Raw genomic sequence first — 56,070 nt, forward strand, 5'->3', positions numbered from 1 at the left:
CGCCGATGGTACTTGGACCGCAGGGTCCTGGGAGAGTAGGACGCCGCCAAGCGAAGAACCACTGCCGATGTTATTCGGTGGTGGTTTTTATTTGTGTTTTTTAATATAGATCGTTATCCCCGAGAGATGCCCGCGCATCTCTTGTTTGACTTTGTCCCGTTCCTCTGACACACTCATAAATGGATACATACATCACGTATCAGGCCATGATTTGAAAGATATCATAACTTAGAGAACGGGGTGCAGGACGACATGGAAATTCAGAAATTAACCGTAGATGATTTTGAGCCAGCTATGGCACTCTCCGAGTATGCTTTTCAAGTGGTAATGAGTGAAGAGCAAACGGAGAAGAGACGGAGTCAATTTGATTCACAGGATATATGGGGTGTATTTGAGGAAGGACAATTGGGTGCCAAACTTCATATTATTCCTTTTCAAACCTATATTCATGGGAGATCGTTCGAGATGGGCGGTATTGCGGGAGTAGCGACATGGCCAGAATATAGACGTAAAGGCTGGGTAGCTGGGCTGTTGAAGCATGCGCTGGAGGAAATGAACCGTAACAAACAAAGTATATCGTTTTTGCATCCGTTTTCTTTTGCATTTTATCGGAGATATGGATGGGAGACGTATGTTGAGTTTAAACGATATAAAGTGCCTACAGCTCATCTGCCTGCGAAAAAGGCAACCCCAGGAACAATTCGCCGTGGCGATCCGGGACTCAGTATATTAAAGGAAGTATACAGTGCGTACGCTGAACGCTATAACGGAACCTTGATTCGGGATGATGCGAGATGGGAGAATTCAGTTCTATCTAATGGCGCCAGCCAGAAGGCTGTATATTATGATGAAGCTGGTAAAGCACAAGGCTATGTTTTATATGAGGTTAAGGAAAGAAAGTTTACCATTAAAGAGATCATTTATCTGAATGAAGAGACAAGACAAGGTTTGTGGACCTTTATTGCCAACCATGATTCTATGATTGAGGAAGTCACTTTACAGGCACCAGCCAGTGATATGCTTGCTTTTCAATTAGATAATCCGCGGATTGAGCAGGAAATTGTACCTTTCTTCATGGCACGTATTGTGAGTGTAGAACAATTTATTTCACAGTATCCTTTTGCGAGCCCAGACTCACCAGTACAGATTAATCTCCAGGTAGAGGATGCCCATGCACCATGGAATGAAGGGGTATGGCAGTTGAATGTGGCGATGAATGGTACAGCTTCGATATGGAAAACATCTGAGTCGGCACCTAAGGATCAGACTGTTAAAGTAGACATACAGGCGCTCACCGCAATGCTGATGGGGTATCGTAGGCCCGCAGAGATGGCTCAAATAGGTAGAATTGAAGGACCGAATGGAGCGATTAAGGCTTTGGAGCAAGCGATTCCTGAACGGGAAACGTATTTACTTGATTTTTTCTGATCCTCATAGAGTAACGAGTATTCTAGGATCAATTTCATAGACTTAACTTGTATAGCATTACGATGCTAGTGTGAGACAAATGGACTTCTCCAGCTATTTTGGAGAGGTTTTTTTGTGTCAGCCGAATATTTCGTGTAAAATCGTAAAAAATGAATAGTGCTCCCTCTTGGCAAAACCACAAAATATGCTATAATGTATATAAAGTCAAAGAAAGTCAAAGTCAACTAAAGGTTAAATACTTACGTAACTTTCTTTCTGCAATCCGGTGGTGGGAGCCATATTGAAGGTAGTACACATCAGCGGATAAAAGCAATATTAAAGGACCTTCGAGCGTCCTTCGCTCTCTTGTTAAAGACCGTTGAAGATCAGTTTCGCTGTTTCCTTGATTGGTTAAATGGGTTGAGAAGGTGTACTCTGTAGGGGCGTGTGGGTCCTTATTGACTTAACGTTTCAGACAGTGGAGGATGAGTGGATGCGTAATATCTCTGATATTATCGAACAATATCTGAAGAGTATTTTGCATGAAAGTCCCGAAGGATTGGTCGAAATTCAACGTAATGATCTGGCTGATCAATTTTCATGTGTGCCTTCCCAGATCAATTATGTCATCAGCACCCGATTTACACTCGAAAAAGGTTACCTTGTGGAGAGTAAACGTGGCGGCGGCGGTTATGTTCGCATACAGCGGATTGAATTGCCGGCTCACTCGGCTCTGCATAACCATTTGCACCATAGTATTGGAGATGAGATCGGGCAGACAGCTGCCGAAGGTCTGATCTACCAACTGGAAGAAGCACGTTTCTTGAGCAAAAGGGAAGCCGGGTTGATGCGGGCAGCTGTTTCGAGAGAGATTATATTGGTCAAACTTCCTTACCGGGATCAAATTCGTGCCAGAATGTTAAAGGCGATGTTAATATCTTTGCTCGGTAAATGAAAACTATCGGGATCAAGGGGGTACATCATTGTGCTGTGCCAAGAATGCAACAACCGTCCGGCAACACTCCATTTCACGAAGATCGTGAACGGAGAGAAGACGGAATTCCATATTTGTGAGTCATGTGCTCGTGAAAAAGGGGAAATGATTCCCGGAACATCCAACGGATTTTCCATTCATAACTTATTGTCCGGGTTGCTTGATTTTGAACCCTCAGGCAAGAATGGCAGTGCGGGAGCAACACCTGCGCAATCCCTTCGTTGTGAAGAATGCGGCATGACCTATTCACAGTTTAGCAAAATCGGCCGCTTTGGCTGTAGTTCTTGTTATAAATATTTTGACAGTCGTTTGGACCCACTATTCAAACGGGTTCACGGTAGCACTTCCCACGTGGGTAAAGTACCTGCACGAGCTGGTGGTCGCATCAAGGTCAAAAGACAGATTGCTGATCTGAAACGGGATCTTCAGGAGAGCATAACGCAAGAAGAGTTTGAAGAAGCCGCTCAAATTCGTGATCAGATCAGGGAACTTGAAAAAGAAATAGCTCAGGAGTAAAGTTTGTGATGAGTAGGAGGGATGCGTAATGCCTAATCTGCGTTTTACAGAGAAGGCGCTCAGCGACTGGATGCGTAGTGATGCGGCTGATTCCGAAATCGTCATTAGCAGCCGAGTCCGGATCGCACGCAACCTGCAGCATTATCCGTTTCCGATGCTGGCTTCCAATGAGCAATCGGAAGAAGTGCTGAATAAGCTGAGCGAAGTACTTCAATATGATGACGTTCATGCCTTTGGAGATTTTCATACCCTAGATCTGATTGATATTGATGACCTTGACAAACGGGTGCTGGTGGAGAAGCATTTGATCAGTCCCAGTCTTGCGAACGAATCCAGAAATGGTGCTGTTATTCTCAGTGAGGATGAATCTGTCAGTATTATGATTAATGAAGAGGATCATCTTCGTATCCAGTGCCTCTATCCGGGGTTCCAGGTAAAAGAAGCCTGGGAGAAAGCTTCCGCCATAGATGATGCTTTTGAAGCGCATGTGGATTACGCTTTTGATGACCGCAGAGGATATTTAACCAGCTGCCCTACGAATGTAGGTACAGGTGTAAGAGCATCTGTCATGATGCATCTACCCGCTCTGGTGATGACACAGCAGATTGGCCGCATTCTAAGCGCAGTCTCCCAAGTCGGACTGACTGTACGGGGAATTTACGGTGAAGGCAGTGAGGCGATGGGTAACCTGTTCCAGATCTCGAACCAGATCACACTGGGGCAGACGGAACAAGAAGTCATCGATAACCTGCATAGTGTTGTGTTACAGATGATTGGGCATGAGCGTACCGCCAGAGAACGGTTAATTACCGACTCCAGATTGCGGATTACCGACAGGGTTATGCGTTCTTACGGCATTTTGTCCCATGCAGCCATCGTCGATTCGAAGGAAGCTGCACAGCGTCTGTCTGATGTTCGACTTGGTGTTGATCTCGGATTGTTGGACGGCTTGTCCATTACCGTGATGAACGAGTTGAATGTGATGACGCAGCCGGGCTTTTTGCAGAAAACATTTGGGGAAGACATGCGGACAGATGAGCGTGACATATATCGGGCTCAGTTGATCCGTGATACGATCAGTGCAGCCAATCAATCCTAGGTTGTTCAAGAGTTGTTTATAAAGGTTTCACGCCGCAGATGCGGCTTTTATATAATAGAGCATTTCTATAAATGAATGCTGAATGATTTTATTCGCAGCACGGCTGCAAACAAAAATGATATGAAGAATACGGTGGGATCCTTTCAACAGCCCCCGTTTTATCCAAAACCATGGAGGTGCAGGAGATATGATGTTTGGAAGATTTACGGAACGGGCCCAAAAGGTGCTCGCATTGGCGCAGGAAGAAGCTGTCCGTCTAGGTCATAATAACATCGGTACAGAGCACATTTTGCTCGGCCTCATTCGTGAAGGCGAAGGCATCGCAGCCAAAGCGCTGATCGGCCTGGGACTCGGATTGGAAAAAATTCAAGATGAAGTAGAGACGCTAATTGGCCGTGGCCAAGAGCAACCTACGAACATTGCATATACGCCTCGTGCGAAAAAAGTGATTGAATTGTCTATGGATGAAGCTCGCAAATTGGGCCATACCTATGTAGGCACAGAGCATATCCTGCTTGGATTGATTCGTGAAGGTGAAGGGGTTGCAGCACGTGTGCTGAACAACCTGGGTATTAGTTTGAACAAGGCACGTCAACAAGTGCTGCAACTGCTTGGCAGCAGTGAAGCTGTATCCAGTCATAATGGTACGCCTTCCAATGTCAGCACACCAACACTGGACAGTCTGGCACGTGATCTTACGGCGTATGCCAAGGAGAACAACCTGGACCCAGTGATTGGACGTAGTAAAGAAATCGAACGTGTTATCCAGGTGCTGAGCCGTCGTACCAAGAACAACCCAGTACTGATCGGTGAGCCAGGTGTAGGTAAAACAGCTATCGCTGAAGGACTTGCACAAAAAATCATCGCCAACGAAATTCCAGAGACTTTGCGTGACAAACGTGTCATGACATTGGATATGGGTTCAGTTGTTGCAGGTACAAAATATCGCGGTGAATTCGAAGATCGTCTGAAAAAAATTATGGATGAAATTCGTCAAGCGGGTAACATTGTCTTGTTCATCGACGAATTGCATACCCTGATTGGTGCAGGCGGAGCGGAAGGTGCAATTGATGCTTCGAACATTTTGAAACCGGCTTTGGCCCGTGGAGAATTGCAGTGCATCGGTGCTACAACGTTGGATGAATATCGCAAATATATCGAGAAGGATGCTGCGCTAGAGCGTCGTTTCCAACCGATTACGGTCGATCAGCCTTCTCCAGAAGAAGCGGTTCAAATTTTGCATGGTTTACGTGATCGTTACGAAGCGCATCACCGGGTAAAAATTACGGATGAAGCGATTGTGCAGGCGGTTAAACTGTCTGATCGGTACATTACAGACCGTTTCCTGCCGGACAAAGCGATTGACCTGATTGATGAGGCGGGTTCCAAAGTAAGACTGAACTCTTACACGATCCCACCTAACCTCAAACAACTGGAGAGCCGTCTCGAGGATATCCGCAAGGAAAAAGACGCAGCGGTTCAAAGCCAGGAGTTCGAAAAGGCAGCAGCGCTGCGTGACACGGAACAAAAAATCCGTGAAGAGCTGGATGTAACGAAGAACCAATGGAAAGAAAAACAAGGTCGCACGGATTCCGAGGTAACTCCTGAGGATATTGCACAAGTAGTAGCCAGCTGGACTGGTATTCCGGTGAATCAGCTGAAAGAAGAAGAGACACAACGCTTGATGAATCTGGAATCAATTCTGCATGAACGTGTCATTGGTCAGGATGAGGCTGTGAAGTCCGTCAGTCGTGCAGTTCGTCGTGCTCGTGCTGGATTGAAAGATCCGAAACGTCCAATGGGTTCATTTATCTTCCTTGGTCCTACAGGGGTAGGTAAAACCGAGCTGGCTCGTGCTCTTGCAGAAGCCATGTTCGGGGATGAAAATGCAGTCATCCGGATTGATATGTCCGAGTATGGCGAGAAGCATTCCACTTCAAGACTCGTCGGAGCTCCTCCGGGATATGTGGGATATGAAGAAGGTGGACAGCTGACAGAGAAAGTTCGTCGCAAACCTTATTCTGTCGTCCTGCTCGATGAAATCGAGAAAGCACATCCTGAAGTATTCAACATCTTGCTGCAAGTGCTTGAGGATGGTCGTCTGACCGACTCCAAAGGTCGCGTCGTAGACTTCCGGAATACGTTGATTATTTTGACATCCAATGTGGGTGCAGAAGCGATCAAACGCAACTCTACACTGGGCTTTACGGCAGTAGTGGATGCAGGTGCGGATTACGATAACATGAAGGGTAAAGTGATGGATGAGCTGAAGAAAAGCTTCCGTCCTGAGTTCCTTAACCGGATTGATGAAATTATCGTGTTCCATTCTCTTGAAGAAAAACACATTGCTGAGATTGTTACACTGATGAGTGAAGAGCTTCGTAAACGTCTGAATGAATACGAGGTCGACTTCGAGCTCACAGACAATGCCAAGGCTTTCCTTGCCAAAGCAGGCTTCGATCCAGCCTATGGTGCTCGTCCGCTTCGTCGGGCGATCCAGAAGCATATTGAAGACAAATTGTCGGAAGAATTGCTCACGGGTAATGTGACTAAAGGTGATTCGTTGCTCATCGATGAAGAGAATGGAGCATTGTCTGTAACTAAAAAAGACGTTGTTGTTCCTTCCACTGAGGAAATCGAAACGAAATAAGTAACACTCAACTAGTGACATAACTACTGAGTCTGATGTATAAAACAAAAATCCTTCCTGGCTTTAGTCGGGAAGGATTTTTTTGTGTTTTTGTGCCAGTCAGAGACCCAGAGCTGTTGTTTATCAGAAAATAAACTTAGAAGTGCTACGAACATGTGTAAAGTTTGCGATAATCCTTTACGAAAAATCTCAAACAATGGTAAACTTTTATTAACCCTGCACGTCAGGGAATTAAGGCAAAATTCGTCGAAAAATGCAAAATGCTGTTATAAAATAAATCCTAGGAGTGCTGAAGTGGCCAAAGTTAAAACCAAGTTTCAGTGTACGGAATGCGGCTATGAAGCCCCCAAATGGTACGGCAAATGTCCGGGTTGTCAGTCTTGGAATTCAATGGTGGAAGAAACCGAAACGGTGGTCAAAACACAAGGGAGAAATTCCCCTCTCTTTGAGAGTAAAGATAAGCCACTTCCCATCATAGATATAGATAGCGGTCAGGAACCGCGTGTACAGACTGGAATTGAAGAGCTGAACCGGGTTTTGGGCGGCGGAATTGTTCCAGGATCTCTCGTTCTGGTGGGCGGAGACCCCGGAATCGGAAAATCAACATTGATGTTGCAAACATCTCATGCTTTGACTCACTCAGGTTTGCGTGTGTTATATGTCTCAGGTGAGGAATCAGTTAAGCAAACGAAATTGCGGGCTGACCGTCTGGGTGCGCTGTCTCCTGAGTTATATGTACTATGTGAGACCAATATGGAGCGGGTAGAGGAAGCGGTAGAGCAGATCCAGCCGCATTTTCTAGTCATCGACTCTATTCAGACCGTTTATCTGCCAGAAGTCACCAGTGCACCCGGCAGTGTAGCTCAGGTAAGGGAATGTACCTCACGGTTCATGCGAATCGCCAAAGGGCGAGGCATTGCAACCGTACTTGTGGGGCATGTTACGAAAGAAGGCGCCATTGCAGGTCCACGTATGTTGGAACATATGGTGGACTGTGTTCTTTATTTTGAAGGAGAACGGCATCATACGTATCGCCTTTTACGTGCGGTAAAGAACCGTTTTGGTTCGACCAATGAGATCGGCATTTTTGAAATGGGCGAAGATGGACTTCGTGAAGTAGGCAACCCTTCTGAGCTCTTTTTGTCAGAACGTCCTCTGGGTGTGGCTGGTTCTACCGTAGTTGCCAGCATGGAGGGCACACGTCCTCTGCTTGTGGAATTGCAGGCATTGATTTCAACCACACATTTCCCTTCTCCGCGGCGTATGGCAACAGGGGTAGATCTCCATCGATTAAACCTGATTATTGCGGTACTGGAGAAACGGATGGGCATGTTCTTGCAAACGCAGGATGCTTATCTGAACGTAGCTGGTGGTGTGAGATTAGATGAGCCGGCAGTAGATTTGGCGGTTGCTGTAAGTATCGCATCCAGCTTGAGAGATGTACCGACCAAGCCAGATGACGTCATCTTTGGGGAAATCGGTTTAACGGGTGAAGTTCGGGCCGTTTCAAGGGCTGAACAACGTGTGAAAGAAGCTCAGAAATTGGGCTTTAAGCGTGTCATTTTACCAGAAAAAAGCTTAAAGGGCTGGAAACATCCTCGCGGGATACAACTGATCGGTGTGAATACCGTGGCAGATGCACTAGCGGTTGCTTTAGATTAGGGGGCATAACAAGATGAAAGATTCGAGCCAACTGGATAATATGAACGAATTGTTAAGGCTGATTGCACCAGGTACACCTTTCCGCGAAGGTCTGGAGAACGTGCTGCGCGCCAAGACGGGTGCACTGCTGGTTGTAGGATACAGCCCTGAAGTAATGGAAGTGGTGGATGGAGGATTCTCGATTAACTGTGATTTCTCCCCGAACTATTTGTATGAACTCGCCAAGATGGACGGTGCCATTATCCTTAGCGAGGATTTAAAACGTATTCTATACGCCAATACTCAACTTATTCCTGACTCATCCATCTCTTCATCTGAGACGGGGATCCGTCACCGGACGGCTGAGCGTGTCGCGAAACAAACAGGCAAATTAGTCGTATCTATATCGCAGCGGCGGAATATTATCACCTTATACCAAGGAACACTACGGTATTCCCTCAAGGAAATCGGGGTTATTTTGACCAAGGCGAATCAAGCGATTCAAACCTTGGAGAAATACAAGGCTGTATTGACACAGTCCCTTACGAATCTGAGCGCCGCCGAGTTCGAGGAATTGGTAACGATTCCTGAGGTAGTCAATGTCATTCAGCGTACGGAAATGGTTATGCGCATCAAAACGGAAATCAAGCGTTACATTCATGAACTCGGCAACGAGGGACGTCTGATCTCCATGCAGATGGAGGAGCTCGTCGGTACAACAGAAGAGGAAGCCTGGTTGCTGTATAAGGACTATGCCCGTGATGACAGTGATGACAAGATTCGTGAGATTATCGTTGGTCTGAAAAGATTGTCGGACGATGAATTGCTGGATGCACATCATATTGTACGTCTTCTGGGATACCCTTCGTCAGCGGCTACGTCTGAAGATTCGGTTGCACCTCGGGGATATCGGGTATTAAATAAGATACCCCGCCTGCCGAATGTCATCATCCATAACCTGGTGGATCAATTCGAACAATTGCCTCATGTCATTATGGCTACAATAGAAGAGCTGGACGAAGTGGACGGGATTGGAGAGGTACGGGCCCGAACCATTAAGGAAGGTCTCAAGCGTTTGCAGGAGCAGATGTTTATTGACAGACAAATGTAAGGGTTTGCCTATAACGGCTTGAAAATAATGAGGTGAAACAACGATGTTAACCAGATTCATTCCGAATCTCTTTACCTTGGGTAATCTGTTTCTTGGAATGATGGCAATCCTGCTTGCAATTGATGGGAAGTATAGTTTGGCTGCCATTTTGGTCATTATTGCGATGTTACTGGATGGCCTGGATGGCCGTGTCGCACGTGCACTTAATGCCCAGAGTGAGTTTGGCAAAGAGCTGGATTCTTTGTCTGACATGGTTTCATTTGGTGCAGCTCCAGCTCTAATTATATTCATGGTCTCGTTTCAGGACGCAACTCCGGTTCTCGCCTGGATCGCAACCGCAAGCTTTCCAATCTGTGGGGCTATCCGGTTAGCCCGGTTTAACGTTCGCCCCGGTATTCCCGGGTACTTCACAGGTTTGCCGATCCCAGCGGCTGGAGGGGTACTGGCAACACTATCCCTGTTTAATAAGGATATCGGTCCCGTGAGTATGATGATTGCGACCTTGCTGTTATCGTATCTGATGGTAAGTTCGCTGAAATATCCCAATTTCAAAAAGGTTGGTCTACCGCGTAAAGCGATCTGGATTGCACCTTGGGTCATCGTCTTCGCGGTAGTGGTGGCTGTTATGTTTCCAGAACAATTGTCCAAATTGATCTTTATTCCACTTGTGTTATACGCTCTATATGGGATGAAGCATAATATGCGGACGGCAGCCTCGCGGAACCGAGCCAAAAAGCGTAAAGAAGAGAAGTCTTCCCGTCCTTCCGATCGCTAGGCATTCCATCATTTCGGGAAATAAAAAGAAAGCACGTATGCTCCTCAACAGGAGAATACGTGCTTATTTTTGTTTTTAAAATCTATACGTTAACTTAACCATTTGCAATGAAATACGTATTGTTTACGACAAATTGAACATCCCTAACGTCGAACATTTCTGTGACTCGTGATTTACGACCTCTTCCATGTTGATGTCCAGCAGATTGCAGAGAGCCGACATATAAAACAGGTTCCGCCCTAGTTCAGAGCTGATCACCTCTTTACAATTCTCGCACAATTCACCTTCCACATGCGTTTCCAGCAGGCCTTTTGATTGAGCAATGTCGCTCTCTGGGGCATATTTCTGCTTGGTGGCGTGCAGCTCAATGCAGCCGCATTCGGTAATGGCCTTGGACACGGCACGGTTGACAGAGGCGCCGGCTTGTCCTGTTTTGGACAGTACATCAATCAGGCTGCGATGACGCAGCAACAGCTCGGAAACTTGATCCTGAAAAGCCTGTAAACTTAGCGTACTCATTTTGCTACTCACCTCGGGATATGAATTGAATTCATTATATGCCAATAATTTACCTTCTTTCAACTGACGATTGCAACATTTCCAAAAAGTTCTTCAAAAGCGGGATTAGCAATCTGAGAATTGGATCATACTGGATATAAAGATGAAGTTATATTGAAGGAGGTGCAGGGACTTATGTGGAAAAAAGGCATTTTAACTTTTACAGGATTGTGCGGTGCATGGTTCGGCTACACGGCATATCATCTGGCAGGAAAATCCGTCCCTTGGATGGCTGAATGGATTCAATCAGCAGGATTATTGGGGGCTGGGGTATCAACCCTACTAGGTGCTGTATTGTTTATGTCCGTGTGTAACATTGGTGGAACATTAATGGCAACCAGACTACATAATAGTATTGATTCGTTGGCCAAAGTACCGATGAATGAATTGGCTGCGGGTGCGGCGGGTACAGTTGCAGGACTGCTGGTGGCCTTGCTGTTATATCCTTGTGTGGCATGGCTGGGGACGGCCGGAGAAGTGCTGCAAGTGGCGCTAACGGTCGTAAGTAGCTATACGGGCTATATGCTTGCCATGGCGAAGAAAGACGATCTGGCGGCCTTCTGGATGTCAGGACGCTGGGGTCATCCCGAGGTGGATGAGGAAAGACGGCTAGAAGAGCACAAAATTTTGGATACCAGTGTAATTATCGATGGTCGCATCGCGGATATATGCAAAACCGGATTTATCGAGGGCACGATTGTAATCCCGGAATTCGTTCTGGAGGAATTGCAGCACATTGCCGATTCATCGGACTTGCTCAAGCGGAACAGAGGACGGAGAGGGCTTGATATTCTAAATAAAATTCAGAAGGAATTGGACGTCAAAGTGCTCATCTACGAAGGTGATTTCGAGGAGATTTCGGAAGTGGACAGCAAGCTGGTCAAGCTCGCCAAGGTGCTTCAGGGTAAAGTTGTCACCAACGACTTCAACCTGAATAAGGTCTGTGAACTGCAAGGAGTATCCGTGCTAAACATCAATGACCTCGCCAATGCTGTTAAGCCGGTGGTATTGCCAGGTGAGGAGATTATGGTGCAAATTATCAAGGATGGTAAGGAACACGGTCAAGGTGTAGCCTATCTGGATGATGGCACGATGATCGTAGTGGAAGGCGGACGCGAGTATATCGGCATGATGATGGAAGTGCTGGTGACCAGTGTGCTGCAGACGTCAGCGGGACGAATGATTTTTGCCAAGCCGAAACTGTTGGAAAAAGCCCAATAAAGCGGTATGATGGGTAGTGTATCGTTTAACGATATTTAATATCGATAGTAGATATTTTGTATCTTTGGACGATAAACTGACAGACAAGGCAGGGATTGCGGCATGGATAAAGAGTGGGGTGTTGTCATTGTGGCGGCAGGTCGGGGGACCCGGATGGGAACAACCGAGAGTAAGCAGTTTCTGCTGCTGCAGGACAAGCCCGTTTTCATACATACGCTTGAAGTGTTTGCGGCTTTGGACGAGGTCAGCGAAATGGTGCTGGTCACGGGAGCTGCCGATGTTGAACGCTGCCAGGATTGGGTAAAAGAATACCGACTGGAATCACGTGTCCGTGTCATCCCCGGAGGGAAAGAGAGACAACATTCGGTCCACGAAGGCCTTAAGGCACTAGGGACAGACTGGGTCCTCGTTCACGACGGGGTACGTCCTTTTATAAACCGTGAGCAGATTATGGGGTGTATGAAGGCCGCTATGTCGGGTGGAGCAGCTGTACTGGCCGTTCCAGTGAAGGATACGATCAAACAAGTAAATGCGGATGGAATCGTTACGGCGACGCCGGACCGCAGCAGTCTGTGGAGCATTCAAACCCCGCAGGCTTTTCGTCTTTCTTCCCTGCTGATTGCGTACGAATCGGCGGACCGGGACGGATTTCTAGGAACGGATGACGCAATGCTGGCTGAACGCCAGGGAATGTCGGTCAAGGTTGTGGAAGGCAGTTATAAGAACATCAAATTAACGACGCCGGAAGATTTGGAATACGCCGCGTTTTTGCTCAAGGGAGAGAAGAAGCGATGATACGTGTAGGACAGGGATTCGATGTACATCAACTGGTAGAGGGACGCCCATGCATTATTGGCGGGGTAACGATCCCTTATGAAAAAGGACTGCTGGGTCACTCGGACGCAGACGTGCTGCTGCATGCCATCAGTGATGCCATTCTTGGTGCGCTTGCACTTGGGGATATTGGCAAACACTTCCCGGATACGGATCCGGAGTTCAAAGATGCTGATAGCCTGAAACTACTGGAGCATGTGTGGCAGTTGGTGAAGGATCGTGGATACCGTCTGGGGAACATTGATTCAACCATTATTGCACAGAAGCCGAAGATGGCACCTTACGTTCCGAAGATGGCCGAGGTTATTGCCAAGGCACTTGAAGCAGATGTAACTCAGGTGAATGTCAAAGCGACAACAACAGAGCAACTGGGATTCCCCGGACGGGGAGAGGGCATAGCTGCCCAATCGGTTGTTTGCCTTGTTCGCGTGTGATATTATCAACCAATTAGAGACGGAGGGGATATTATGAGCACCGAAGTTCGCGTGCGCTACGCGCCGAGTCCAACGGGACACCTGCATATCGGGAACGCCCGTACGGCGCTGTTTAACTATTTGTATGCCAAACATAATAACGGCAAATTCATTATTCGTATTGAGGATACGGACGTGAAACGCAACATTGCCGGTGGTGAGGAAAGCCAGCTGAAATACCTGAAATGGCTCGGAATCGAGTGGGACGAAAGTATTGATGTCGGCGGCGAGTACGGACCATACCGTCAGACGGAACGTTTGGACATCTATCGTAAATATACGCAGGAGCTGCTGGATAAAGGTCTGGCTTACCGCTGCTATTGCACGGAAGAAGAGCTGGAGCAAGAACGTGAGGAACAGACAGCACGTGGAGAAACTCCGCGTTATTCGGGTAAACACCGTGATCTGACACCGGAGCAACAGAGCGCATTTGAAGCGGAAGGCCGTGTGGCGAGTATTCGTTTCCGTGTACCGGAAGAACGCATTTATACGTTTGATGACATGGTCAAAGGAACAATCTCATTCAATAGCAAGGAATCCGGCGACTTCGTTATTGTGAAAAAAGACGGCATTCCTACGTACAACTATGCAGTTGCTGTCGATGATCATTTGATGAAAATCTCCCACGTCCTGCGTGGGGAAGATCACATCTCTAACACACCGCGTCAACTGATGATTTATGAAGCGCTTGGCTGGGAGCCGCCGCAATTCGGTCATATGACGTTGATCGTGAATGAAAACCACAAAAAGCTGAGTAAACGTGACGAATCCGTTATTCAGTTTATTGAACAATATGATCAGCTCGGCTATCTGCCTGAGGCGATGTTTAACTTCATCTCCCTTCTTGGCTGGTCGCCTGAAGGAGAAGAAGAGATCTTCTCGCAGGAGCAGTTAATCTCCATTTTTGATACGAAGCGTCTGTCCAAGAGCCCGGCGGTATTTGATACACACAAGCTGGCTCACTTGAACAACCACTACATCAAAAATGCTGAACCAGATCGCATTGCCGAAATGGCGATTCCACATCTGCAAAAAGCGGGACGTATTGCCGCTGAGCTCTCACCTGAACAAAAAGAATGGGCATATACGCTTGTTCATCTCTACCAAGAGCAAATGAATTCTGCCTCCGATATCGTGGAGTTGTCGGAAGTGTTCTTCCGTTCCCACCTGGAGCTGGAAAGTGAAGGGGCTGCTGTACTGGCTGAGGAGCAGGTACCAACCGTTCTGAAGGCATTTGCTGATAAAGTACAGGCTAGCGACGAATTTACACCAAGCAAGATGGCTGCGCTGATCAAAGAAGTTCAGAAAGAGACCGGGTTTAAGGGTAAACAGCTGTTTATGCCGATCCGTGTAGCTCTGACAGGACAGACTCATGGACGCGATCTGAACCAAACAATTGTACTGCTTGGCCGCGATACGGTCATTGATCGATTGCATGCTCAGGTAAAAGGCGCGTAAGTAACGCCCTTGTTTAGTCTACTTTGACTTAAGGATGGAACTTCGTTCCCACCGATATGAAGGAAGATTGTTGTCAGTCCATAACCTTTTCGCTATAATAGCAACACAAAGGTTAAATGGTATGATTTTATCATTCATCATAAAAACAGCAAAGACCGGGAGAAGTAGGCTGAACCGGACAGATTCAGAGAGGATGGTCCCGCAGTAAAGAACAAGATTCTTTGCTGAGGTGGCTGTGAGCCATCCGCTGTCCGTCAGTCGAAATGCACCCGTGAGCTGCATAGCCGAATCCGGCCCCGCCTCTCGTTATGTAGGAGAGAGGAAAACGTCAGGATAGGTTGTGACGGTTGGTTCCCGTTACGGAACTGTTGAGGGTTCATTCTTGTGCAAGGATATGAGGCAGCTATAACAGGTAGCCTAGTTCTTGTATGTTAAGGCATGAACCGAGCAGAGTGGGACCGCGATAAACGCCTCTGCAGCTTAATAGCTGCAGGGGCGTTTTCTATTTAGGTCGAGTCAGAAGAACACTACCATGAGGGCCGCGCCATCCGGAAAGCCGGAGGACGAAGACCTGAACAAGAGGGGAACGAGCATGTTCAAGAAGATCAGATCAGATATCCAGGCGGTGTTTGAAAACGATCCGGCGGCCCGGGGATGGTTTGAGGTTGTATTTACCTACTCGGGGCTGCATGCGATATGGGCGCACCGGGTGGCACACTTTTTATACAAGCGGAGATGGTTTTCTTTCGCGCGGTTCATTTCACAGGTCAGCCGCTTTATGACAGGCATCGAAATCCATCCAGGCGCTACGATTGGCAATCGGTTGTTTATTGACCATGGCATGGGCGTGGTGATTGGGGAAACGTGTGAAATTGGCGACGATGTTGTCATCTATCAGGGGGTCACACTTGGCGGAACGGGTAAAGAAAAAGGGAAGAGACATCCGACAATTGGCAATAATGTGGTTATCTCATCCGGAGCGAAGGTGCTAGGTTCCTTCAGCGTGGGGGATCAATGTAATATTGGTGCGAACTCGGTTGTGCTGAAGGAAGTCCCTTCGAATAGCACCGTTGTAGGCATACCGGGCAGAATCGTGAAGCAGGATGGCCGCCGGGTGGACCGCCTGAATCAGCAGCTTCCAGATCCGGTCATCGATTCCCTGCGCACTATGCAGCAAGAAATCGAACGATTACGTGAAGAAGTGCGTACTTTGCAGAGTACACGTGAAAGTGAGTTTTCCCGTGGTACAATAGAATAATGATGGAAACGGATGAAAGGAAAGTGACTATGACGCTTCAAATTTACAATACGATGAGTCGTACCAAAGAGAATTTTGTTCCTCAAGAGCCGGGGAAAGTGAAAATGTATGTGTGCGGGCCGACGGTATATGATTACATTCATATCGGGAATGCACGTCCAGTTATCTTTTTCGACACAGTTCGCGGATATTTGGAACAGACCGGACATGAGGTGAACTATGTCGTAAACTTCACGGATGTCGATGATAAGCTCATTCGTAAAGCTGAGCAGCTTGGCACGGATGTTCCTCATGTCGCAGAGAAGTTTATTGCAGCGTACTACGAGGATCTCGAAGGGCTGGGTATTCCGAAGGCAAGCAGTAATCCAAGAGTGACCGAAAACATGCCGCTTATTATTGATTTTATCCGTGAGCTGGTTGAAAAGGACTTCGCCTATGAAAATGGGGGTGACGTATATTATCGCACAGGCAAATTTGCGGAGTACGGCAAACTATCGAAGCAAAACCTTCAGGAATTACAGTTTGGAATTCGTATTGGTGTAGATGAGCGCAAAGAGCATCCAGAAGACTTTGTCCTCTGGAAAGCTGCGAAGCCGGGTGAGATTTTCTGGTCCAGTCCATGGGGCGATGGTCGTCCGGGCTGGCATATCGAGTGCTCTGCCATGGCACGGGAATACCTGGGGGATACGTTGGATATTCACGGCGGAGGACAGGATTTGCAGTTCCCTCACCATGAGTGCGAATGCGCTCAATCCGAGGTGTTGACTGGTAAACCACTGGCAAACTACTGGATGCATAACGGATTCATCCGTATTGATAACGAAAAAATGTCGAAATCACTCGGCAACGGTGTGCTTGTCAAAGACCTTCGCAATCAATATAAACGCGAAGCCATTCGTTATTTCATGTTGTCTACTCACTATCGCAATCCGTTGAACTTCACGGAAGATACGATGGAACAGGCACAGAATAGTGTGGACCGGATCGCAAATGCCGTAGGTAACCTTAATCATCGCTTGCAGGCTGTGAGCGTGGATCAGGCTGTGTCAGCTGAGTTTGCAGCGAGACTGGAGCAGATTCGTCATCAGTATCATGAGAAAATGCAGGACGACTTCAATACGCCTGATGCGATTACGGCAATGTTTGAGTGGGCTGGGGAAGCTAACCAACTGTTGCAGCAAGATGTGGTAAACGCTGCGGACATTCGTGCTCTGCTGGAATTGTTCAATGAGTTGAATGCAGTGCTTCGTATCTATACCGAGGCTGAACCGGAGCTTTTGGACGAGGAAATCGAACGTCTAATTGTAGAACGTAACGAAGCACGCAAAACCAAAAACTGGGCGCGGGCTGATGAAATTCGGGATGAACTGTCTGCGCAGGGCATCTTGCTTGAGGATACGGCTCAAGGAATGAGATGGCGGCGCAAATGAGCGAGGAACAACTGAAAAAGTTGTCAGAATCCGTCGAGCATACCGAGCAACGAGATGAACAGCAGACAGATGAACAGTCTCTGAGCGTTGACCAGGGAGGATGGTTTCCTTATCCCCCCTCCCGGCCTGCACGGTTGATTCCTCCCATCGCTCTCGCCTACATTGGTGATGCGGTATATGAGGTAGCAGTACGGCAGTATCTGTTATCCAAAGCCAACATGCGTCCTAACCATCTGCACCGTAGTGCGACCGGTTTGGTATCGGCGAAGGCACAAAGCCGTATTCTCACAGGTATTGAGGCTGAGCTGACCGAGGAAGAGCGTGACATTGTCAGACAAGGTCGTAATGCCAAGTCTGGCAGTATTCCCAAAAACGCAGACGTTTTGGAGTATAGACATGCCACGGCTCTGGAGTGTCTGATCGGTTACCTGTATAGCAGTGGTCGGCATGATCGCATGATTGAACTGATTCGCCGGGGTATCGAGCATGCGGAACAACATTCGCAATCACCGACAAAATAATATAAATTACAACAAAGCCGCTTCTGTAGGGTGCGCCGATTAGGGTGCAGTAAATCACAGGGCGTTATAGAGAGGATCGAACAAAGATGGAAGAAGAATGGATCGCCGGTAAGCACTCCGTAACGGAGGCGCTGCGTTCAGGCCGGACCATTAATAAAATATGGATTGCAGATACAGCGCAAAAACATTTGACACAGCCTATTATCACTGAAGCAAAAAAATTAGGTATAGTCATTCAGCACGTTGACAAGCGTAAACTGGATCAAACAGTGCCGGGCATTCAACACCAGGGTGTGATGGCGCAAGCGGCTCCTTACGCTTATGTGGAGGTTGAAGACATTCTTGCTGCAGCGGCTGCTAAAAATGAACATCCATTTTTGATTTTGCTGGATGAGATCGAAGATCCACATAATCTTGGATCGATTTTGCGGACGGCCGACTGCACAGGTGCGCATGGTGTCATTGTACCTAAACGGCGTTCAGCTGCAGTTACAGTGACTGTATCCAAAACTTCAGCAGGTGCTGTTGAGTACGTGCCAGTGGCTCGTGTAAGCAATCTGGGTCAAACTATTGACCGTCTCAAGGAAGAGGGCGTATGGGTTGTAGGTACGGATGTTGCAGCTCAGGAGAGCGTGTTTGGTAACGGCGTCTTTACAGGCCCGGTAGCCCTCGTGATCGGAAACGAAAACAAGGGAATGGGACGACTCATTCGTGAGAAGTGCGATGTGTTGATCAAATTGCCGATGCAAGGTCAGATTAATTCCCTGAATGCTTCCGTGGCAGCGGGTGTTGTCATGTATGAAGTGCTCCGCTCGCGCCAAGCGCAGGACTAGAAGATATGGCTGATTCCCGTGATGTGCTTCTTGTAGACGGGTACAACATGATTGGTGACTGGCCGGAGCTATCCAGATTGGCGGAGAGTGGATTGGAGGAGGCCCGCAACAGGCTTCTCTCTCGACTAGCCGACTATCAGGCATTCTCCGGCTTGAGAGTCATTGTTGTTTTTGACGCCTACCTCGTGCCTGGACTCGGTAAATCCTTTACACAGAGCAAAGTGCAGATCTTTTTTACAAAGGAAAAAGAGACGGCAGACGAATGCATTGAGAGACTCGTTCGGGAACTAAGCACGCGAAGACGCCAAATCTATGTGGCTACAAGCGATATGTTAGAGCAGCATGTCATTTTTGGACAGGGAGCTCTGCGTGTATCCGCAAGGGAATTGCTGATCGAAGTAGAGCAGAACGAAAAAGAGTTACAGAAACGTTTGGAAGAAGATCAAGCTAAAGCAACGCGAAATACACTCGGCGGGAAGTTAAGTCCGGATGTTTTGAAGCAGTTTGAGCGGTGGCGCCGGGAATAATAGCACGGTTTTACAAAAATTAGAATTTTGAAACTCTTGACAATTATGTTATTGATGTTCTTTTTTAGGCAGAGCGTGGTTGACGGTGTGAGGTACCATCATATATACTGATCCTATATTTCATAGAGTAGAGTAACGGGGTACCTTGCGTTGCAGCCGGAGGGATTGTCTGTGAGTGTCGACCTCAAAGATATCATGTTATCCAAGTATGATTACCAAAGTGACGAAGACATTGTCGAAGCGGTCCGTGAAGGTGAAAGCGAAGCGCTGGAGTTTTTGATTAACAAATATCGTAACTTTGTACGCGCCAAGGCAAGATCTTATTTTCTGATTGGGGCTGACCGGGAAGATATCATTCAAGAAGGAATGATTGGACTCTATAAATCCATTAGGGATTTCAAAGGGGACAAGCTCGCTTCTTTCAAAGCCTTCGCCGAGTTGTGTATTACACGACAGATTATTACGGCAATCAAGACAGCAACACGTCAGAAGCATATTCCGCTTAATTCTTATGTATCACTGGACAAACCTATTTATGACGAAGAGTCCGATCGTACGTTACTCGATGTGATTTGTGGAACACAGGTCAGCGATCCGGAAGAACTTATCATCAATCAGGAAGAGTTTGTGGGCCTGGAAGATAAGATGTCTGAGATTCTGAGTGATCTGGAACGTAAAGTATTGATGTTGTATCTGGACGGGAGATCTTATCAAGAGATTGCAGTGGATTTGGACAGGCATGTAAAGTCCATTGATAATGCACTTCAGCGCGTGAAGCGTAAACTTGAAAAGTACCTGGAAGTTCGAGATAATTGAACACATGTTGTCGTTGACGGAAAAGGCTCGGGGTTTGAGTCTTTTTTTGCTGCCTCAAGTTTATAAAGTTAAAGAATGATTATACTAGTAATCGCTTGGTCCATGCAGGAGAAGAGAAAAACAGAGATGAGAAACTGAATGTGTTTGATAGGAACTTTTTACCCATTGATGAAAGGCTATTCTTTCATTGACATGGTTATACCCTTATGATAAAGTGTTTTAGGTAGGCCTAAATTCGCGGCTTTTTTTTAGGATTAATTTAGAGACTCCGCTTGAATGTGGAAGTCTTCGGGAGGTGTACATCATGCGGGTAATTATTACTTTGGCTTGTACAAACTGCAAACAAAGAAATTACACTACGACAAAAAACAAGCGTAATCACCCCGACCGCATGGAGATGAAGAAATTTTGCAAGTTTTGTAACGAGCAGACTTCTCATCGCGAAACCAGATAGTTTTTTGGAGGTGTAGTCGGCGTGAAACGTAGTTTCAAATCTCTGATTTCCTTTTTCTCTGAAAGCTGGGCTGAACTTAAAAAAGTTCGCTGGCCTAATCGTAAAGAGCTGACCAACTACACATTGATCGTTCTTGGTACTGTTGTGGTTATGACGCTGTTTTTTTGGGTCATTGATATCGGCATCTCCGCTGTGATCGAAGCGATTATTTAAGAAGGGTCCCAGGTGGCTTGATATGGAAAAAAGATGGTACGTCGTTCATACCTATTCAGGGTATGAGAATAAGGTCAAAGCCAATTTGGAAAAACGCGTAGAGTCCATGGGCATGGAAGACAAGATTTTCCGCGTTCTTGTTCCTATGGAAGAAGAAGTGGTAAACAAAGACGGTAAGAAAAAAACCGTTATGCGTAAAGTTTACCCAGGATATGTCTTGGTGGAAATGGTCCAGACGGATGACTCTTGGTATGTTGTTCGCAACACACCAGGTGTTACGGGATTTGTCGGTTCGACAGGTTCCGGGTCCAAACCAACAGCCTTGCTGCCTGAAGAAGTGGAACAAATTCTGAAGCACATGGGCATGGTTGAGCCGAAGCCTAAAATTGAATTCGATATTAAGGAATCCGTACGTATTAAAGTTGGTCCTTTTGCGAATTTTGTGGGCTCCGTGGAAGAAATCTTGGTAGACAAAAGCAAGTTGAAAGTGCACGTGAACATGTTTGGACGGGAAACACCGCTTGAGTTGGAATACACCCAAGTGGAGAAGATATAGTCTCTTCAAGTTTCTTGTGGGAGGGCTGAGAGGCCCGTTAACCACTATTTTGCAAGGAGGTGTCAATCATGGCAAAAAAGGTAATCAAAATGGTAAAACTGCAAATTCCAGCAGGTAAAGCGAATCCAGCGCCGCCGGTAGGTCCAGCTTTGGGTCAAGCAGGTGTCAACATCATGGCATTCTGTAAAGAGTTCAACGCTCGTACAGCCGATCAAGCGGGATTGATTATTCCTGTTGAAATCACAGTATTCGAAGACCGTTCCTTTACTTTCATTACTAAAACTCCACCAGCAGCAGTTCTGTTGAAAGTGGCAGCTAAAGTAGAAAAAGGATCCGGCGAACCGAACAAGAAAAAAGTCGCTACCGTTAAACGTGATGCGGTACGTCAAATCGCGGAACAAAAAATGCCTGACCTGAATGCTGCTGACGTTGAGTCTGCAATGCGTATGGTCGAAGGTACTGCCCGCAGCATGGGTATCACCATCGAAGACTAATTTTTCATCTGAAACATGGCTTCGTAAAGCCGGCCGATTCGCGGCCGGTTGATGTGGGAGGTATATCCGCTAACACCACAAAGGAGGAATATAACATGGCTAAACACGGTAAAAAATACCTGGAAGCTGCTAAGCTGATTGACAGCGAAGCAACTTACGAGCCTTCAGAAGCTGTAGAGCTTGTGAAAAAGGCAGCCACTGCAAAATTTGATGAAACTATCGAAGCAGCAGTACGCTTGGGCGTTGACCCACGTAAACAAGACCAGGCAGTACGTGGTGTTGTTGTCTTGCCACACGGCACAGGTAAAACACAACGCGTATTGGTATTTGCAAAAGGTGACAAAGCGAAAGAAGCGGAAGCGGCTGGCGCGGACTATGTTGGTGATGCAGACATGATCAACAAAATCCAACAAGGCTGGTTCGAATTCGACGTCTGCGTAGCGACACCAGACATGATGAGTGAAGTAGGTAAATTGGGCCGACTGCTCGGCGGTAAAGGTCTGATGCCTAACCCTAAAGCCGGAACGGTAACTTTCGATGTATCTAAGGCTGTTCAAGAAATTAAAGCCGGTAAAATCGAATATCGTCTGGATCGTGCAGGTCAAATTCATGCACCGATCGGTAAAGCTTCTTTCTCGACAGAGCAATTGAATGAGAACCTAAAAGCTCTCATGGACGCTTTGACTCGTGCTAAACCGGCGGCAGCAAAAGGTGTTTATCTGAAGAATGTAAGTCTTTCTTCTACGATGGGCCCTGGCGCACGCGTGAACGCAGCATCTTTTAGATAATATCGCTTGACAGGCTTGTCCTGTTCTGATATTATATAAAAGTTGTGAGTCCGAGTGACTGACCGTTGACATTTGAATATGCTTGCCGTAGACAGTAGGTGCCATTTTGGCTTAATTTCCTGCCGAGGTGTGATTATAGAACTTAGAACGATGAAAATCGGTTATGAGTATATATCAAGCCTTCGTGATTCTACGGAGGCTTTTCTTAATGGGATAAATTTGATCAGGAGGTGTACAGTTTGGCAAACGCAAAAGTGATTCAAGCAAAACAAGAGTCCGTTGATGCAGTAACAGCAAAATTGCGCGAGAGCGTTACTAGTGTTGTTGTTGACTATCGCGGTTTGAACGTTGCCCAAGTAACTGAGCTGCGTAAGCAGCTTCGTGAAGCCGGAATCGAATTCCAAGTGCTGAAAAACTCGTTGCTTCGCCGCGCAGCAGCTGCAGCAGAACTGACAGAACTTAACGAAGTACTGACAGGTCCTAGTGCAATTGCATTCAGCGTAGACGACGTAGTGGCTCCAGCCAAAATTCTGAACGACTTCGCGAAAAAGAACGATGCACTGGAATTGAAAGGTGCAGTTGTAGAAGGTCGCGTAATTGGAGTACAAGAAGTCAAAGCGTTGGCAGAATTGCCATCACGCGAAGGTCTCCTTTCCATGCTCCTCAGCGTGCTTCAAGCGCCAGTGCGCAACTTCGCGCTTGCGGTTAAAGCTGTTGCTGAAAAAGAAGAACAAGGCGCGTAAGCAACTTGATCTGAATGCTGCTTAGGCAGTGATGAAATACAAAAAAATAATATTATATATGGAGGTTCAATCATGAGTAAAGAGCAAATCTTGGAAGCAATCAAAGGCATGACTGTACTGGAATTGAATGATCTCGTTAAAGCAATCGAAGAAGAATTCGGCGTAACTGCTGCAGCTCCAGTAGCTGTTGCAGGTGGCGGAGCTGCTGCAGCTGAAGCTGAGCAATCCGAGTTCGACGTAATCTTGACTAGCGCTGGTGCTTCCAAAATCAACGTTATCAAAGCAGTTCGCGAAATCACAGGTCTTGGCCTGAAAGAAGCGAAAGAAGTAGTTGACAATGCTCCAAAAGCATTGAAAGAAAAAGTTAGCAAAGAAGAAGCAGAAACGGTTAAAGCTAAGCTTGAAGAAGCAGGCGCTTCAATCGAAGTTAAATAATTTAGCTTTCATTAGCTAGATGAACAAAACAACAAACCCCTTGACTTATATCAAGGGGTTTGTTGCTGTAATTGTAAAAGGAAAGTGAGTGAGGACATGTCCAATCATTATTATTCGGACAAACCGCAGGTGGCACATGACAGACGGGCTACAGAAGCGGAGCTACGCGGATGGAAATTACGACTCGTTACGGATGCAGGGGTATTTTCCAAAAACGGAATCGATTACGGCAGCAGGGTGTTAATTGATGCTATAGAGTTGCCTGCTGGAGCTCATGTACTGGATGTGGGCTGCGGGTATGGACCTATTGGTCTTACAGCAGCTAAACTTGTACCGGATGGACATGTCACCATGATCGATATCAATGAGAGAGCGGTTGAGCTTTCCAGGGAAAATGCAAAAGCGAACGGCATAACGAATGTAACGGTTATGCAAAGCAATCTTCTGGCTGAGGTTAAAAAGGAAGACTTTGACGCGATTCTGACCAATCCTCCGATCCGTGCGGGTAAGGAAACCGTGCATACGATCTTTGAACAGGCATATCGTCATTTGAAGATGGGCGGAGCGTTATGGATTGTCATTCAGAAAAAGCAGGGGGCACCTTCGGCAAAAGCGAAGCTGGAATCTCTCTTTGGACGAGTGGAGGAAGTAACGAAGGATAAAGGCTACCGAATTTTCAAAGCGGTAAAATTGGAAGAGGCGCCTTTAGGCTAAATCCTAATTTGTAAAGTAAGCAGGGTGGCATTTTTTTTGCAATAGGACTATTGACTTGAAATTCAGGTCGTGGTATTATTGTAAAATGTCAGTATTAAGATGCCCTATTTGGCTTTAGCTAACTAAAAATGTCAACCTTTTTTACGCCGAACGGGCTTATTATGCCTACGTTTGGCGTATAATATGTACATTTTGGGCAAACTGGGGATAAGTATGATTTGGAAAGACATCCGCCGATCAAAGTTGCTCTTTTTTCGAACGACATTCGAGTAAGGGCTTTTCTTTATTTGTGGATGCATTGCTTTGCTCTGTATGTGTACCATTATAAGGTTACAAACAGAGGTTCGCAACGAAATTTTTAAAGTGAGTAGACATTGAGGGGTGAGTTTAAGTTGGCAGGACATCTTGTTCAATATGGTCGACGCACTCGGCGCAGTTATGCACGAATTAACGAGATACTCGAAGTTCCAAACCTGATTGAGATCCAACAAAAATCTTACGATTGGTTTTTGGAGGAAGGGTTGCGCGAAATGTTCCAGGATATCTCGCCGATCCAGGATTTTACAGGTAACTTAATTTTGGAATTTATCGATTACAGTCTCGGTGAACCGAAGTATACAGTAGACGACGCGAAAGAGCGTGACGTTACTTATGCAGCACCGCTTCGGGTCAAAGTCCGGCTCATTAATAAGGAAACCGGCGAAGTCAAAGAGCAGGAAGTATTCATGGGAGATTTCCCGCTGATGACCGACACCGGCACATTTATTATTAATGGTGCGGAACGGGTTATTGTCAGCCAGTTGGTTCGCTCTCCTAGCGTTTACTTCAGTACCAAAGTAGATAAAAACGCCAAAAAAACGTATACCGCTACAGTTATTCCTAACCGCGGCGCTTGGCTCGAACTGGAGATGGACGCGAAGGATGTTGTTTACGTCCGGATCGACCGCACACGTAAAATACCGGTGACGGTTCTCCTGCGTGCACTTGGTTTTGGCACAGACGCTGAGATTCTGGATCTGCTCGGTAATGACGAATATATTCGCAATACGCTGGACAAAGACAATACGGATTCCACGGAGAAAGCGCTGATTGAAATTTATGAGCGTCTTCGTCCGGGCGAGCCACCAACGCTGGATAATGCGAAAAGCTTGCTCGTAGCGCGTTTCTTTGATCCAAAACGTTATGACCTGGCTAATGTGGGTCGTTACAAAATCAACAAAAAGCTTCACATTAAGAACCGTTTATTCAACCAACGTTTGGCTGAGTCTCTTGTGGACACCGAAACTGGTGAAATCATCGCTGAAGCAGGTCAAATGATAGACCGTCGTCTGTTGGATGAAATCATGCCGCAACTGGAGAAGAGCGTTGGTTTCCGCACATATCACGTCGCTAATGGCGTTTTGGATGCCAATGATATCCCGATGCAAACAATTGATGTATTTTCACCGATTGAGGATGGTAAGGTCGTTAAACTGATTGCCAATGCTAACATTGATAAATCAGTGAAGAACGTTACACCAGCTGATATCATTTCCTCTATCAGTTACTTCATTAACCTTCTGCATGGCATCGGAAGCACAGATGATATCGATCACCTGGGTAACCGTCGTCTCCGCTCGGTTGGTGAACTCTTGCAAAACCAATTCCGTATCGGTTTATCCCGTATGGAACGTGTGGTTCGTGAGAGAATGTCCATTCAGGATGCTAACGTAATCACGCCTCAGGCTTTGATTAACATACGTCCTGTTATCGCATCCATTAAAGAGTTCTTCGGTAGCTCCCAATTGTCGCAGTTTATGGATCAAACAAACCCACTGGGTGAGTTGACACATAAACGCCGTCTGTCCGCACTCGGACCGGGTGGTTTGACACGTGAGCGTGCCGGCATGGAAGTCCGTGACGTGCATCCATCCCACTATGGCCGGATGTGTCCAATCGAGACACCAGAGGGACCAAACATTGGTTTGATCAACTCCTTGTCGACATTTGCCCGTGTGAACGAATATGGATTCATTGAAGCACCTTATCGCTGGGTAGATCCGAAGACTGGTGTCGTAACCGAGCAAATCGATTACCTGACAGCAGACGAAGAGGACAACTATGTAATTGCTCAAGCGAATGCGAAGCTGAATGAAGACAGTACTTTTGCTGAAGAAGCGATCATTGTACGTTACAACAAACAGTCGGATAACATCCTTACGATGCCGAGTGAACGTGTTGACTACATGGACGTATCTCCTAAGCAAGTTGTATCTGTCGCTACAGCGCTCATTCCGTTCCTTGAGAACGATGACTCCAACCGTGCGCTCATGGGATCGAACATGCAGCGGCAAGCCGTTCCACTCTTGATTCCTAAAGCTCCGCTGGTCGGAACAGGTATGGAACATAAAGCCGCGAAAGATTCCGGTGTATGTATTGTCTCCAAATATGACGGGATTATTGAACGTTCTTCTGCGAATGAGATTTGGTTGCGTCGTATTGAAGAAGTTGATGGTCAAGAAGTCAAAGGCGATATCGTTAAATATAAATTACACAAATTTATGCGTTCGAACCAAGGAACATGCATTAACCAACGTCCGATTGTCAAAAGAGGTGCTGTTGTCAAAGCTGGCGACATCCTTGCAGACGGTCCTTCGACGGAAATGGGTGAATTGGCACTGGGACGCAACGTAGTGGTTGCCTTCATGACTTGGGAAGGTTACAACTACGAGGATGCGATCTTGCTCAGCGAAAAACTCGTTAAAGAAGATGTGTATACATCCATTCATATCGAGGAATATGAGTCTGAAGCACGTGATACTAAGCTCGGACCTGAAGAGATCACACGTGATATCCCGAACGTAGGGGAAGAAGCGCTGCGTAATCTGGATGAGCGTGGTATTATCCGTATCGGTGCTGAAATCAGTGCTGGTGACATTCTGGTTGGTAAAGTAACACCAAAAGGTGTAACGGAACTGACTGCAGAAGAACGTCTCCTGCATGCGATCTTCGGTGAGAAAGCGCGTGAAGTACGTGATACTTCCCTGCGTGTACCTCACGGTACTGACGGTATCGTAGTTGATGTAAAAGTCTTTACTCGTGAAAACGGTGATGAACTGCCTCCAGGTGTTAACCAACTCGTTCGTGTCTATATCGCTCAAAAACGGAAAATTTCCGAGGGTGATAAAATGGCCGGACGTCACGGTAACAAAGGGGTCGTAGCCCGTATCCTACCGGAAGAAGATATGCCTTTCCTGCCGGACGGAACACCAGTTCAAATCGTTCTTAACCCACTGGGCGTACCTTCCCGGATGAATATCGGTCAAGTACTCGAGGTTCACTTGGGTATGGCGGCGATGCAACTGGGTATTCACGTAGCAACTCCTGTATTCGACGGAGCGAAGGAGTATGACGTCTTCGATACGATGGAAGAAGCAGGTATGCAACGTAATGGTAAAACTGTCCTGTATGATGGTCGTACAGGTGAAGAGTTTGAACGTGAAGTTACCGTAGGTGTCATGCACATGATCAAATTGGCACACATGGTTGATGATAAAATCCATGCCCGTTCCACGGGTCCTTACTCACTTGTTACGCAACAGCCATTGGGTGGTAAAGCCCAATTTGGTGGACAGCGTTTCGGGGAGATGGAAGTATGGGCGCTTGAGGCATACGGTGCTGCTTATACACTGCAAGAAATCTTGACTGTTAAGTCCGATGATGTTGTAGGTCGGGTGAAAACGTATGAATCCATCGTCAAAGGCGAGAATGTTCCTGAACCAGGTGTTCCTGAATCATTCAAAGTATTGATCAAAGAGCTGCAAAGCTTGGGTATGGACGTTAAGATTTTGAGCGAAGATGAGCAAGAGATTGAAATGAAAGAAATGGACGATGAAGATGACGCTGCGAGCGATAAGCTCAGCCTCAACCTTGAGGGTACAGAGGTCGGAGCGGAGTAACCGCTTCGGGCGCATGATGACCGGCGTTTTTCATCAGGCTCGCGTCTTGCTCCGGCTTCGGCCGGAGGGGGCGTAACCTAGAATACAGGACTTGGTTAAGGAGGGTTGCTCCTTGTTGGACGTCAACAATTTCGAATACATGAAGATCGGGCTTGCTTCCCCAGAAAAAATTCGTTCTTGGTCCCGCGGAGAAGTGAAAAAACCGGAAACGATCAACTATCGTACGTTGAAACCGGAAAAAGAAGGGCTGTTCTGCGAAAAGATTTTTGGCCCTACAAAAGACTGGGAATGTCATTGCGGTAAATACAAACGCGTGCGTTATAAAGGCGTTGTCTGTGATCGTTGTGGCGTTGAAGTCACACGTGCGAAAGTACGCCGCGAACGGATGGGCCATATTGAGCTCGCTGCTCCGGTATCGCATATCTGGTACTTCAAAGGTATTCCGAGCCGCATGGGTCTCGCTCTGGATATGTCTCCAAGATCTCTCGAGGAGATTATTTATTTTGCATCATATGTAGTAACTGATCCAGGAGAAACTCCACTGGAGAAAAAACAGCTGTTGTCCGAGAAAGAATACCGCAGCTACCGTGAGAAATACGGATATGGATTCCACGCTGGCATGGGTGCAGAGGCGGTTAAAAAACTGCTTCAAGACATTGATGTGGATAAAGAGCTTGAATTCCTGAAGGAAGAGCTCCGCACTGCACAAGGACAACGTCGTAACCGTGCAATCAAACGTCTGGAAGTTATTGAAGCGTTCCGCAACTCGGGTAATAAACCTGAGTGGATGATCATGGATGTACTTCCTGTTATCCCACCGGAACTTCGTCCAATGGTACAGCTGGATGGTGGACGTTTTGCAACGTCTGACCTGAATGACCTGTATCGCCGTGTAATCAACCGGAACAATCGTCTGAAACGTTTGCTTGACTTGGGCGCGCCAGACATTATCGTGCAAAATGAAAAACGGATGCTGCAGGAAGCTGTTGACGCATTGATCGACAACGGCCGTCGTGGACGCCCTGTAACGGGTCCTGGTAACCGTCCTTTGAAATCCCTAAGCCACATGCTGAAAGGTAAACAAGGACGTTTCCGTCAGAACTTGCTCGGTAAACGGGTTGACTATTCCGGTCGTTCCGTTATCGTAGTTGGACCTTACCTGAAAATGTATCAGTGTGGTCTGCCTAAAGATATGGCGCTTGAACTGTTCAAGCCTTTTGTTATGAAAGAGCTTGTAAATAAAGGGCTTGCCCACAACATCAAGAGCGCTAAACGTAAAGTTGAGCGTGTAAGTCCTGAAGTATGGGATGTTCTTGAAGAAGTAATTAAGGAGCACCCGGTTCTGCTGAACCGTGCCCCTACACTTCACAGACTCGGTATTCAAGCGTTTGAACCGATTCTCGTTGAAGGTAAAGCGATCCGTCTTCACCCGCTCGTATGTACGGCATACAATGCCGACTTTGACGGTGACCAAATGGCCGTGCACGTTCCATTGTCTGCTGAAGCTCAAGCAGAAGCACGTATCCTGATGCTTGCATCAGGTAACATTTTGAACCCGAAAGACGGTAAACCGGTTGTTACCCCTTCCCAGGATATGGTGCTTGGTTCTTACTACCTGACCATGGACAACAAGGAAGAAAAGGGAACAGGTATGATCTTGCGCACGGTTAACGAAGCTGTATCCGCGTACCAACGTGGTACTGCAGGTTTACATGCACGTGTAGCGATTCCGGTTAGAGCGCTTGGCAAAACAGTCTTCACCGATAAGCAACAAGATGCAATGATGTTGACTACGGTCGGCAAAATCATCTTTAATGAAATCTTCCCGGCAAGCTTCCCTTACATCAATGATGCAACTCGTGCGAACCTCTACCAGGGTACCGCTGAGCATTCATTTGTTTATGAGAAGGGTGCTGACCTTAGAGAAGCGATTATGAACGCTCCTTTGGCTGGTGGTGTCGGTAAAGAATATCTCGGTTCTATCATCGCACGTTGTTTTGAAATTTATCATACAACGGAAACAGCCGTTATTTTGGATAAAATCAAACAACTCGGATTCACATACTCCACTCGCGCTGGTATCACTGTAGCGGTGTCGGATGTTATCGTTCCACCTGAGAAATTTGAAATTCTTAGACAGTCTGAGGAAAAAGCACAAATCGTTACGAACCAATACCGTCGTGGTCTGATTACGAACGAAGAGCGCTATGACCGCATCATTGATATCTGGTCGAAATCGAAAGATGATATCACCGAGATTCTGATGAAATCGATGGATCGCTACAATTCCATCATGATGATGGTTGACTCCAAAGCACGGGGTAACAAATCGCAAATCACCCAATTGGGCGGTATGCGTGGTCTGATGGCCAACCCATCCGGTCGAATCATTGAACTCCCAATCAAATCGAACTTCCGTGAAGGTCTGACGGTACTCGAGTACTTTATCTCGACTCACGGTGCCCGTAAAGGTTTGGCCGATACGGCCCTGCGTACAGCGGATTCAGGTTACCTGACCCGTCGTCTCGTAGACGTGGCACAAGACGTGATCGTGCGTGAAGATGATTGTGGTACAGATAAAGGCTTTACCGTAAGTCGTATCCAGGATGGTAAAGAGGTTATTGAGGATCTCTACGACCGTATTGAAGGCAGATACTGCTTCGAGACTGTTCGTCATCCGGAAACAAAAGAAATTATTGCACACCGTAATGAACTGATTGACTCTGATAAAGCTGAGGCAATCATCGAAGCTGGCGTAACCAAACTACAAATCCGCTCCGTACTTAGTTGCCGTGCACGTCACGGTGTCTGCAAGAAGTGTTATGGTCGCAACTTGGCGACTGGTAAACACGTGGAGATCGGTGAAGCAGTTGGTATTATCGCAGCACAATCCATTGGTGAGCCAGGAACACAGCTGACAATGCGTACATTCCACACCGGTGGTGTAGCCGGAGACGATATTACGCAAGGTTTGCCGCGTATCCAGGAGTTGTTTGAGGCTCGTAATCCTAAGGGTCAAGCAACAATCAGTGAGATCGACGGTGTTGTTAAAGAAATTCGCGAAGCGAAAGATCGTCGCGAAATTGAAATTCAAGGTGAAGCAGAATCCAAAGTTTACTCTGTTACCTACGGTTCTCGTGTACGCGTTAGCGAAGGCATGGAAATTGAAGCAGGCGACGAGTTGACAGATGGTTCTATCGATCCAAAAGAAATGCTGCGCATTAAAGGCGTACGTGGCGTACAGAACTACATTTTGCAGGAAGTACAACGCGTATACCGTAACCAAGGCGTAGAAATCAATGACAAACACGTTGAAGTTATGATCCGTCAAATGTTGCGTAAAATCCGTATCGTCGATGCAGGGGACACTACATTGTTGCCAGGATCGTTCGTGGATACGCATGAGTACGAAAGAGCTAACAAGACAGCGATTCTGAGTGATAAAGAGCCAGCGGTTGCAAAACCAATTCTGCTCGGTATTACGAAAGCATCCCTGGAAACAGACTCCTTCCTCTCGGCGGCTTCGTTCCAAGAGACTACACGTGTACTGACAGATGCAGCGATCAAAGGTAAAGTCGATCAGTTGCTCGGTCTGAAAGAGAATGTAATCATCGGTAAACTGATTCCTGCAGGTACAGGTATGCACCGTTACCGCAGCATCAAATTTGCTGAGCCGGAAGATGGCCAATCTTCGGTAGAAGAACTTGAGCCAGTTTCGGTTGATTAAGATATTTCACTAGATTCATCCTTATTATTAGGGTGAACTAAAGTTTTGTACGCCGGGAGGCGACGGCTGTTTCATACAGAAGAACGTTCCCGGCGAGGCAAAACTTTAAATGAAATATTTTAGGATTAGCATTGACATTGCTTGCGCTAGATGCTAATATATCAAAGGTGCGTGAGTAGCTGATTGTATTTGGTCCTATTCGGAGGAATGAACAATGTCTAATGAAAAAGGTCTGCAAGATGCTCATGTCAAAATAGGTACCAAACAGACCACGCGGATGGTTCAGACAGGTATGGCTTCTGAAGTTTATGTGGCTGAAGATTGTGATCCGCAGCTTACTTCCAAAATCATTGCTTTGTGTGAACAACACAATGTGAAGTGCACGAAAGTGGACACAATGAAAAATCTCGGCAAAGCTTGCGGGATTGGAGTAGGAGCAGCAATGGCTGCTGTCGTAAAATGATACGGTAAGGAACGTTTTTGTCCGAGAACTTTTAGGGATTCTCCAAGGCAAAAACTTTTCATTTGTCTTTTTATGAACCGCCTGGGTCTGTGGACTTAGCGTAAGAGGTTTATAAAGAAACATGAAAAATTGAGGAAGGGGGTGGCAATCACATGCCAACTATTAACCAACTGGTACGTAAAGGACGTCAAGCTAAAGTTGATAAGTCCAAATCACCAGCTTTGCAAAAAGGGTTCAATGCTTTGAAACGTGAATCAACTAACATCAGTGCCCCACAAAAACGTGGTGTCTGCACTCGTGTAGGTACAATGACTCCACGTAAACCAAACTCTGCACTTCGTAAGTATGCCCGTGTTCGTTTGACGAACCGTCTCGAGGTAACTGCTTATATCCCGGGTATCGGACATAACCTTCAAGAGCACAGTGTTGTGTTGATCCGTGGAGGTAAAGTTAAAGACCTTGCAGGGGTTCGTTATCACATCGTTCGCGGAGCTCTTGATACCGCAGGCGTGAACAACCGCATGCAAGCTCGTTCGAAATACGGTGCTAAACGTCCAAAAGCTAAAAAAGCCTAATATATTATAAGTAGCAGTCCTGAATATCTTCTGGGTTAATCCCAGGAGGTGTAGGATGTGCTCATGAAGAAAGAAAGGGGGATATCCATGCCACGCAAAGGTCCAGTTACGAAAAGAGACGTGTTGCCAGATCCGGTATACAGCAGCAAGCTGGTTACTCGTTTGATCAATCGCATCATGCTCGACGGAAAACGCGGTGTTGCTCAAAGCATTCTGTATAATGCGTTTAAGTTGATTCAAGAACGTACGGGTAATGACCCTATGGAAGTATTTGAAGCAGCAATCAAAAATATCATGCCAGTCCTGGAAGTTAAAGCTCGCCGTGTCGGCGGTGCCAACTACCAAGTACCAATCGAGGTAAAACCAGAGAGACGTACTGCTTTGGGATTACGTTGGCTCGTGAACTACTCCCGCAACCGCGGTGAGAAAACAATGGAAGAGCGTTTGGCGGCTGAGATCATCGACGCTTCCAACAACACAGGCGCTTCCGTTAAAAAACGTGAAGATACGCATAAAATGGCTGAAGCGAACAAAGCGTTTGCTCACTACCGTTGGTAGGATTCGGTTCACAATAATAACTTCAATTTTGAAGGGAGACCCATTTCATGGCAAGAGAGTTCTCCTTGAAAAATACACGTAATATCGGGATCATGGCTCATATTGATGCGGGTAAAACCACGACAACTGAGCGGATCTTGTTCTACACAGGACGTACGCACAAAATCGGTGAAGTACACGAAGGCGCTGCGACAATGGACTGGATGGAACAGGAACAGGAGCGCGGAATTACAATTACTTCCGCTGCGACTACCGCTGCTTGGAAAGGCCACCGCGTTAACATCATTGATACCCCGGGACACGTTGACTTCACTGTTGAAGTTGAACGTTCCCTTCGTGTATTGGACGGAGCAGTTGGTGTATTCAGTGCGAAAGAAGGCGTTGAGCCTCAGTCCGAAACCGTATGGAGACAGGCTGACAAGTACGGCGTACCTCGTATCGCTTATGTAAATAAAATGGATATCATCGGTGCTGACTTCCTGAACGTTGTATCTGACATGCGTGATCGCCTTCAAGCGAACGCAGTTGCGATTCAACTTCCTATCGGCGCTGAAAATGATTTTAAAGGTATCATTGATATCGTTGCACAAAAGGCTCATATGTACAAAGATGACCTTGGACAAGATATCGAAGAAACCGAAATTCCTGCGGAATTTGTTGAGCAAGTTGCAGAACTCCGTAACGAATTGGTTGAGCGTGTTGCAGAACTCGACGAAGATTTGACAATGAAATACCTGGAAGGCGAAGAGATCACTATTGATGAGATCAAAGCGGCCCTCCGTAAAGGTGTTGTTGATGTTAAGATCTTCCCGGTTATCTGTGGATCCTCGTATCGTAACAAAGGTGTTCAACTGATGTTGGATGCTGTTATCGACTACTTGCCGGCTCCAACAGACGTTCCATCTATCACTGGTCATCTTGAAGATGGAACTGAAGCAATTCGTAAGTCATCCGATGAAGAGCCTTTCTCCGCATTGGCATTCAAAATCATGACTGACCCTTACGTTGGTAAATTGACATTCTTCCGCGTATACTCCGGTGTTCTTCAATCCGGATCTTACGTATTGAACGCAACTAAAAACAAACGTGAGCGTATCGGTCGTATCCTTCAAATGCATGCAAACAGCCGTCAAGAAATCACTGAAGTTTACTCCGGTGACATTGCAGCTGCTGTAGGTTTGAAAGATACGGGTACAGGTGATACACTGTGTGATGAGAAAAATCCGGTTATCCTGGAGTCAATGAACTTCCCTGATCCGGTTATCGAAATCGCCGTTGAACCTAAAACCAAAGCTGACCAAGATAAAATGGGTGTTGCTCTCGGTAAGTTGACTGAAGAGGATCCTACTCTTCGTGCTCATACTGATGAAGAAACAGGCCAAACGATCTTGGCAGGTATGGGGGAGCTTCACCTTGATATCATCATTGACCGTATGCGTCGTGAGTTCAAGGTTGAAACTACTGTGGGTAAACCACAAGTAGCTTACCGTGAAACTTTCCGTGCACCAGCGCGTGTTGAAGGTAAATTCGTTCGTCAATCCGGTGGTCGTGGGCAATACGGTCACGTATGGGTTGAGTTCGAACCTCTCGAAGCGGGTACAGGCAGCCAGTTCGAAAGTAAGGTTGTCGGTGGTTCTGTTCCAAGAGAATACATTCAACCAGCTCTTGCAGGTATCGAAGAGCAAATGAAAAACGGCGTTATCGCAGGCTTCCCGCTTGTTGACGTTAAGGCTACAATCGTAGACGGATCTTACCATGATGTCGATTCCAACGAGATGGCATTTAAAATTGCCGGATCGATGGCGCTAAAAGCTGCGAAAGACAAATGTAAGCCGGTTCTGCTTGAGCCAATCATGAAAGTAGAAGTAACCGTTCCAGAAGAGTATATGGGTGACGTTATGGGTATGCTTAACTCCCGTCGTGGCCGCATCGAAGGTATGGATTCCCGTAGTGGAGCCCAAATCATCCGTGCTAAAGTACCTTTGTCTGAAATGTTCGGATACTCTACAACTCTTCGTTCCGGTACTCAAGGACGCGGCGTATTCTCCATGGAGCTTTCTCACTATGAAGAAGTTCCTAAGAGCATCGCTGAAGAGATTGTTGCCAAAACAAAAGGAACCGAGTAGTTTTCTCTCATTGAATGAAAGTGCATAAGAGTCATGTATTCTTTGCACTTCATTTAGTGAAAACATAAAATTATAATTTTAAGGAGGCCACGTTCAAATGGCAAAGGCTAAATACGAACGTAATAAACCCCACGTTAACATTGGTACTATTGGTCACGTCGATCATGGTAAAACAACTCTGACTGCTGCAATCACTACTGTATTGTCTAAAACTTACGGTGGCGCAGCAATTGCATTCGATCAAATCGATAAAGCTCCAGAAGAGCGCGAGCGCGGTATCACAATCTCAACATCACACGTTGAGTATGAAACTGACACTCGTCACTACGCTCACGTAGACTGCCCAGGTCACGCCGACTATGTTAAAAACATGATCACTGGCGCGGCACAAATGGACGGAGCTATCTTGGTAGTATCCGCAGCTGACGGCCCAATGCCACAAACTCGTGAGCACATCCTGCTCTCCCGTCAAGTAGGCGTACCTTACATTGTTGTTTTCTTGAACAAATGTGATATGGTTGAAGACGAAGAGTTGTTGGAATTGGTTGAGATGGAAGTTCGCGACCTTCTTAACGAATATGAGTTCCCAGGTGATGATACTCCAATCACTCGTGGATCCGCTCGTGAAGCTCTGCAAAACCCTGATGGTGAGTGGGCTCAAAAAATCGTTGAGATGTTCAAAGAGATCGATACGTACATCCCATTGCCTGAGCGTCAAACTGACAAACCTTTCTTGATGCCTGTCGAGGACGTATTCTCCATCACTGGTCGTGGTACTGTTGCTACTGGCCGTGTAGAGCGTGGTACTGTTAAAGTCGGCGAAGAGATCGAAATCGTTGGTATTACTGAAGAAACTAAAAAATCCGTAGTTACGGGCGTAGAAATGTTCCGTAAATTGTTGGACTCCGCTCAAGCGGGCGACAACATCGGTGCATTGTTGCGTGGTGTTGATCGTACTCAAATCGAGCGCGGTCAAGTACTTGCAAAACCAGGTTCTGTTAAGCCACACACAGAATTCACTGCACAAATCTACGTTTTGACTAAAGAAGAGGGTGGCCGTCACAAGCCTTTCTTCACTGGATACCGTCCACAGTTCTACTTCCGTACAACTGACGTAACAGGCATCATCAACTTGCCTGAAGGTACTGAAATGGTAATGCCTGGTGATAACATCACGGTTACTGTTTCCTTGATCTCCCCAATCGCGATTGAAGAAGGAACTAAGTTCTCCATTCGTGAAGGCGGACGTACAGTAGGTGCAGGTTCCGTAGCATCGATCCAAAAATAATTCGGCTTAACGCTGAATAAAGCATATGCAACAGTGTACTGGAACGAGTAACATTGTATTGTAACGAAGCTTCGGAAGAGTTCTTTATCCGACATCGGATAAAGAACTCTTTTATTATGTAATAGTTTCGGAACCTGCGTCATACGAAATGAACATCATTTACGAATGTAGATGGATTGGTAAGGCAGCATGAATATTGAAGATAAACACTGCACTAAACGAAGTCATTTCATCAGAAAAGATAAGTTTAAATGTTTTTCTTAAATATGCTTGCAATACGCCCATCTTTTCTATATAATAATGAATGTTGTTCTGTGACGTTGCGATGATGTGAGAGGTTACTGGCACACCCGGCCCCTTTGCCATGGGACAGTGGCTAGAAAATTTTCACGGAGTATGTCCGATAAAAAATTGGGCGATAGAAGGAGGGACTAAAATGGCAAAGCAAAAAATTCGTATTCGTTTGAAAGCTTACGACCACAGAATTCTTGATCAATCCGCGGAGAAAATTGTTGAAACAGCAAAACGTTCGGGTGCAGGTGTATCCGGTCCGATTCCGCTTCCTACTGAAAAACAAATCATTACTATTCTTCGTGCGGTGCACAAGTACAAGGATTCTCGGGAACAATTCGAACAACGCACACATAAGCGTTTGATCGACATCGTTAACCCGACTCCACAAACTGTGGATGCCTTGATGCGCTTGGATCTGCCGTCCGGTGTAGATATCGAAATTAAATTGTAATACAAGCTACAACAAAGACCATGTATAAAGGAAAAGAGGTGTCAACATGAAAGCAATCTTAGGAAAAAAACTCGGAATGACTCAAGTATTTACACCTGAGGGTAACGTTGTACCAGTAACGGTTATCGAAGCAGGCCCTTGTGTTGTTTTGCAAAAGAAAGACATTGAGAATGATGGCTACGAAGCAATTCAAATCGGTTATTCCGATAAGAAAGAGAAAAATGCTAACAAGCCAGAAGCAGGTCACGCTAAAAAAGCGAACACTGCCCCTAAGCGCTACGTTCGTGAAGTTCGCGGTATCAACATCGCAGAATATGAAGTTGGCCAAGAACTGAAAGCTGACATTTTCGCTGAAGGCGAATTCGTTGACGTAACGGGTATTTCTAAAGGTAAAGGTTTTGCCGGCGTTATCAAACGTTGGGGACAAAGCACTGGACCTATGTCACACGGTTCGCGTTACCACCGTGGCCCTGGTTCAATGGGTTCGATCCAAGCTAACCGCGTTCCTAAAGGCAAACGCCTGCCAGGACACATGGGACATGATACTGTTACAATCCAACGTCTTGAAGTAGTTAAAGTAGACGCTGAACGTAATGTGTTGCTCGTGAAAGGTTCCATTCCTGGACCGAAAAACAGTCTCATTAAAGTTAAAGAAACAGTGAAAAAATAACCACTGAAGAAAGGAGGAACACAAAATGCCAAAAGTATCAGTTTACAATGTAGATGGTAGCCAAGTAGGCGAAGTTGAATTGAACGATGCGGTTTTCGGAATTGAGCCGAACCAACACGTTCTGTACGATGCAGTTCTTATGCAACGCGCTTCCCTTCGTCAAGGTACCCACAAAGTAAAAGGACGTTCTGAAGTACGTGGCGGTGGACGTAAGCCTTGGAAACAAAAAGGTACAGGTCGCGCTCGTCAAGGTTCAATTCGTTCACCACAATGGAAAGGCGGCGGTATCGTATTTGGTCCAACACCACGGAGCTATGCGTATAAACTGCCTAAGAAAGTTCGCCGTTTGGCGATCAAATCAGCTCTTTCATCCAAAGTGATCGACAATGACATTATCGTTCTGGACGCTCTCACGCTGAGCTCACCTAAAACGAAAGAATTTGCAGCCATCTTGAATAACTTGAAAGTTGGACGCAAAGCTTTGATCGTAGCTCCTAGCTATGATGATAATGTGGCTCTTTCCGCACGGAATATTCCAGGCGTGAAATTCGTAGCTGCTGACGGCATTAATGTTCTTGACGTGCTTTCGCACGACAAACTGATCATTACGAAAGAAGCAGTTCAGAAGGTAGAGGAGGTGCTCGCGTAATGAAGGATCCTCGTGATATTGTAAAACGTCCGATTATTACGGAACGTACTGCTGACATGATGAATGACTTGAAATATGTATTTGAAGTCGATATCCGTGCAAACAAAACCGAGATCAAGAAAGCCGTGGAAGCTATTTTCAACGTAAAAGTGAAAAACGTGAACACGCTTCGTGTTCCAGCTAAGCCAAAACGGTACGGACGTTATTCCGGATATACAAGCGAATGGAAAAAAGCGTTTGTAACGCTGACACAAGACAGCAAAACGCTTGAGTTCTTTGAAACTGTATAATTGAATTTTTGAAGTAAGGAGGGAAACCCAGTGCCAATCAAAAAGTATAAACCAACATCCCCGGCAAGACGGAACATGTCCGTTTCTACATTTGAGGAAATCACCACAGATCAGCCGGAGAAATCGTTGTTGGCCCCATTGAGCAAACAAGCAGGCCGCAACAACCAAGGTAAAATTACAGTTCGTCACCATGGTGGTGGACACAAACGTAAATACCGTATCATCGACTTCAAACGTACTAAAGATGGAATACCGGGCCGCGTTGCTACGATTGAGTATGACCCGAACCGTACATCTAACATCGCTCTGATTCACTATGCTGATGGTGAAAAACGTTATATCATCGCTCCTAAAGGTTTGAAAGTTGGAGATCAAGTATTCTCCGGACCTGAATCAGACATCAAAATCGGAAACGCATTGCCACTCGAAAATATTCCAGTAGGTACTGTTATCCACAACATCGAGTTGAAACCAGGTAAAGGCGGACAATTGGTTCGTGCTGCTGGTACAGAAGCTCAATTGCTTGGTAAAGAAGAAAAATACGTTTCTGTTCGTCTCTCTTCCGGAGAAGTTCGTCGTATTTTGAAAGTTTGCCGCGCAACAATTGGATCTGTTGGTAACCAAGACCACGAGCTAATCAAAATCGGTAAAGCCGGTCGTAGCCGTTGGTTGGGTAAACGTCCTGAAGTTCGTGGTGTAGTAATGAACCCTAACGATCACCCACACGGTGGTGGTGAAGGTCGTGCTCCAATCGGACGTAAATCGCCAATGTCACCATGGGGTAAACCTACTCTTGGTTACAAAACGCGTAAGAAAAATAAAGCTTCTGATAAATACATCATTCGCCGCCGCACGAAGTAATACACATTGTGCATAACTTCGTGAGGCATCTGCGGATGCATAATAGCTACGTTTGAAGGGAGGATCTCCACATGGGTCGCAGTTTGAAAAAAGGGCCATTCATTGATGGCTACATGCTGAAAAAAGTAGAAGACATGGAAGCATCCGGTAAAAAGCTTGTTATTAAAACCTGGTCCCGTCGTTCTACAATTTTCCCGCAATTCATCGGACACACATTTGGCGTATATGACGGTCGTAAACACGTACCAGTATACGTAACTGAGGACATGGTCGGACACAAATTGGGTGAGTTCGCTCCAACCCGTACGTACAAAGGCCATACTGATGATGATAAGAAAACAAGAAGATAAATGAATATCTTTAATGTTTGAGAGGAGGTTACACAATGGAAGCAAAAGCACATGCTAAGTTTATCCGGATTGCTCCTCGTAAAGTTCAACTCGTTGTTGACTTGATTCGCGGCAAGCAAGTAGGTGAGGCGGTTGCCATTCTCCGTCACACTCCGAAATCCGCTTCTCCTATCGTTGAGAAGTTGCTTAATTCCGCTATTGCGAATGCGGAACATAACTATTCTTTGGATGTTAATAACTTGGTTATCTCGCAAGCTTACGTGAACCAAGGACCGACAATGAAACGTTTCCGCCCTCGTGCAATGGGACGTGCAAGTCGTATTAACAAACGTACTAGCCACATCACTTTGGTGGTATCTGAAAAGTAGAAGGAGGGGAAATGTGTGGGCCAAAAGGTAAATCCAGTCGGACTCCGTGTCGGAATTATCCGTGACTGGGAATCTAAGTGGTATGCAGGTAAAGACTTCGGCGATCTTTTGATGGAAGACGTGAAAATTCGTGAATTCCTGAAAAATAAATTGAAAGACTCCGCTATGTCTCGTGTTGAAATCGAGAGAGCGGCTAACCGCGTAAACGTAACGATTCACACTGCGAAACCAGGTATGGTTATCGGTAAGGGTGGTTCGGAAGTTGAAAATCTGCGTAATCAAATTACGAAAATCGCAGGCGGTAAAAAAGTACACATCAACATTTCTGAAATTAAGAACCAAGACCTGGACGCAATCCTGGTAGCTGAAAGCATCGCACAACAATTGGAACGTCGTGTTTCTTTCCGTCGTGCTCTGAAACAAGCTATTCAAAGAACAATGCGCTCTGGTGCAAAAGGTATTAAAACTCAAGTGGGCGGACGTCTTGGCGGTGCTGAGATTGCTCGTTCGGAAGGCTACAGCGAAGGAACTGTTCCACTGCACACGCTTCGTGCCGACATCGACTACGGTACAGCAGAGGCTCATACTACTTACGGCCGTATCGGCGTGAAAGTATGGATCTATCGTGGAGAGGTTCTTCCTACGGCTAAGAAACAAGCTGCTAAGGAAGGAGGCAACTAATCATGTTGGTACCAAAACGTGTAAAACACCGTAAGCAACAACGTGGACATATGAAGGGCCAAGCTAAAGGCGGAACTACGCTGAACTTTGGTGAATATGGTCTGCAAGCTACGGAACCGGCTTGGATTACGAACCGTCAAATCGAAGCGGCTCGTATTGCGATGACTCGTTACATCAAACGTGGTGGTAAAGTTTGGATCAAGATCTTCCCAGACAAACCAATCACTCAAAAGCCTCTCGAGGTTCGGATGGGTAGCGGTAAAGGTAACGTAGAAAAATGGGTTGCAGTTGTGAAACCAGGTAAGATCATGTTTGAACTTGCTGGTGTACCGGAGGATGTTGCTCGTGAAGCAATGCGTCTTGCCGCTCATAAACTGCCAATCAAAACGAAGTTTGTGAAACGTGAAGAATTGGGTGGTGAAGCAAATGAAAGCTAGTGAATTTCGCAACCTAACCTCTGCTGAAATCGAGCAAAAGATTGCCGGATTTAAAGAAGAACTCTTTAACCTCCGCTTTCAACTCGCTACCGGTCAGCTGGATAACCCGACTCGAATCCGTGATGTGCGGAAAGAAATAGCTCGTGCTAAAACCATTATCCGTGAAAGAGAATTGGGAATCGGTTAATTAGGGATCGGATGTATAATCCGTCCGTAATCAGGAAGGAGGCCAACAATGAGCGAAGAACGTAACGCACGTAAAGTGCAAACCGGTAAAGTGGTCAGCGATAAAATGGACAAAACGATTGTTGTTGCTGTAGAAACTTACAAAAAACACAACTTGTACCATAAACGCATTAAGGTTACTAAAAAATTCAAAGCGCATGACGAAGAAAACACTGCGAAAATCGGTGACACGGTGAAAATCATGGAGACTCGTCCGCTTTCGAAAGATAAACGCTGGAGACTTACTGAAATCGTAGAAAAAGCGGTTATCATCTAATGCATCAGCAGCATAGCTGAAAGGAGGAATACTAAATGATTCAACCATTTACACGTTTGACTGTTGCTGACAACTCCGGTGCGAAGGAACTGATGTGTATCCGCGTACTCGGCGGTACGGGACGTCGTACAGCTCAAATCGGTGATCTGATCGTTTGTTCTGTAAAACAAGCAACACCAGGCGGCGTTGTCAAAAAAGGTGATGTAGTTAGAGCGGTTGTCGTTCGTACGAAGCGTTCTGTACGTCGTAAAGACGGTTCCTACATCGGTTTTGATGAAAATGCAGCGGTTGTTGTAAAAGACGACAGAAGCCCGCGTGGAACACGTATTTTCGGACCTGTTGCTCGTGAACTTCGCGAGAAAGACTTCATGAAAATCGTTTCCTTGGCCCCAGAAGTTATCTAAAGCTTAATCTCGTGATGTTAGAAACAGGAGGTGTACGAAATGCCAAGAGTGAAAAAAGTTCTGGAATCCCATAACAATAAACTTCATGTTAAAAAAGAAGATACAGTTATGGTGATCAGCGGTAAAGACAAAGGTAAAAAAGGCCGTGTCATCGCTGCTTATCCTCGTGAGAACCGCGTCCTTGTGGAAGGTGTTAACATGATTAAAAAACACCAGAAGCCTAACCAGCAAAATCCGCAAGGCGGCATTATCGAGAAGGAAGCTCCGATTCACGTTTCCAACGTAATGCACATCGATCCAAAGAGCGGAAAAGTAACCCGTGTAGGTTACAAATTGTTGGATAACGGAAAGAAAGTGCGCGTTGCTAAACGTTCCGGAGAAATTATCGACTAATTGAACCGAATGAGAAAGGAGGTCTATGATTCATGGCAGCAAGAATGAAAGAACGTTACTTGAACGAAATTGCTCCTGCTTTGATGCAGAAGTTTAACTATACAACGGTAATGCAAGTGCCGAAAATCGAGAAAATCGTTATCAACATGGGTGTGGGCGACGCTGTCCAAAACTCCAAAGTGTTGGATTCCGCAGTAAACGATTTGCAATTGATCGCAGGTCAAAAACCTGTAATCACTCGTGCTAAAAAATCTATCGCAGGTTTCAAACTGCGTGAGAACATGCCTATCGGTGTGAAAGTAACATTGCGCGGCGAGCGCATGTACTTCTTCCTCGATAAACTGCTCAACGTTACGCTTCCTCGTGTCCGCGACTTCCGCGGTGTATCGAGCAAAGCTTTCGACGGACGTGGTAACTACACACTGGGTCTGAAAGAACAATTGATCTTCCCAGAGATCGAGTATGATAAAGTAGACAAAGTCCGCGGTATGGATATTGTCATCGTAACAACGGCGAAAACAGACGAAGAATCCCGTGAATTGCTCACGCAACTCGGAATGCCTTTCGTAAAATAATGTTGCTATAACGTTTCCGGGTGTCTGGAAAGACTCCCTTTTCTCCGAAATTATTTAGGAGGTGTCAGGCTAAGTGGCAAAAACTTCGATGAAAGTTAAACAACAACGTACACCAAAGTTTAAAGTACGTGCTTATACACGCTGTGAGCGTTGCGGACGTCCACATTCGGTCCTGCAAAAGTTCAAAATTTGCAGAATTTGCTTCCGTGAATTAGCTTATAAAGGCCAGATCCCTGGCGTGAAAAAAGCAAGCTGGTAAAAAGTCCTGAACGGGAAGGAGGTTAACTCACAATGACTATGTCTGATCCAATTGCAGATATGCTTACTCGTATTCGTAACGCGAACACAGTTCGTCACGAAACGGTAGAAATGCCTGCTTCGACAATGAAAAAACAAATCGCCGATATCCTGAAGCGTGAAGGTTTCATCCGTGACGCTGAAGTTATCGATGATAACAAACAAGGGATTATCCGTGTTTTCCTGAAATACGGTCAAAATAACGAGCGTGTTATTACTGGTCTGAAAAGAATCAGTAAACCTGGTCTTCGTGTTTACACGAAAAGCAACGAAGTACCTCGTGTACTTGGTGGTCTGGGTATCGCTATCATCTCGACATCCAAAGGTATCATGACGGACAAAGAAGCTCGTCAATCAAAATCCGGCGGAGAAGTCGTCTGCTACGTATGGTAATATAACGTCACAAGATAGGAGGTGCAACATATGTCTCGTATTGGTCGCAAACCAATTACAGTACCAAGTGGTGTGGACATCACACTGGACAACACCGTTATTACGGTAAAAGGACCAAAAGGATCTTTGACTCGTGAACTTCATAAAGATATGAAGGTAACAGTTGAAAACAACGAAATTACAGTTGTGCGTCCTTCCGATAACAAAACTCACCGTTCTTTGCACGGCACAACGCGTAGCGTTGTAAACAACATGGTGAGTGGTGTTACTGAAGGATTCGCAAAATCTCTGGAGCTGGTTGGGGTCGGATATCGTGCAAGCAAATCCGGAGATAAAATCGTTCTGAACGTTGGCTACTCTCACCCGGTTGAAATTACACCGGAAGCGGGAATCGAATTCGAAGTTCCTTCGAATACGAAAATCATCGTTCGCGGAATCGATAAAGAGCGTGTAGGTGCTTACGCTGCTAAAATCCGTTCCGTTCGTGAACCTGAGCCGTACAAAGGTAAAGGTATTAAATATGAAGGCGAGCGTATCATCCGTAAGGAAGGTAAAGCCGGTAAGAAGAAATAAGATTTTTCTTACCGCCTTTGCGCGGTTTTCGGCTTGCTTGCTTCTTGTGTTTCTAATATACCCCGTGGCTTCCGGTTTGAAGCCAGCGAGGTAACCTGAAAGGAGTGAATCCCTGAGATGATTACGAAAACAGATAAAAACAAGGCACGTCTGAAAAGACACCTGCGTGTTCGTAAGAAAATCCAAGGAACGGCAGCACGTCCTCGTTTGAACGTATTCCGTTCTGGTAAACATATGTATGCTCAAATCATCGATGATGTTGCTGGTGTAACAATCGCTTCCGCGTCTACCGTAGACAAAGAATTGAGCACTGACATCAAAAATGGTGCATCTGTTGAATCAGCTCGTAAAGTTGGCGAACTCGTTGCTAAACGTGCTAAAGACAAAGGTGTTTCCAACATCGTATTTGACCGTAGCGGTTATCTGTACCATGGTCGTATCGCAGCATTGGCTGAAGCGGCTCGTGAAGCAGGACTTGAGTTTTAAGATATTTTTCAAAAGGAGGTTAACGACTTGCGTGTAGATCCGAATACTTTGGAACTGACTGAAAGAGTTGTAAATATTAATCGCGTAGCTAAAGTAGTAAAAGGCGGACGCCGTTTCAGCTTTAGCGCACTGGTTGTAGTCGGCGACGGCAACGGCTGGGTTGGAGCTGGTATCGGTAAAGCGGGCGAAGTACCTGATGCAATTCGCAAAGGTATTGAAGACGCTAAGAAAAACCTTGTACACGTTCCACTCGTAGGAACATCGATTCCTCACTTGGTAACAGGTAAGTTCGGCGCAGGACGCGTGCTGTTGAAACCAGCATCTGAAGGTACTGGTGTTATCGCTGGTGGTCCTGTACGTGCGGTTCTCGAACTTGCTGGTGTAGGTGACATTTTGACAAAATCTCTGGGTTCTTCGAATTCCATGAACATGGTCAATGCGACTTTGGAAGGTTTGTCCCGTTTGAAGCGTGCTGAAGACGTGGCTAAACTGCGCGGAAAATCCGTCGAAGAGCTTCTGGGTTAAGGAGGGAATTCTCATGGCTAAATTAGAAATTACCCTCGTCCGCAGCTTGATCGGACGTCCGGAGACGCAAAGAACAACTGTGAAAACATTGGGTTTGCGCAAAATCAATAGCAAAGTGGTACAAAACGATAATCCTGCCATCCGTGGTATGATTAACAAAGTAAGCCACTTGGTTGCTGTTAAAGAAGTAGAAGCTTAAAAACGGGTTAATCCCACAAATCTTTAAGGAGGTGCAACGAACGATGAAGTTACATGAGCTTTCACCATCTCCTGGATCCCGCAAAGAACGTAAACGTCTTGGTCGCGGTCCAAGTAGTGGTACAGGTAAAACATCAGGTCGCGGTCACAAAGGACAAAACGCTCGTTCTGGCGGTGGAGTACGTCCAGGCTTCGAAGGTGGACAAAATCCATTATATCGTCGCTTGCCAAAACGTGGTTTTGTAAACCCAACTCGCAAAGAATATGCAGTTGTGAATACTGAAGACCTGAACAGTTTTGCTGCGGGTACTGAAGTAACTCCAGAATTCTTGATGACGAACGGCGTAGTTAAAAACGCTAAATCCGGAATCAAAATCCTGGGTAACGGTGATGTCACTGTGAAGCTGACTGTTAAAGCTAACAAGTTTTCTCAATCTGCTATTGAGAAAATTGAAGCTGCCGGCGGTACAACTGAGGTGATTTAATGTTCAAGACCCTAAAGAATATCTGGCGGGTTGAAGATCTGCGCAAAAGGGTATTATTTACCCTTTTTGTACTGATCATTTACCGCATCGGCTCCTTTGTTCCCGTACCGGGAGTTAACAAAGATGTGTTCGAAGCGACAAATTCTGCGGGTAAAGAAGTTTTTGGACTTCTCAATACGTTCTCGGGTGGAGCGCTCTTCCAGTTCTCGATATTTGCGCTCGGGATCGTGCCTTACATCACTGCGTCTATCATAGTGCAGCTGCTTTCCATGGACGTTATTCCTAAATTAGCGGAGTGGGCAAAGCAGGGTGAACAAGGTAAGAAGAAATCTGCACAACTGACCCGTTATTTAACGGTAGGTCTGGCATTGATTCAAGCGTTTGGTACGTCGATCGGATTCAACCGCTTGTACAATACAGAAATGGTGCCTAACGCAACATTTGCAGATTATATCTTGATCGCAATTGTACTTACGGCCGGTACTTCATTCCTAATGTGGCTTGGTGAGCAGATCACCGAAAAGGGCATAGGAAACGGGATTTCGATTTTGATCTTTGCGGGTATCCTTTCAACGGTACCTAATATTATCAAACAAACGATCGAATCCGACTTCATCCAAGCTGATCAACTGTTCATGAACATTCTTAAAGGGGTAATCGTCGCAATTGTTATTGTGCTGATTATCATAGGTGTCATTTACATCCAGCAGGCGATTCGGAAAATTCCTGTACAGTACGCTAAACGTGTCGTAGGTAACAAAATGTACGGTGGACAGAACACACATATCCCGCTGAAGATTAATGCAGCAGGTGTTATCCCTGTCATCTTTGCTTCATCTCTGTTGATGTTCCCATCGATCATCGCAAACTTCTGGGCTGATCGTACGTGGGCACAGTGGATCGGAGCCAATCTCACTACTCACAAACCTCTGGGTATGTTACTCTATGTAGTGATGATTTTCGGGTTCACATTCTTCTATACTTTTGTACAGATGAATCCACAGCAGATGGCTGACAACATGAAAAAGAACGGCGGTTACATCCCAGGCATTCGTCCGGGTAAAGCAACCGAGAAATATCTGACCCGTGTCATGACTCGTTTGACAACGGCAGGTGCCATCTTCTTGGCAGTAATTTCCGTTCTGCCTGTAATCTTGGGGGCACTTTCTGGTTTGCCTCAATCAGCGCAAATTGGAGGAACTTCTCTCCTGATCGTTATCGGTGTTGCGCTGGATACCATGAAGCAAATCGAAAGCCAATTGATCAAACGCCACTACAAAGGTTTTATCAATAAATAGGCAATAGGTACCGGTCAAGCTAAGATATACTTGCCGGCACCTATTGTGCTGTTTGTTGATGTAGGGTAGTCTTGGAGGGAGTGACATAACGTGAACATCCTATTCATGGGCCCTCCGGGGGCAGGAAAAGGAACGCAAGCAGACGTCATTGTGAAAGAGTTCGGTATTCCCCACATTTCAACAGGCGATGCATTTCGTCTGGCGATTAAGCAGGGAACTCCCATTGGCCTGAAAGCCAAAGAATATATGGATCAAGGATTGCTCGTACCAGATGATGTAACCATCGGCATTGTTGAAGAACGTTTGCAGCAGCCTGATTGCAGAGAAGGATTCCTCTTGGATGGATTTCCAAGAACCCTGTCTCAAGCAGAAGCGCTCGATGGCATTCTGGATCGACTGAACTCAGGTCTCGATCATGTAATCAACCTGAAAGTGGACCGCAACAAATTGCTCGCCCGTTTGACGGGTCGTCGTATTTGTAAGAACTGTGGCGCCACATATCATGTCGTGTTCAATCCGCCCAAGCAGGAAGGTATTTGTGATAAATGCGGCGGTGACTTGTACCAGCGCTCTGATGATAATGAAGAGAGCGTAGGCACACGTCTCGACGAATATATCAACAAAACAGCACCACTCCTCACATTTTATGAGAACAAAGGCCTTCTTCGTCAAATGGACGGAGAGCAGGATATCGATCAAGTTTCTCATGAAATCGTGTCCCTGCTGCGAGGTTAATTGAATGATCATTGGTAAGTCCGAAACGGAACTGGGCTTGATGAGGGAAGCAGGGAGAATTGTTGCGGAAACGCATCGTCTCTTGGCAGAGCATATCGCTCCCGGTATTACGACTGGAGAACTTGACCATATGGCCGATCAATACATCCGCAGTCAAGGAGCTGTGCCGTCTTTCAAAGGTTATAACGGTTTCCCTGCCAGTGTGTGCGCTTCAGTGAATGAAGAGTTGGTGCATGGATTTCCCGGCAAACGAAAGTTGAACGAGGGCGATATCGTTACGTTTGACATTGGCGCGCATTACCAGGGTTATCACGGAGATTCCGCCTGGACTTATCCAGTCGGCCGTATTTCCGAAGAAGCCCGTCGTCTTCTGGACGTTACCGAGGCTTCGTTATACGCAGGTCTGGCGCTGGTAAAACCGGACGTTCGCTTGTTTACAATATCTCATGCGATTCAGAAATATATTGAAGATGAAGGGTTCTCGGTAGTACGTGAATATGTCGGTCACGGTATAGGAGCGGATCTGCACGAAGAACCACAGATTCCGAACTATGGTCTTCCTGATCGGGGACCACGGCTTAAAGCGGGCATGGTGCTGGCCATAGAGCCGATGGTTAACGCAGGTAGACGGTATGTGAAAACGTTGGAAGATAACTGGACTGTCGTCACTGTTGATGGATCGTTATGCGCCCACTTTGAACACACCGTAGCAGTTACACATGAAGGCATGGAAATTTTCACAAAACTGAATGCGTAGGTGATAAGGCATGAACAATCAGTCTAATCCGCAGCTCGGTCAACTTGTGAAGATCCGTAAAGGCCGCTATGCGGACCAAGCCGCAGTAATTGTTGCTATAGCGGACAGTAAGTTCGTATATATTGCGGATGGGGACAAACGTAAGTTTGATCAACCCAAGAAGAAGAATATTCTTCATCTTGAACTCCAGCCGATGATTAGCAGCGAGGTTGTAAACAGTTTAAACGAGAGTGGTCGGGTGACAAACGGAAAGCTCCGCTATGCGGTTCATTCGTTTCTGGAATCCACCAACATTCAAGCTGAAGAGAAAGGAGACTGACTAATGGCCAAGGAAGATGTCATTGAAGTGGAAGGTACGGTTCTCGAACCGCTACCGAATGCAACGTTCAAGGTTGAGCTTGAGAACGGTCATCAAATTCTCGCTCACGTTTCCGGCAAGTTGCGGATGCACTTTATTCGTATCCTGACTGGAGACAAAGTAGTTGTTCAGTTATCACCTTATGATTTGACAAAAGGTCGTATAACTTACCGTAAATAGTAGTAGACAGTTGCAATGAACTGTGAAGCTTATGAAGCGGGTTTTGCCCGGCAAAACTTGCGAAAGCTTCGAAGCCGGTTTTACAATGGTAAAACAAGGTCAATGCTTACGAAGAGGGTTTTGCTTAGCAAAACTTTGAGGAGGTAATTCACATGAAGGTAAGACCTTCGGTCAAGCCGATTTGCGAAAAATGCAAAGTCATTCGCCGCAAAGGGAATGTTATGGTTATCTGTGAAAATCCGAAACACAAACAAAAACAAGGTTAAAGAAGGGGGTGTAGCGTAAAATGGCACGTATAGCTGGTGTGGATTTGCCACGTGATAAGCGCGTTGAGATCGCCTTGACTTATATTTTCGGAATCGGTAAAACGACTTCCCAGAAAATTCTGAGCACAACAGGCATCAATCGGGACACTCGTGTCCGTGATTTGACGGAAGATGAAGTCAGCAAATTGCGTGAAAGTATCGACAAAGAGGTCAAAGTAGAAGGTGACCTGCGTCGTGAAATCTCTTTGAATATTAAACGTTTGACGGAGATCGGTTGTTACCGTGGAGTTCGTCATCGTCGTGGTCTGCCTGTTCGTGGACAACGTACGAAAACGAATGCTCGTACTCGTAAAGGTCCTCGTCGTACTGTAGCGAACAAGAAGAAATAATAAGGGGGGATAAGAGAAAATGGCTAAACCGAAAAAAGTCGTACGTACTAAACGTCGTGACCGTAAAAATATTGAATCTGGCGTGGCACATATCCGCTCCACGTTCAATAACACTATCGTTACCATTACGGACCCTCACGGAAACGCAATTTCGTGGGCAAGCTCCGGCGGCCTCGGATTCAGAGGTTCCCGTAAATCGACTCCGTTTGCTGCACAAATGGCTGCTGAGACTGCTGCCAAAGCTGCAATGGAACATGGGATGAAAGCCGTTGAGGTTATGGTTAAAGGACCAGGCGCAGGCCGTGAAGCAGCGATCCGCTCTTTGCAAGCTGCTGGTCTTGAAGTTAACCTGATCAAAGACGTAACTCCAGTCCCGCATAACGGATGCCGTCCTCCAAAACGTCGTCGTGTCTAATGAGATTTGCCCCTGCGTGTGGTATATTTCCGGCACAATCTGCTAATAATGGTTGTTTAGGCATACTACTACATGTTTTCGCAAGAGAAGGTAAATGTTTCATAGAGGACCGACGTTTTGAAGGAGGGGTATTGCAGTGATTGAAATCGAAAAGCCGAAAATTGAGACGGTAGACGTCAACGATGATGGCACCTATGGGAAATTCGTAGTAGAACCGCTGGAGCGCGGATACGGTACGACGCTTGGAAACTCGCTTCGCCGAATCTTGCTCTCGTCACTGCCGGGTGCGGCAGTGTCTTCGGTTCAAATCGATGGCGTTCTGCATGAATTTGCTACAGTTCCTGGCGTAATGGAAGATGTTACGGAGGTCATTCTTAACCTGAAAGCTTTGTCGCTTAAAATTCATTCTGATGAGGAGAAAGTGCTCGAGATTGATGCTGAAGGCGAAGGAGCAATTACGGCTGGAGATATCCGTGCTGACTCCGATGTGGAAATCCTTAACCCGGATTTGCACATTGCTACGCTCGGACCAGGTTCGAGACTTCACATGCGTATTTTTGCCAATCGCGGTCGCGGCTACGTCCAGGCAGATCGGAATAAACGCGATGACCAGCCGATCGGCGTCATCCCAGTCGATTCCATCTTCACCCCGATCAGCCGCGTTAACTACGCTGTGGAAAATACGCGTGTCGGCCAAGTAACCAACTATGACAAGCTCACGTTGGAAGTTTGGACTGACGGAAGTATTCGTCCTGAAGAGGCTGTAAGCCTTGGCGCTAAAATTTTGACCGAGCATCTGATGCTCTTCGTGGGTCTTACAGACGAAGCGAAAGATGCAGAGATTATGGTCGAAAAAGAAGAAGACAAAAAAGAAAAAGTACTCGAAATGACGATCGAAGAGCTGGATCTCTCTGTTCGTTCCTACAACTGCCTCAAACGTGCCGGTATTAATACCGTACAAGAGCTGACTACGAAAACAGAAGAAGACATGATGAAAGTCCGTAACCTCGGACGCAAGTCTTTGGAAGAAGTTCAAGAGAAGCTTGAGGAACTTGGTTTGGGACTCCGTACAGAAGAATAGACAGCCGAGTGCTTGAAGTGAAGGAGGGAAAACAATGGCATACCAAAAGTTGGGCCGTAATTCCAGCGCACGTAAAGCTTTGTTCCGTGACCTGGTAACCGACCTGTTCTTATACGAACGCATTCAGACAACTGAAGCGAAAGCAAAAGAGGTTCGTTCTATTGCTGAAAAACTGATCACTAAAGCGAAAAAGGGAGATCTTCATGCCCGTCGCCAAGTGGCAGCTTATGTTCGCCGCGAAACTATCGATGGTGAGCAAGATGCAATCCAAAAACTGTTTAGCGAATTGTCCGGTCGTTACGCTGAGCGTCCAGGTGGATACACTCGTATCTTGAAACTGGGACCTCGTCGTGGTGACGCAGCGCCAATGGTTTACTTGGAACTGGTAGACCGCGCGTAAAACAGATGAGATGAGGAAAGGGGACAGAATCAACGATTCTGGATTAACCCTTTTTTTCTCTTCATTTCGGAATTCGTGCTGTAATAGAAGCTCCGTAAGGGGCTTCTTTTGCTGTTCGGGATAGGGATATGTATAGTATGGAACAAAGGTGTGGTAATAATGCGGAACTTATGTATGACGTTAACTTATGATGGCACTGCCTATTTCGGCTTCCAAGTACAGCCGGGTGGGAATACCATTCAGGATCATCTTGAAGATGCGATTCGTGCTTTAACCGGTGAGAATGTTAAAATTACAGGTTCAGGCCGAACAGATGCAGGTGTTCACGCCCGCAGACAAATCTTCAATTTTCCTACGGAGTCCCAGATCCCGATTGAACGTTGGTGTATTGCACTCAACTCCAGATTACCCTCCGATATTGTCGTTATTGATGCGATTGAAGTTTCGGCTGATTTTCATTCTCGCTATGCAGCGAAAAAGAAAACGTATCGTTATACAGTCAATGCGAATCAATTTCCGGATGTATTCAACAGAAGACTGCAATATCATCATCATGCGAAGCTTGATATTATGGCAATGCAGGAGGGCTTACGACATTTCATAGGGACGTATGATTTTACCTCTTTTGCTTCACGCAAGTCTCAGAAAGAGAATCATGTCCGTTCGGTGTACGAAGCATGGATGGAAGTGGACCGATCAATGTGCAGAGACCATCCGCGCGATCAGGGTGTCATTCACATTTATGTGAGTGGTAACGGCTTTTTGCAGCATATGGTTCGTATCATTGTAGGTACACTGCTGGAGATCGGAGAGGGCAAACGGAAAGCCTCTGATGTACCAAATATGATTGCTGCATGTAATCGATCTGCTGCAGGACCTACTGCAGTTAGCTGCGGTTTAATGCTCTGGGATCTTGAATACAAAAAAGATTAAATTTGGTGAGTGAAAAGCTTAATTAACACTTGCGATTTAATCGCCTATCATGTAATATAAAAGTTGTGTTTTCTTAATGGCTTTCCCACAGCCCCAATTAAGAGGTTCACATCAAATTTACAATCCATCAACACCTAAAGTTATAACTTAACGAACGAAGATAAATGAAAATGATGATTTTGAACATTTTAAGGAGGAACTTTTCATGCGTACTACGTACATGGCGAAGCCTAACGAAGTTGAGCGCCAATGGCACATCATTGATGCTGAAGGCAAAACCCTCGGACGTTTGGCGAGCGAAGCGGCAGCTTTGATTCGCGGCAAACACAAGCCACAATTCACTCCACATGTGGACACTGGCGATTTCGTTGTTATCATCAATGCTGAGAAAATCGTATTGACTGGTAAGAAAATGCAAGGTAAAAAATACTACCGTCACTCAATGCACCCAGGTGGTTTGAAAGTAACTACAGCTGAAGAGATGGTTAAAAACAAACCTGAGCGTATGTTGGAATTGGCTGTTCGCGGTATGCTTCCTAAAACTCGCATGGGCGAGAAAATGAAGTTGAGACTTAAAGCGTACAGAGGCACTGAGCATCCACATGCAGCACAAAAACCAGAAGTTTACGAACTTCGCGGTTAATTAAAAGGAGGACAGTTTCATGGCACAAGTACAATACTATGGGACAGGTCGTCGTAAACATTCGGTAGCACGTGTTCGCCTTGTACCGGGTGAAGGACGCATTGTCATCAATAAACGTGATATTAATGAATACTTCGGTTTGGAAACACTCAAACTGATCGTAAAACAACCACTGAACTTGACAGAAACGCTCAACAACTATGACGTTCTTGTTATTGCTCATGGTGGCGGAATCTCGGGTCAAGCCGGCGCAATCCGTCATGGTATCTCCCGCGCTCTGTTGAAAGCAGATCCGGAATACCGTGCTTCCCTGAAAAAAGCAGGATTCCTGACTCGTGACCCACGGATGAAAGAGCGTAAAAAATACGGTCTCAAAGCCGCACGTCGCGCACCTCAGTTCTCCAAACGTTAATATGCATTACAAGCCTTTGGCCTCGGTCAAAGGCTTTTTTGTATTTACAGATCAATAGGTGTATTAAATGTTCTTTACTTTAGAAGATGCACCAAAGTAGCTTCGGGTTCCTCTGTATCGGTTAAAGTTTCTTCCTCCAGCTAATACTCCAGTAAACGCAACCCTCCTATAGCACAAAGATCAAATTTGCAGGTTAGGAACATCATAATGGTTGTAATCATTCATTTTTCATTCTCAATTTTCATCAGTTTTTCTTATGGTTTTGATAAAGGTCCCTTACAATTGAAGAATAGGACTCCCGCATTTATCTCATTATTAAATCCTTCTCGTTTTTCTATATTCCTGCGATTCTATAGAGTTATTCTATACATCGTTTTATCAAATTGGCACCATAAACCCAGCAGTGGCAAAGGATTTCAATGACGAAGAGATAAGGATAAGGTAAAAATCAAAGATGCTACACATGGATGCTTTTATCCACAAATCGTTTAAATGCATAATTAACACCAAATTATATTCAAAACGAACAACAAAAAAATGGGCCAAATCTGATGTTTTATACCATATGGCAGGCATTGACATCCCCCATGAAAGATTTATACTATACATAATTCATATTAGATTAGTCGGCTTTAGTGATTGTTGAAATGCAGAATGGGGGAAATGCAGACATGAACTTGTTGGAGAAAGAAGAACTTGCACGGACGAAGGCTGAAGAATTGGAAAACGCAAGTCCAGAGGATATTATTCGTTATGCTATTGAGACGTTTCCAAATATCACTTTTGCATGCAGCTTCGGTGCGGAGGATGTTGTACTTGTAGATATGCTTCAGAAGATCAGCCCATCCACGGATATATTTTATCTAGATACTGATTTTCATTTTAAGGAGACATACGAAACTCGTGACAAAATGAAAGAGAAATACAATCTTGATTTTGTACGTGTGGCTCCGAAAATTACTCCGGAGGAGCAGGCAGCTCAACATGGAGAACAATTGTGGAAGTCGGATCCTAATGCTTGCTGTAATATTCGGAAGGTTGAGCCGCTGACACGTATTCTATCCCAGTATGATGCATGGATTACCGGTATTCGGAGAGATCAAGCACCGACACGTGCAAATTCCAAA

Annotated in this window: 69 protein-coding genes and 1 other annotated feature (1 of these 70 only partly in view); of the genes, 68 read left to right on the forward strand and 1 reads right to left on the reverse strand. The window is 46.0% G+C overall.

Going from position 1 to position 56,070, the window contains the following annotated elements; genetic code table 11:
- Nucleotides 1–252 precede the first annotated feature (252 nt).
- The 8 genes from AC4PM4_RS29695 (at nt 253) to pssA (ending at nt 10,193) form a co-directional block, all read left to right on the forward strand.
- On the forward strand, nt 253–1,428 hold the full coding sequence (locus tag AC4PM4_RS29695) for a GNAT family N-acetyltransferase (protein WP_491615221.1): 1,176 nt from the start codon (nt 253–255) through the stop codon (nt 1,426–1,428).
- Nucleotides 1,429–1,900: 472 nt separating this feature from the next.
- Entirely contained in the window at nt 1,901–2,362 is a 462-nt protein-coding gene (locus AC4PM4_RS29700; RefSeq protein ID WP_063567405.1) for a CtsR family transcriptional regulator, read from the forward strand.
- 30 nt (nt 2,363–2,392) lie between these two features.
- Nucleotides 2,393–2,917, forward strand: coding sequence for a protein-arginine kinase activator protein McsA (mcsA, locus tag AC4PM4_RS29705; RefSeq protein ID WP_063567406.1), 525 nt, complete (start codon nt 2,393–2,395; stop codon nt 2,915–2,917).
- Between the two features lie 28 nt (nt 2,918–2,945).
- Nucleotides 2,946–4,016, forward strand: a complete 1,071-nt coding sequence (gene mcsB / locus AC4PM4_RS29710; protein WP_063567407.1) for a protein-arginine kinase McsB — start codon at nt 2,946–2,948, stop codon at nt 4,014–4,016.
- 187 nt (nt 4,017–4,203) lie between these two features.
- Nucleotides 4,204–6,666 (forward strand): ATP-dependent protease ATP-binding subunit ClpC, encoded by a 2,463-nt coding sequence (gene clpC / locus AC4PM4_RS29715; RefSeq protein WP_063567408.1) that lies wholly within the window; start codon nt 4,204–4,206, stop codon nt 6,664–6,666.
- A gap of 294 nt (nt 6,667–6,960) precedes the next feature.
- On the forward strand, nt 6,961–8,328 hold the full coding sequence (radA, locus tag AC4PM4_RS29720) for a DNA repair protein RadA (RefSeq protein WP_063567409.1): 1,368 nt from the start codon (nt 6,961–6,963) through the stop codon (nt 8,326–8,328).
- A gap of 13 nt (nt 8,329–8,341) precedes the next feature.
- Nucleotides 8,342–9,418, forward strand: a complete 1,077-nt coding sequence (gene disA, locus AC4PM4_RS29725) for a DNA integrity scanning diadenylate cyclase DisA (RefSeq protein WP_063567410.1) — start codon at nt 8,342–8,344, stop codon at nt 9,416–9,418.
- A gap of 43 nt (nt 9,419–9,461) precedes the next feature.
- Nucleotides 9,462–10,193, forward strand: a complete 732-nt coding sequence (gene pssA, locus AC4PM4_RS29730) for a CDP-diacylglycerol--serine O-phosphatidyltransferase (RefSeq protein ID WP_063567411.1) — start codon at nt 9,462–9,464, stop codon at nt 10,191–10,193.
- Nucleotides 10,194–10,316: 123 nt separating this feature from the next.
- Here the strand turns inward: pssA and AC4PM4_RS29735 are convergent, their stop codons facing one another.
- On the reverse strand, nt 10,317–10,712 hold the full coding sequence (locus tag AC4PM4_RS29735) for a nucleoside triphosphate pyrophosphohydrolase family protein (RefSeq protein WP_024633611.1): 396 nt from the start codon (nt 10,710–10,712) through the stop codon (nt 10,317–10,319).
- A gap of 174 nt (nt 10,713–10,886) precedes the next feature.
- Here AC4PM4_RS29735 and AC4PM4_RS29740 point away from each other — a divergent pair, with 174 nt between their 5' ends.
- The 60 genes from AC4PM4_RS29740 to AC4PM4_RS30035 all read left to right on the forward strand — a co-directional run.
- Complete coding sequence (locus tag AC4PM4_RS29740) at nt 10,887–11,972, forward strand: PIN/TRAM domain-containing protein (protein WP_488732544.1); 1,086 nt, start codon at nt 10,887–10,889, stop codon at nt 11,970–11,972.
- A gap of 102 nt (nt 11,973–12,074) precedes the next feature.
- Nucleotides 12,075–12,767 (forward strand): 2-C-methyl-D-erythritol 4-phosphate cytidylyltransferase, encoded by a 693-nt coding sequence (gene ispD, locus AC4PM4_RS29745; RefSeq protein ID WP_491615223.1) that lies wholly within the window; start codon nt 12,075–12,077, stop codon nt 12,765–12,767.
- On the forward strand, nt 12,764–13,240 hold the full coding sequence (ispF, locus tag AC4PM4_RS29750) for a 2-C-methyl-D-erythritol 2,4-cyclodiphosphate synthase (RefSeq protein ID WP_079697648.1): 477 nt from the start codon (nt 12,764–12,766) through the stop codon (nt 13,238–13,240). The genes ispD and ispF overlap by 4 nt, the downstream gene beginning before the upstream one ends.
- A gap of 33 nt (nt 13,241–13,273) precedes the next feature.
- Nucleotides 13,274–14,737, forward strand: coding sequence for a glutamate--tRNA ligase (gltX, locus tag AC4PM4_RS29755; RefSeq protein ID WP_063567414.1), 1,464 nt, complete (start codon nt 13,274–13,276; stop codon nt 14,735–14,737).
- A 592-nt stretch (nt 14,738–15,329) separates the two neighbouring features.
- Nucleotides 15,330–15,995 (forward strand): serine O-acetyltransferase, encoded by a 666-nt coding sequence (gene cysE / locus AC4PM4_RS29760; protein WP_063567438.1) that lies wholly within the window; start codon nt 15,330–15,332, stop codon nt 15,993–15,995.
- Nucleotides 15,996–16,024: 29 nt separating this feature from the next.
- On the forward strand, nt 16,025–17,425 hold the full coding sequence (cysS, locus tag AC4PM4_RS29765) for a cysteine--tRNA ligase (protein ID WP_491615224.1): 1,401 nt from the start codon (nt 16,025–16,027) through the stop codon (nt 17,423–17,425).
- Nucleotides 17,422–17,946 (forward strand): Mini-ribonuclease 3, encoded by a 525-nt coding sequence (locus AC4PM4_RS29770; protein WP_079697651.1) that lies wholly within the window; start codon nt 17,422–17,424, stop codon nt 17,944–17,946. Before cysS ends, AC4PM4_RS29770 begins: the two co-directional genes overlap by 4 nt.
- A gap of 86 nt (nt 17,947–18,032) precedes the next feature.
- Entirely contained in the window at nt 18,033–18,779 is a 747-nt protein-coding gene (rlmB, locus tag AC4PM4_RS29775) for a 23S rRNA (guanosine(2251)-2'-O)-methyltransferase RlmB (protein WP_079697652.1), read from the forward strand.
- 5 nt (nt 18,780–18,784) lie between these two features.
- Entirely contained in the window at nt 18,785–19,306 is a 522-nt protein-coding gene (locus AC4PM4_RS29780) for an NYN domain-containing protein (RefSeq protein WP_491615226.1), read from the forward strand.
- A 171-nt stretch (nt 19,307–19,477) separates the two neighbouring features.
- Complete coding sequence (gene sigH, locus AC4PM4_RS29785) at nt 19,478–20,122, forward strand: RNA polymerase sporulation sigma factor SigH (protein WP_024633601.1); 645 nt, start codon at nt 19,478–19,480, stop codon at nt 20,120–20,122.
- A gap of 304 nt (nt 20,123–20,426) precedes the next feature.
- Nucleotides 20,427–20,576, forward strand: a complete 150-nt coding sequence (rpmG, locus tag AC4PM4_RS29790; protein WP_072735843.1) for a 50S ribosomal protein L33 — start codon at nt 20,427–20,429, stop codon at nt 20,574–20,576.
- 21 nt (nt 20,577–20,597) lie between these two features.
- A complete protein-coding gene (secE, locus tag AC4PM4_RS29795; RefSeq protein ID WP_053779219.1) occupies nt 20,598–20,789 on the forward strand; it encodes a preprotein translocase subunit SecE in 192 nt (63 codons plus the stop codon).
- Between the two features lie 22 nt (nt 20,790–20,811).
- Complete coding sequence (nusG, locus tag AC4PM4_RS29800) at nt 20,812–21,345, forward strand: transcription termination/antitermination protein NusG (RefSeq protein WP_024633599.1); 534 nt, start codon at nt 20,812–20,814, stop codon at nt 21,343–21,345.
- Nucleotides 21,346–21,413: 68 nt separating this feature from the next.
- Nucleotides 21,414–21,839 carry a 50S ribosomal protein L11 gene (gene rplK / locus AC4PM4_RS29805; RefSeq protein WP_024633598.1) on the forward strand — a complete coding sequence of 142 codons (426 nt, stop codon included), beginning with the start codon at nt 21,414–21,416 and terminating at the stop codon, nt 21,837–21,839.
- Between the two features lie 95 nt (nt 21,840–21,934).
- On the forward strand, nt 21,935–22,627 hold the full coding sequence (gene rplA, locus AC4PM4_RS29810; RefSeq protein ID WP_063567418.1) for a 50S ribosomal protein L1: 693 nt from the start codon (nt 21,935–21,937) through the stop codon (nt 22,625–22,627).
- Nucleotides 22,628–22,694: 67 nt separating this feature from the next.
- Nucleotides 22,695–22,843, forward strand: a sequence feature (ribosomal protein L10 leader region).
- A gap of 23 nt (nt 22,844–22,866) precedes the next feature.
- Nucleotides 22,867–23,370 carry a 50S ribosomal protein L10 gene (gene rplJ / locus AC4PM4_RS29815; RefSeq protein WP_063567419.1) on the forward strand — a complete coding sequence of 168 codons (504 nt, stop codon included), beginning with the start codon at nt 22,867–22,869 and terminating at the stop codon, nt 23,368–23,370.
- Nucleotides 23,371–23,442: 72 nt separating this feature from the next.
- Complete coding sequence (gene rplL / locus AC4PM4_RS29820) at nt 23,443–23,805, forward strand: 50S ribosomal protein L7/L12 (protein WP_024633595.1); 363 nt, start codon at nt 23,443–23,445, stop codon at nt 23,803–23,805.
- Between the two features lie 96 nt (nt 23,806–23,901).
- Nucleotides 23,902–24,519: a class I SAM-dependent methyltransferase gene (locus AC4PM4_RS29825; protein ID WP_063567421.1), complete on the forward strand. Its 618-nt coding sequence runs from the start codon at nt 23,902–23,904 to the stop codon at nt 24,517–24,519.
- A 392-nt stretch (nt 24,520–24,911) separates the two neighbouring features.
- The gene (gene rpoB / locus AC4PM4_RS29830) at nt 24,912–28,457 is read left to right on the forward strand and encodes a DNA-directed RNA polymerase subunit beta (RefSeq protein ID WP_063567422.1); all 3,546 of its coding nucleotides are present in this window, start codon (nt 24,912–24,914) and stop codon (nt 28,455–28,457) included.
- Between the two features lie 112 nt (nt 28,458–28,569).
- On the forward strand, nt 28,570–32,184 hold the full coding sequence (rpoC, locus tag AC4PM4_RS29835) for a DNA-directed RNA polymerase subunit beta' (protein WP_063567423.1): 3,615 nt from the start codon (nt 28,570–28,572) through the stop codon (nt 32,182–32,184).
- Between the two features lie 214 nt (nt 32,185–32,398).
- Nucleotides 32,399–32,647, forward strand: coding sequence for a ribosomal L7Ae/L30e/S12e/Gadd45 family protein (locus tag AC4PM4_RS29840; protein WP_024633591.1), 249 nt, complete (start codon nt 32,399–32,401; stop codon nt 32,645–32,647).
- A gap of 152 nt (nt 32,648–32,799) precedes the next feature.
- Entirely contained in the window at nt 32,800–33,222 is a 423-nt protein-coding gene (gene rpsL / locus AC4PM4_RS29845; protein ID WP_056697677.1) for a 30S ribosomal protein S12, read from the forward strand.
- A gap of 87 nt (nt 33,223–33,309) precedes the next feature.
- Nucleotides 33,310–33,780 carry a 30S ribosomal protein S7 gene (gene rpsG, locus AC4PM4_RS29850; RefSeq protein ID WP_024633590.1) on the forward strand — a complete coding sequence of 157 codons (471 nt, stop codon included), beginning with the start codon at nt 33,310–33,312 and terminating at the stop codon, nt 33,778–33,780.
- A gap of 47 nt (nt 33,781–33,827) precedes the next feature.
- Complete coding sequence (gene fusA / locus AC4PM4_RS29855; protein WP_063567424.1) at nt 33,828–35,906, forward strand: elongation factor G; 2,079 nt, start codon at nt 33,828–33,830, stop codon at nt 35,904–35,906.
- 97 nt (nt 35,907–36,003) lie between these two features.
- The gene (gene tuf / locus AC4PM4_RS29860) at nt 36,004–37,194 is read left to right on the forward strand and encodes an elongation factor Tu (protein WP_024633588.1); all 1,191 of its coding nucleotides are present in this window, start codon (nt 36,004–36,006) and stop codon (nt 37,192–37,194) included.
- A 436-nt stretch (nt 37,195–37,630) separates the two neighbouring features.
- Nucleotides 37,631–37,939: a 30S ribosomal protein S10 gene (gene rpsJ, locus AC4PM4_RS29865; RefSeq protein WP_017692074.1), complete on the forward strand. Its 309-nt coding sequence runs from the start codon at nt 37,631–37,633 to the stop codon at nt 37,937–37,939.
- A 46-nt stretch (nt 37,940–37,985) separates the two neighbouring features.
- Nucleotides 37,986–38,609, forward strand: coding sequence for a 50S ribosomal protein L3 (rplC, locus tag AC4PM4_RS29870; RefSeq protein WP_024633587.1), 624 nt, complete (start codon nt 37,986–37,988; stop codon nt 38,607–38,609).
- A gap of 25 nt (nt 38,610–38,634) precedes the next feature.
- Entirely contained in the window at nt 38,635–39,258 is a 624-nt protein-coding gene (gene rplD, locus AC4PM4_RS29875; RefSeq protein WP_063567425.1) for a 50S ribosomal protein L4, read from the forward strand.
- On the forward strand, nt 39,258–39,548 hold the full coding sequence (gene rplW, locus AC4PM4_RS29880; protein ID WP_024633586.1) for a 50S ribosomal protein L23: 291 nt from the start codon (nt 39,258–39,260) through the stop codon (nt 39,546–39,548). Before rplD ends, rplW begins: the two co-directional genes overlap by 1 nt.
- A gap of 30 nt (nt 39,549–39,578) precedes the next feature.
- Nucleotides 39,579–40,409: a 50S ribosomal protein L2 gene (rplB, locus tag AC4PM4_RS29885; RefSeq protein ID WP_024633585.1), complete on the forward strand. Its 831-nt coding sequence runs from the start codon at nt 39,579–39,581 to the stop codon at nt 40,407–40,409.
- A 71-nt stretch (nt 40,410–40,480) separates the two neighbouring features.
- Nucleotides 40,481–40,759, forward strand: a complete 279-nt coding sequence (rpsS, locus tag AC4PM4_RS29890; protein ID WP_053779207.1) for a 30S ribosomal protein S19 — start codon at nt 40,481–40,483, stop codon at nt 40,757–40,759.
- Nucleotides 40,760–40,794: 35 nt separating this feature from the next.
- Nucleotides 40,795–41,127, forward strand: coding sequence for a 50S ribosomal protein L22 (gene rplV, locus AC4PM4_RS29895; protein ID WP_024633583.1), 333 nt, complete (start codon nt 40,795–40,797; stop codon nt 41,125–41,127).
- A gap of 15 nt (nt 41,128–41,142) precedes the next feature.
- Nucleotides 41,143–41,808 (forward strand): 30S ribosomal protein S3, encoded by a 666-nt coding sequence (gene rpsC, locus AC4PM4_RS29900; RefSeq protein WP_024633582.1) that lies wholly within the window; start codon nt 41,143–41,145, stop codon nt 41,806–41,808.
- A gap of 2 nt (nt 41,809–41,810) precedes the next feature.
- Nucleotides 41,811–42,245: a 50S ribosomal protein L16 gene (rplP, locus tag AC4PM4_RS29905; RefSeq protein ID WP_024633581.1), complete on the forward strand. Its 435-nt coding sequence runs from the start codon at nt 41,811–41,813 to the stop codon at nt 42,243–42,245.
- On the forward strand, nt 42,235–42,432 hold the full coding sequence (rpmC, locus tag AC4PM4_RS29910) for a 50S ribosomal protein L29 (protein WP_017692083.1): 198 nt from the start codon (nt 42,235–42,237) through the stop codon (nt 42,430–42,432). The genes rplP and rpmC overlap by 11 nt, the downstream gene beginning before the upstream one ends.
- Nucleotides 42,433–42,480: 48 nt before the next feature.
- Nucleotides 42,481–42,747 carry a 30S ribosomal protein S17 gene (gene rpsQ, locus AC4PM4_RS29915; protein WP_017692084.1) on the forward strand — a complete coding sequence of 89 codons (267 nt, stop codon included), beginning with the start codon at nt 42,481–42,483 and terminating at the stop codon, nt 42,745–42,747.
- A gap of 35 nt (nt 42,748–42,782) precedes the next feature.
- Nucleotides 42,783–43,151 (forward strand): 50S ribosomal protein L14, encoded by a 369-nt coding sequence (gene rplN, locus AC4PM4_RS29920; protein WP_024633579.1) that lies wholly within the window; start codon nt 42,783–42,785, stop codon nt 43,149–43,151.
- Nucleotides 43,152–43,190: 39 nt separating this feature from the next.
- Entirely contained in the window at nt 43,191–43,544 is a 354-nt protein-coding gene (gene rplX, locus AC4PM4_RS29925; RefSeq protein ID WP_491615228.1) for a 50S ribosomal protein L24, read from the forward strand.
- A 32-nt stretch (nt 43,545–43,576) separates the two neighbouring features.
- Nucleotides 43,577–44,119 (forward strand): 50S ribosomal protein L5, encoded by a 543-nt coding sequence (gene rplE, locus AC4PM4_RS29930; protein ID WP_024633577.1) that lies wholly within the window; start codon nt 43,577–43,579, stop codon nt 44,117–44,119.
- 73 nt (nt 44,120–44,192) lie between these two features.
- Complete coding sequence (locus AC4PM4_RS29935) at nt 44,193–44,378, forward strand: type Z 30S ribosomal protein S14 (RefSeq protein ID WP_013312154.1); 186 nt, start codon at nt 44,193–44,195, stop codon at nt 44,376–44,378.
- Nucleotides 44,379–44,410: 32 nt separating this feature from the next.
- A complete protein-coding gene (gene rpsH, locus AC4PM4_RS29940; protein ID WP_017692088.1) occupies nt 44,411–44,809 on the forward strand; it encodes a 30S ribosomal protein S8 in 399 nt (132 codons plus the stop codon).
- 30 nt (nt 44,810–44,839) lie between these two features.
- A complete protein-coding gene (rplF, locus tag AC4PM4_RS29945) occupies nt 44,840–45,382 on the forward strand; it encodes a 50S ribosomal protein L6 (RefSeq protein WP_024633576.1) in 543 nt (180 codons plus the stop codon).
- 117 nt (nt 45,383–45,499) lie between these two features.
- Entirely contained in the window at nt 45,500–45,868 is a 369-nt protein-coding gene (gene rplR / locus AC4PM4_RS29950; RefSeq protein ID WP_063567427.1) for a 50S ribosomal protein L18, read from the forward strand.
- 27 nt (nt 45,869–45,895) lie between these two features.
- Nucleotides 45,896–46,393, forward strand: coding sequence for a 30S ribosomal protein S5 (gene rpsE, locus AC4PM4_RS29955; RefSeq protein ID WP_017692091.1), 498 nt, complete (start codon nt 45,896–45,898; stop codon nt 46,391–46,393).
- Nucleotides 46,394–46,406: 13 nt separating this feature from the next.
- Nucleotides 46,407–46,592 (forward strand): 50S ribosomal protein L30, encoded by a 186-nt coding sequence (gene rpmD / locus AC4PM4_RS29960; protein WP_017692092.1) that lies wholly within the window; start codon nt 46,407–46,409, stop codon nt 46,590–46,592.
- 43 nt (nt 46,593–46,635) lie between these two features.
- Complete coding sequence (rplO, locus tag AC4PM4_RS29965) at nt 46,636–47,076, forward strand: 50S ribosomal protein L15 (RefSeq protein WP_062836188.1); 441 nt, start codon at nt 46,636–46,638, stop codon at nt 47,074–47,076.
- Nucleotides 47,076–48,374, forward strand: a complete 1,299-nt coding sequence (gene secY, locus AC4PM4_RS29970; protein WP_063567428.1) for a preprotein translocase subunit SecY — start codon at nt 47,076–47,078, stop codon at nt 48,372–48,374. Before rplO ends, secY begins: the two co-directional genes overlap by 1 nt.
- 90 nt (nt 48,375–48,464) lie before the next feature.
- Complete coding sequence (locus AC4PM4_RS29975; protein WP_024633570.1) at nt 48,465–49,109, forward strand: adenylate kinase; 645 nt, start codon at nt 48,465–48,467, stop codon at nt 49,107–49,109.
- A gap of 4 nt (nt 49,110–49,113) precedes the next feature.
- Entirely contained in the window at nt 49,114–49,866 is a 753-nt protein-coding gene (gene map / locus AC4PM4_RS29980) for a type I methionyl aminopeptidase (protein ID WP_491615232.1), read from the forward strand.
- Between the two features lie 10 nt (nt 49,867–49,876).
- Nucleotides 49,877–50,185: a hypothetical protein gene (locus AC4PM4_RS29985; protein WP_491615233.1), complete on the forward strand. Its 309-nt coding sequence runs from the start codon at nt 49,877–49,879 to the stop codon at nt 50,183–50,185.
- A 3-nt stretch (nt 50,186–50,188) separates the two neighbouring features.
- A complete protein-coding gene (gene infA / locus AC4PM4_RS29990; RefSeq protein ID WP_017692098.1) occupies nt 50,189–50,404 on the forward strand; it encodes a translation initiation factor IF-1 in 216 nt (71 codons plus the stop codon).
- A 152-nt stretch (nt 50,405–50,556) separates the two neighbouring features.
- Entirely contained in the window at nt 50,557–50,670 is a 114-nt protein-coding gene (gene rpmJ, locus AC4PM4_RS29995) for a 50S ribosomal protein L36 (protein WP_003333770.1), read from the forward strand.
- A gap of 20 nt (nt 50,671–50,690) precedes the next feature.
- Nucleotides 50,691–51,059, forward strand: coding sequence for a 30S ribosomal protein S13 (gene rpsM / locus AC4PM4_RS30000; RefSeq protein WP_053779200.1), 369 nt, complete (start codon nt 50,691–50,693; stop codon nt 51,057–51,059).
- A gap of 19 nt (nt 51,060–51,078) precedes the next feature.
- Nucleotides 51,079–51,474, forward strand: coding sequence for a 30S ribosomal protein S11 (gene rpsK / locus AC4PM4_RS30005; RefSeq protein ID WP_017692100.1), 396 nt, complete (start codon nt 51,079–51,081; stop codon nt 51,472–51,474).
- Nucleotides 51,475–51,610: 136 nt separating this feature from the next.
- Nucleotides 51,611–52,555 (forward strand): DNA-directed RNA polymerase subunit alpha, encoded by a 945-nt coding sequence (locus tag AC4PM4_RS30010; protein WP_017692101.1) that lies wholly within the window; start codon nt 51,611–51,613, stop codon nt 52,553–52,555.
- Between the two features lie 34 nt (nt 52,556–52,589).
- Entirely contained in the window at nt 52,590–52,955 is a 366-nt protein-coding gene (rplQ, locus tag AC4PM4_RS30015; RefSeq protein WP_017692102.1) for a 50S ribosomal protein L17, read from the forward strand.
- 159 nt (nt 52,956–53,114) lie between these two features.
- Nucleotides 53,115–53,888 carry a tRNA pseudouridine(38-40) synthase TruA gene (gene truA / locus AC4PM4_RS30020; protein ID WP_491615238.1) on the forward strand — a complete coding sequence of 258 codons (774 nt, stop codon included), beginning with the start codon at nt 53,115–53,117 and terminating at the stop codon, nt 53,886–53,888.
- A gap of 205 nt (nt 53,889–54,093) precedes the next feature.
- Nucleotides 54,094–54,531 carry a 50S ribosomal protein L13 gene (gene rplM, locus AC4PM4_RS30025; RefSeq protein ID WP_024633564.1) on the forward strand — a complete coding sequence of 146 codons (438 nt, stop codon included), beginning with the start codon at nt 54,094–54,096 and terminating at the stop codon, nt 54,529–54,531.
- Between the two features lie 19 nt (nt 54,532–54,550).
- The gene (rpsI, locus tag AC4PM4_RS30030; protein ID WP_017692105.1) at nt 54,551–54,943 is read left to right on the forward strand and encodes a 30S ribosomal protein S9; all 393 of its coding nucleotides are present in this window, start codon (nt 54,551–54,553) and stop codon (nt 54,941–54,943) included.
- 671 nt (nt 54,944–55,614) lie between these two features.
- Nucleotides 55,615–56,070, forward strand: the 5' portion of a protein-coding gene (locus AC4PM4_RS30035; protein WP_063567430.1) for a phosphoadenylyl-sulfate reductase. It continues 237 nt past the right edge of the window; 456 of the gene's 693 nt are visible here — the first part of the coding sequence; its start codon is at nt 55,615–55,617; its stop codon lies off the right edge, out of view.

Source organism: Paenibacillus sp. MDV22-iso6, from assembly GCF_058408365.1.

What these genes read in the sequence shown, in the direction of transcription:
- pssA (WP_063567411.1), top strand. Translation starts at nt 9,462, where the DNA reads ATGTTAACCAGATTCATTCCGAATCTCTTTACCTTGGGTAATCTGTTT.
- rplQ (WP_017692102.1), top strand. Translation starts at nt 52,590, where the DNA reads ATGGCATACCAAAAGTTGGGCCGTAATTCCAGCGCACGTAAAGCTTTG.
- rplX (WP_491615228.1), top strand. Translation starts at nt 43,191, where the DNA reads ATGCCAAGAGTGAAAAAAGTTCTGGAATCCCATAACAATAAACTTCAT.
- rpsS (WP_053779207.1), top strand. Translation starts at nt 40,481, where the DNA reads ATGGGTCGCAGTTTGAAAAAAGGGCCATTCATTGATGGCTACATGCTG.
- rplK (WP_024633598.1), top strand. Translation starts at nt 21,414, where the DNA reads ATGGCAAAAAAGGTAATCAAAATGGTAAAACTGCAAATTCCAGCAGGT.
- tuf (WP_024633588.1), top strand. Translation starts at nt 36,004, where the DNA reads ATGGCAAAGGCTAAATACGAACGTAATAAACCCCACGTTAACATTGGT.
- rplP (WP_024633581.1), top strand. Translation starts at nt 41,811, where the DNA reads ATGTTGGTACCAAAACGTGTAAAACACCGTAAGCAACAACGTGGACAT.
- rpsI (WP_017692105.1), top strand. Translation starts at nt 54,551, where the DNA reads ATGGCACAAGTACAATACTATGGGACAGGTCGTCGTAAACATTCGGTA.
- rplN (WP_024633579.1), top strand. Translation starts at nt 42,783, where the DNA reads ATGATTCAACCATTTACACGTTTGACTGTTGCTGACAACTCCGGTGCG.
- gltX (WP_063567414.1), top strand. Translation starts at nt 13,274, where the DNA reads ATGAGCACCGAAGTTCGCGTGCGCTACGCGCCGAGTCCAACGGGACAC.
- fusA (WP_063567424.1), top strand. Translation starts at nt 33,828, where the DNA reads ATGGCAAGAGAGTTCTCCTTGAAAAATACACGTAATATCGGGATCATG.
- rplO (WP_062836188.1), top strand. Translation starts at nt 46,636, where the DNA reads ATGAAGTTACATGAGCTTTCACCATCTCCTGGATCCCGCAAAGAACGT.
- AC4PM4_RS29985 (WP_491615233.1), top strand. Translation starts at nt 49,877, where the DNA reads ATGAACAATCAGTCTAATCCGCAGCTCGGTCAACTTGTGAAGATCCGT.
- rpsK (WP_017692100.1), top strand. Translation starts at nt 51,079, where the DNA reads ATGGCTAAACCGAAAAAAGTCGTACGTACTAAACGTCGTGACCGTAAA.
- rpsH (WP_017692088.1), top strand. Translation starts at nt 44,411, where the DNA reads ATGACTATGTCTGATCCAATTGCAGATATGCTTACTCGTATTCGTAAC.
- rplD (WP_063567425.1), top strand. Translation starts at nt 38,635, where the DNA reads ATGCCAAAAGTATCAGTTTACAATGTAGATGGTAGCCAAGTAGGCGAA.
- rplE (WP_024633577.1), top strand. Translation starts at nt 43,577, where the DNA reads ATGGCAGCAAGAATGAAAGAACGTTACTTGAACGAAATTGCTCCTGCT.
- rplW (WP_024633586.1), top strand. Translation starts at nt 39,258, where the DNA reads ATGAAGGATCCTCGTGATATTGTAAAACGTCCGATTATTACGGAACGT.
- mcsB (WP_063567407.1), top strand. Translation starts at nt 2,946, where the DNA reads ATGCCTAATCTGCGTTTTACAGAGAAGGCGCTCAGCGACTGGATGCGT.
- rplF (WP_024633576.1), top strand. Translation starts at nt 44,840, where the DNA reads ATGTCTCGTATTGGTCGCAAACCAATTACAGTACCAAGTGGTGTGGAC.
- rlmB (WP_079697652.1), top strand. Translation starts at nt 18,033, where the DNA reads ATGGAAGAAGAATGGATCGCCGGTAAGCACTCCGTAACGGAGGCGCTG.
- AC4PM4_RS29740 (WP_488732544.1), top strand. Translation starts at nt 10,887, where the DNA reads ATGTGGAAAAAAGGCATTTTAACTTTTACAGGATTGTGCGGTGCATGG.
- rplV (WP_024633583.1), top strand. Translation starts at nt 40,795, where the DNA reads ATGGAAGCAAAAGCACATGCTAAGTTTATCCGGATTGCTCCTCGTAAA.
- truA (WP_491615238.1), top strand. Translation starts at nt 53,115, where the DNA reads ATGCGGAACTTATGTATGACGTTAACTTATGATGGCACTGCCTATTTC.
- AC4PM4_RS29840 (WP_024633591.1), top strand. Translation starts at nt 32,399, where the DNA reads ATGTCTAATGAAAAAGGTCTGCAAGATGCTCATGTCAAAATAGGTACC.
- rplL (WP_024633595.1), top strand. Translation starts at nt 23,443, where the DNA reads ATGAGTAAAGAGCAAATCTTGGAAGCAATCAAAGGCATGACTGTACTG.
- rpsL (WP_056697677.1), top strand. Translation starts at nt 32,800, where the DNA reads ATGCCAACTATTAACCAACTGGTACGTAAAGGACGTCAAGCTAAAGTT.
- ispF (WP_079697648.1), top strand. Translation starts at nt 12,764, where the DNA reads ATGATACGTGTAGGACAGGGATTCGATGTACATCAACTGGTAGAGGGA.
- AC4PM4_RS29700 (WP_063567405.1), top strand. Translation starts at nt 1,901, where the DNA reads ATGCGTAATATCTCTGATATTATCGAACAATATCTGAAGAGTATTTTG.
- rpmJ (WP_003333770.1), top strand. Translation starts at nt 50,557, where the DNA reads ATGAAGGTAAGACCTTCGGTCAAGCCGATTTGCGAAAAATGCAAAGTC.
- rpmC (WP_017692083.1), top strand. Translation starts at nt 42,235, where the DNA reads ATGAAAGCTAGTGAATTTCGCAACCTAACCTCTGCTGAAATCGAGCAA.
- AC4PM4_RS29770 (WP_079697651.1), top strand. Translation starts at nt 17,422, where the DNA reads ATGAGCGAGGAACAACTGAAAAAGTTGTCAGAATCCGTCGAGCATACC.
- ispD (WP_491615223.1), top strand. Translation starts at nt 12,075, where the DNA reads ATGGATAAAGAGTGGGGTGTTGTCATTGTGGCGGCAGGTCGGGGGACC.
- rpsG (WP_024633590.1), top strand. Translation starts at nt 33,310, where the DNA reads ATGCCACGCAAAGGTCCAGTTACGAAAAGAGACGTGTTGCCAGATCCG.
- AC4PM4_RS29780 (WP_491615226.1), top strand. Translation starts at nt 18,785, where the DNA reads ATGGCTGATTCCCGTGATGTGCTTCTTGTAGACGGGTACAACATGATT.
- disA (WP_063567410.1), top strand. Translation starts at nt 8,342, where the DNA reads ATGAAAGATTCGAGCCAACTGGATAATATGAACGAATTGTTAAGGCTG.
- nusG (WP_024633599.1), top strand. Translation starts at nt 20,812, where the DNA reads ATGGAAAAAAGATGGTACGTCGTTCATACCTATTCAGGGTATGAGAAT.
- clpC (WP_063567408.1), top strand. Translation starts at nt 4,204, where the DNA reads ATGATGTTTGGAAGATTTACGGAACGGGCCCAAAAGGTGCTCGCATTG.
- rpsQ (WP_017692084.1), top strand. Translation starts at nt 42,481, where the DNA reads ATGAGCGAAGAACGTAACGCACGTAAAGTGCAAACCGGTAAAGTGGTC.
- rplC (WP_024633587.1), top strand. Translation starts at nt 37,986, where the DNA reads ATGAAAGCAATCTTAGGAAAAAAACTCGGAATGACTCAAGTATTTACA.
- cysE (WP_063567438.1), top strand. Translation starts at nt 15,330, where the DNA reads ATGTTCAAGAAGATCAGATCAGATATCCAGGCGGTGTTTGAAAACGAT.
- AC4PM4_RS29825 (WP_063567421.1), top strand. Translation starts at nt 23,902, where the DNA reads ATGTCCAATCATTATTATTCGGACAAACCGCAGGTGGCACATGACAGA.
- secY (WP_063567428.1), top strand. Translation starts at nt 47,076, where the DNA reads ATGTTCAAGACCCTAAAGAATATCTGGCGGGTTGAAGATCTGCGCAAA.
- AC4PM4_RS29695 (WP_491615221.1), top strand. Translation starts at nt 253, where the DNA reads ATGGAAATTCAGAAATTAACCGTAGATGATTTTGAGCCAGCTATGGCA.
- infA (WP_017692098.1), top strand. Translation starts at nt 50,189, where the DNA reads ATGGCCAAGGAAGATGTCATTGAAGTGGAAGGTACGGTTCTCGAACCG.
- rplA (WP_063567418.1), top strand. Translation starts at nt 21,935, where the DNA reads ATGGCTAAACACGGTAAAAAATACCTGGAAGCTGCTAAGCTGATTGAC.
- rpmG (WP_072735843.1), top strand. Translation starts at nt 20,427, where the DNA reads ATGCGGGTAATTATTACTTTGGCTTGTACAAACTGCAAACAAAGAAAT.
- rplM (WP_024633564.1), top strand. Translation starts at nt 54,094, where the DNA reads ATGCGTACTACGTACATGGCGAAGCCTAACGAAGTTGAGCGCCAATGG.
- AC4PM4_RS29735 (WP_024633611.1), bottom strand. Translation starts at nt 10,712, where the DNA reads ATGAGTACGCTAAGTTTACAGGCTTTTCAGGATCAAGTTTCCGAGCTG.
- cysS (WP_491615224.1), top strand. Translation starts at nt 16,025, where the DNA reads ATGACGCTTCAAATTTACAATACGATGAGTCGTACCAAAGAGAATTTT.
- rpmD (WP_017692092.1), top strand. Translation starts at nt 46,407, where the DNA reads ATGGCTAAATTAGAAATTACCCTCGTCCGCAGCTTGATCGGACGTCCG.
- map (WP_491615232.1), top strand. Translation starts at nt 49,114, where the DNA reads ATGATCATTGGTAAGTCCGAAACGGAACTGGGCTTGATGAGGGAAGCA.
- rpsJ (WP_017692074.1), top strand. Translation starts at nt 37,631, where the DNA reads ATGGCAAAGCAAAAAATTCGTATTCGTTTGAAAGCTTACGACCACAGA.
- rplR (WP_063567427.1), top strand. Translation starts at nt 45,500, where the DNA reads ATGATTACGAAAACAGATAAAAACAAGGCACGTCTGAAAAGACACCTG.
- rpsM (WP_053779200.1), top strand. Translation starts at nt 50,691, where the DNA reads ATGGCACGTATAGCTGGTGTGGATTTGCCACGTGATAAGCGCGTTGAG.